Origin of the sequence: Pseudomonas pharyngis (assembly GCF_021602345.1) — a bacterium.
In the GTDB taxonomy this organism is placed as follows: Bacteria; Pseudomonadota; Gammaproteobacteria; order Pseudomonadales; family Pseudomonadaceae; genus Aquipseudomonas; species Aquipseudomonas pharyngis.
This window is the reverse complement of the sequence record NZ_BQID01000018.1, coordinates 1-56616: the sequence shown is the minus strand read 5'-3', so window position 1 is coordinate 56616 and position 56616 is coordinate 1. Positions and strand designations below refer to the sequence as shown.

Here is a 56616-nt window from a genome sequence, read left to right as displayed (position 1 = left end):
CTTCCGGTGTTGGCACTCAAGGCATGGCTGCCCTGGCTCAAGGTGTCCGCCGCAAGATTCACGGCCCGCGCGCCTTCGAGCAGGCGAACCGCCGCCTGATCCACCTGCTGGATATTGCCGCTGACCTCATCGGCGGTGCTGGCCTGTTCTTCGACCGCCGTGGCGATCTGGGCGAGGGTGTCGGTGACGCTCTGCACGGCGCTGGCGATTTCCCCCAGGCGTTCGCCCAGTCCGGTGACCGCTTCCGCGTCTGATTGCGCCTGACCGCACGCAGCCTCCATCAGGCTCACGGCTTCGTTGACCGTATTGCGCAGGCTGTCGACCGTACCGGCGATCTGCGCCGTGGATGATTGCGTACGTTGCGACAGGCTGCGCACCTCGTCGGCCACCACGGCAAAGCCACGACCTTGTTCACCCGCGCGAGCGGCCTCGATAGCGGCGTTGAGTGCGAGCAGGTTGGTCTGCTCGGCGACGCCGCGAATGGTGTCGACCACCAATTGAATCTGCTGCCCTTGCTCGCTGACCCGACCGAGCGCTGCGGCAGTTTCGTTCAGACGCTGATTGAGCTGCTGGATGCTCGCCGTGGTGCGTTGACTGTCACGGCTGCTGTCGGCAGCGATGCGCCGGGTGTGCTGGGCGCTGCCCGAAGCCTGTTCGCAACTCTGCGCCACGCCTTGGGACGTCGCCGCCAGTTGCGTGGCCGCTGCAGCGATCTGACTGATCTGCAATTGTTGCGCTTCGACTTCGCTGAGAGCGCCGCTGGAGTGATCGTTGAGGCTGCGTACCGCGTTGCTCAGTTGCGAAGTCTCGTGATCGACACCCAGCAGGCTGGTGCGCAGTTGCACTACGGCCACGTTGAGCGCGGTGCTGATCGACGCCAGTTCATCACGGCCCACGACCGGCACTTGCAAGCTCAGATTGCCGTCGCGCAGAGCCTCGGCGAGCAGCGTGATGCCGCTGGCGCTACGACGGATCGAGGCTTGCAGGCACACGAACAAATATAGCGCCGCCAGCAACAGGCAACCGAAGACCGCCGCGACAACGATGAACTGACGAATCGCCGATCCGTGGTAGTCATCCAGCCGCTGATCCAGCGACACCAGCGATTGCTGGCGCAGCGTGGCGAGGTTGCCGAGCAGGGCATCGAGAGTGCGCTCGAATTCTTCAGGCTTGAGATTGATGCTGCCGCCGAACACGCCGTCATCCAGCACTTTCAATCCGGCGTCCAGCTGCTTGAGGCTGTCGTGATATTGCCCGGCCCAGCCTTGCAGGGCTGGCGGCAGACGCGCTTCGAGCAGGCTCGCGGTTTTCACCAACTGCTCGCGGGCATCGCCGATACGGCTGCGCAGGTCACGCAGTTGCAGACGGCTTTGCAGGGTGAACTGACCGGAAACCACGGACGCCTGGCCGACGGCTGCCAGTCGGCCGACCCGCTCGATCAGGTCTGGTGCGTGCTGGGTGGAAATCTGTGTCAGCAGATAGGTTTCCAGCCATGGCGCGAGGATCAGGCGATTGTCCATCGCGATTTGCTCACGCAAAGCTTGCAGGGCGCTGAGGGCGTTGGTGAAGCGGTCGTAACCGTCCGGCCACCAACCGACACCGGAAAGGCTTTTCGAGTCCAGACCATTGAGCGCGGCTTGCAGGGCCTGATAGCGGGTCAGGGTTTCACCTTCCGCGCCTTCGGCTTGCAAGGCACTGCCCAGCTCCAGCGTCGCCTGGGCAACGGCAGGCTGAACGCCATCGAAGGCGGCCACGGCGGCCAGAGTCGCGGGTGTCGGCTGGCGGTTGGTTTCCGTGGCGCGCCAGCGGGCGGCGCGGTCGCGTTGGGCGGCGAGCAGGTTGTCGAGTGCATCGAGGGCGAGCAACTGCCGCACACCGGCACGTTCACCGGCGATCAGGTTAAGTTTGTCGCGATAGTCCTGGCCGATCATCAACAGGCTGCCGGCCAATGGCAGGATAAACAGCAGAAACAACAACTGGAATTTACGTGCGAACCCAAATCGCCCCAGCAACCTGATCCCCGGTGATAAAAAAGCCTGCATGCCCCATGACTCCTCTGGACACCACGCACCATCGGCGTGCATCGCGGTCGTTGCGACCGTGACTGGTGCCCTGCTAAAAGGCCTCGAAAGTTCACCCTTGCCCGCTCTGTAGGCCGGCTCTGTAGCGAAACTTCCCATTCTCGATGCCCTTTGTAAGGGCGCCGCGTTCAAGCGGATAAGCAAGGCAAGATTCAGACCATGGCGTTGCGCTATCACTTGCGGCGCGACGACTGAATAGTTCGTTAGCTGGCTAAGGGGATGGCGCTGGCGCACCGAAAAATGGCACATTGACGCACCTGCCCGCGTGCACCCATCTGCAGTCCGGAAATTCCCATGGCTATCAGCAACGTTCAGACCGCCGCTGCCTCGGCGTCCGCTCCTCCCCAGAGCAGTCCACTGGTGATGCGCATCATCGGCGCGGTGGCGCTGGCGCATTTGATCAATGACCTGATCCAGTCGGTGCTGCCGTCGATCTATCCGATGCTCAAGGCCAACTATGGTTTGAGTTTTACCCAGGTCGGCCTGATTACCCTGACCTTTCAGTTGACCGCGTCGCTGTTGCAGCCGTGGGTCGGTTATCACACCGACCGGCATCCGAAGCCGTGGCTGCTGCCCGCCGGTTCCGTGTGCACGTTGATCGGCATTGTGATGATGTCGATGGTCGGCAGTTTCCCTCTTATCTTGCTGGCGGCGGCGCTGATCGGCATCGGCTCTTCGACCTTCCACCCTGAAGCTTCCCGCATCGCGCGGTTGGCCTCGGGCGGGCGTTTCGGTCTGGCGCAATCGACCTTTCAGGTCGGTGGTAACGCCGGTTCAGCCTTCGGCCCGTTGCTGGCAGCGGCGATCATCATTCCTTTCGGGCAGGGCAACGTGGCGTGGTTCGGGCTGTTCGCGGTGTTTGCGTTGTTCGTGCTCTATCGCATCAGTCGCTGGTACGCCCATCACCTGAACCTGTTCAAGCTCAAGGCCGGCCAGGCCGCCACTCATGGACTGTCGAAGGGCAGGATGGTCAGTGCGCTGGTGGTGCTGGGGCTGCTGGTGTTCTCCAAGTATTTCTACATGGCCAGCCTGACCAGTTACTTCACCTTCTACCTGATCGAGAAGTTCGACCTGTCGGTGGCCAGTTCGCAGCTGCATCTGTTCCTGTTCCTCGGCGCGGTGGCGGCGGGTACGTTCTTTGGCGGGCCGATTGGCGACAAGATCGGGCGCAAGGCGGTGATCTGGTTCTCGATCCTCGGCGTGGCACCGTTCACGCTGCTCATGCCCCATGTCGACCTGTTCTGGACCAGCGTCCTGAGCGTGGTGATAGGCTTCATCCTGGCTTCGGCGTTCTCGGCGATTGTGGTGTACGCGCAGGAGCTGGTGCCGGGCAATGTCGGGATGATTGCCGGGGTGTTCTTCGGTCTGATGTTCGGTTTCGGCGGGATTGGCGCGGCGTTGCTCGGTCATCTGGCGGACATTCACGGCATCGAATACGTGTACTTCCTGTGCTCGTTCCTGCCGCTGTTCGGAGTGCTGGCGATCTTCCTGCCAAGAACCAAGAAGGCCTGACGGGCCGAATTTCAGGCACAAAAAAGCCGCGTATCAAACGCGGCTTTTTCATGGGTGCAGCTTTTACACGTTGAAGCGGAAGTGCATCACGTCGCCGTCCTTGACGATGTAGTCTTTACCTTCCAGGCGCCATTTACCGGCTTCCTTGGTGCCTGCTTCGCCCTTGTACTGGATGAAGTCGTTGTAGGCGATCACTTCGGCGCGGATGAAGCCTTTCTCGAAGTCGGTGTGGATCACGCCGGCGGCTTGCGGTGCGGTGGCACCGACGCGGACGGTCCAGGCGCGGACTTCTTCGACACCGGCGGTGAAATAGGTCTGCAGGTGCAGCATTTCGTAGCCGGCGCGGATCACGCGGTTCAGGCCAGGCTCTTCCAGGCCCAGGGCCTCGAGAAACATGTCTTTCTCTTCGCCGTCGTCCAGCTCGGCGATTTCCGCTTCGATCTTGTTGCAGACCGGAACAACCATCGCGCCTTCTTCTTCGGCGATGGCCTTGACCACGTCCAGATGCGGGTTGTTCTCGAAACCGTCTTCAGCGACGTTGGCGATGTACATGACCGGCTTGGTGGTCAGCAGGTGGAAGCCCTTGATGATCGCTTTTTCGTCGGCGCTCATGTTCTTCATCAGGCTGCGCGCAGGCTTGCCTTCGCTGAAGTGCGGGATCAGTTGTTCCAGCAGAGCCTTCTGGGCCACTGCATCCTTGTCACCGCCCTTGGCGTTGCGCGCGACTTTCTGCAGTTGCTTCTCGCAGCTGTCGAGGTCGGCGAAGATCAGTTCCAGGTCGATGATTTCGATGTCGCGCTTCGGGTCGACGCTGTTGGAAACGTGGATCACGTTATCGTCTTCGAAGCAGCGCACGACGTGGGCGATCGCGTCGGTTTCGCGGATGTTGGCCAGGAACTTGTTGCCCAGACCTTCACCTTTCGACGCGCCGGCAACCAGGCCCGCGATGTCGACGAATTCCATGGTGGTCGGCAGGATGCGCTTCGGATTGACGATGGCCGCCAGAGCGTCCAGACGCGGATCCGGCATCGGCACGATGCCGCTGTTCGGCTCGATGGTGCAGAAGGGGAAGTTCTCGGCCGCGATCCCGGATTTGGTCAGGGCGTTGAACAGGGTGGACTTGCCGACGTTAGGCAGGCCGACGATGCCGCAATTGAATCCCATGGTGTTTCCCCTCGGATTAGAGTCAGGCCTTCTGGCTGTGCAGGTTTTTCATCGCGCGGTTCCATTCACCGGCGAGGATATCCGGCAGCACGCCGAGGGCAAAGTCGATGCTGGCATCGAGTTTTTCCTGTTCGGCGCGTGGCGCACGACCCAGGACGAAATTTGAAACCATACTGGCGACGCCCGGGTGGCCGATGCCAAGCCGCAGGCGGTGGAACGTATTCTGATTGCCCAATTGCGCAATGATGTCGCGCAACCCGTTGTGACCGCCATGGCCGCCGCCGACTTTGAGTTTGGCGACGCCCGGAGGCAGATCGAGTTCGTCGTGTGCCACCAGGATCTCTTCAGGCTTGATGCGGAAGAAACCGGCGAGTGCCGCCACGGCCTGGCCGCTGCGGTTCATGTAGGTGGTGGGAATCAGCAGACGAACATCCTGACCCTGATGCGAAAAACGCCCGGTCAGGCCGAAATACTTGCGATCGGCCACGAGATTCACATTCTGTGCGTGGGCGATGCGCTCAACAAAAAGGGCCCCTGCGTTATGCCGGGTCTGCTCGTATTCAGCGCCTGGATTTCCCAGGCCAACGATCAGTTTGATGGCAGTCACGATAGGGGCCCTTCCTTTGAGTGGTGGATAACATCGCCGCGATCAGGGAAGGCGGCGAAAGTGGACGAAAAATGCTCATTTACCATGGATGTAAACTCCGCGTTCCCGCCCGCTTTCTCGCTACGTTCCAGTCCGCGATGTTACCTGCTCACTCAGGCATGACAGAGTGAATTACTCTGCTGCGCCTTCTTCGGTAGCTTCTGGAGCAACACGTGGAGCGTGGACGTTGGCAACAGCCTTGTCATCGCCGTGTGCCAGAGCAACGAACTCAACGCCTTTAGGAGCCTTGATGTCCGACAGGTGAACGATGGTGCCGATTTCAGCGTTAGCCAGGTCGACTTCGATGAACTCAGGCAGATCTTTCGGCAGGCAGGAAACTTCGATCTCGGCAACAACGTGCGAGATTTCGCCGCCTTTCTTCACTGGAGCAGCTTCGTTGATGAAGTGCACAGGAACGATAGCGGTCAGTTTCTGGCCAGCTACAACGCGTACGAAGTCAGCGTGCATCACGTGGCCTTTGGCCGGGTGACGTTGCAGAGCCTTGATGATCACGTTCTGCTTGGTGCCACCAACGTTCAGTTCGATAACGTGGCTGTAGGCAGCTTCGTTTTCGAGCAGTTTGGCAACTTCTTTGGCCAGCATGCTGATGGATTCAGGGGCTTTGTCGCCACCGTAAACAACAGCTGGAACCAGGGCAGCGAGACGACGCAGGCGGCGGCTCGCACCTTTCCCCAGGTCGGAACGCAGTTCAGCATTCAAAGTAAAATCGTTCATTTTGTATCTCCAAAATAGCCATGACCGAGTGGCGTTTGCGACCAGCGCCGAACACGGTATGGGCAAAAAAGCCCCGCCCCGGCAGAAATGCCGGGGCGGGGCGCTTTTCGTCAACGAGACATTTCGAGAAGGGCAGGGCCCTTAACGGAACATCGCGCTGATCGATTCTTCATTGCTGATGCGGCGAACCGCTTCGGCAACAACCGGTGCGATATCCAGTTGACGGATACGTGCACAGGCTTGTGCTGCAGCGGACAGCGGGATGGTGTTAGTCACCACCAGCTCGTCCAGCACGGAATTTTCGATATTCTCGATGGCCCGACCCGACAGCACAGGGTGTGTGCAGTAGGCAAAGACCTTGGCTGCGCCATGCTCTTTCAGGGCCTTGGCCGCATGGCACAGAGTGCCGGCGGTATCGACCATGTCATCGACCAGGATGCAGGTACGCCCTTCGACATCACCGATGATATGCATCACTTCAGAGTGATTGGCTTTCTCACGGCGTTTGTCGATGATCCCGAGATCCACGCCCAGGGATTTGGCAACGGCACGTGCACGCACGACGCCACCAATGTCCGGGGACACGATCATCAGGTTCTCGAAGCGCTGATCTTCGATGTCATCCACCAGAACCGGGGAGCCGTAGATGTTATCTACCGGAATATCGAAGAAGCCCTGAATCTGGTCAGCATGCAGATCAACCGTGAGAACACGGTCGATGCCGACTACGGTGAGCATGTCAGCAACGACTTTCGCGCTGATAGCCACACGTGCGGAACGCGGACGGCGATCCTGACGGGCATAACCAAAATAAGGAATAACAGCAGTGATACGAGTAGCCGAGGAGCGGCGGAAGGCATCAGCCATCACTACCAGTTCCATCAGGTTATCGTTGGTCGGAGCGCAAGTCGGCTGAATAATGAAGACGTCTTTACCGCGAACGTTTTCATTGATCTCGGCTGTAATTTCGCCGTCGGAGAATTTACCGACAGAGATGTCACCGAGAGGGATATGCAGCTGACGTACGACACGCCGAGCCAGATCGGGGTTAGCGTTCCCCGTAAAGACCATCATCTTGGACACGCGCAGTACCTGAAGGCTGAGGGTATACCTGGATGAGTATAGGAAAATGGCAGGGGCGGCTGGATTCGAACCAACGCATGGCAGGATCAAAACCTGCTGCCTTACCGCTTGGCGACGCCCCTGTATCTGTTGCTTGCAAGTGCCGGGCACTTGATTCCTTTAGAGCAGATTTTGCAGCTTGCGATGCAACATCGAAACGTTGCTTCCTTTTGCTACAAATCCTGTAAGGGTCTCTGTCAGAAGGGCCGAGACTTTATCAGCTTCAGCTTTGCTTGGGAAGCCCCCAAACACACAACTTCCAGTTCCGGTGAGTTTTGCTTCGGTAAAATTACCTAACAAATTCAATGCGTTACGTACTTCTGGATAACGCCTCGAGACCACCGGCAAGCAGTCATTTCGACTGTTTCCCTCGGGAACGGGGCGCACTTTAATGGGCGGCGTGTTACGTGTCAACAAAGGATCTGAAAAAATTTCTGCCGTACTAACAGAGACTTGCGGAACGAGCACGACGTACCACGGTTCGGCGGGCTCGACTGGGGTCAGTTTCTCGCCGACACCTTCGGCGAAAGCTGCGTGGCCACGCACGAACACCGGCACGTCCGCGCCCAGTGTCAGGCCCAGTGCTGCCAGGCGATCTTCATCCCAACCCAGTTGCCATAAGTGATTGAGGCCGAGCAGGGTGGTGGCCGCATTCGAGCTGCCGCCACCAATGCCGCCGCCCATCGGCAGGATCTTGTCGATCCAGATATCGATGCCGAGCGAGCAGCCGGATTGTTCCTGGAGTTTCTTCGCCGCGCGCACGATCAGATTGCTGTCGTGGGGCACGCCTTCGAATTCGGTGTGCAGGCGAATCACGCCGTCGTCACGCACGGCGAAGGTGATTTCGTCGCCGTAGTCGAGGAACTGAAAAAGCGTCTGCAACTCGTGATAACCGTCTTCACGACGACCGAGAATGTGCAGCATCAGATTGAGTTTGGCCGGCGAGGGCAGAGTGAGGCGTGGAGCGGTCATGCGTTATTGCCCCAATTTGCGCGGTTGCCAGGTCTTGATGACCAGCGTCACGTCCAGATCGGTGCCGTGCAGCTTGATTCGCTCGGGCAGCCAGTAACCGTTCTGTTCGGCATAGCTGAGGTATTCGACCTGCCAGCCATCCTGATCCAGATTGGCCAGACGGCTGTTGCCGTCCAGGGTCAGACGGCTTTTGCTGTCCGGTGCCGGGAGGCCTCGAACCCACCAGGCCAGATGCGAGACCGGCAGTTTCCAGCCCAGTTGCTCTTCGACCAGCGCTTCCGGAGTCGGCGCTTCATAACGGCCCTGATTCGCCACTTCCAGCGACACTGCGCCCGGACGGCCGGTCAGTCGCGCCGCGCCACGACCCAGCGGGCCGGACAGGCGGATGTCGTAGTAATCCTGACGTTGCAGCCAGAACAGCGTGCCGCTGCCCGAATCTTTCGGGGCGCGGATGCCGATCTTGCCGTCGATCTGCCAGCCGTCGAGGCCGGTCAGTTGCTGTTTGTTCGCGGCCCACTGTGCCGGATTGCCGTGGCCTTCGACCGATTCACGGGCGCCGAAGCCCGCGCAACCGGCGAGCAGGGCGATGAAGCTGAAAACTATGATGTGGCGCAAAAACATGAGTTAAAGAGTCTCGGATCCGGTCAGGCGCTTGATGGTGCTGCGCAGGATGGTGCTGTCAGGCTGGTCTTTGAGGAACTTGCCCCAGATTTGTTTTGCTTCGCGCTGTTTGCCCTTGGCCCACAGCACTTCGCCCAGATGCGCGGCGACTTCATGATCGGGGAAGCGCTCGAGGGCCTGACGCAGGTATTTCTCGGCGTCCTCCAGATTGCCCATGCGAAAGTTCACCCAGCCGAGGCTGTCGAGCACGGCCGGGTCTTCCGGGTTGATCTGGTGCGCCTGCTCGATCAGCGCCTTGGCTTCAGCGTAGCGGGTGGTGCGGTCGGACAGCGTGTAGCCGAGGGCGTTGAGGGCCATGGCGTTGTCCGGATCGCGCTTGATGATCAGGCGCAGGTCTTTTTCCATCTGCGCCAGGTCATTGCGTTTTTCCGCCTGCATCGCGCGGGTGTAAAGCAGATTCAGATCGTCCGGGTACTGCTGCAAGGCTTGTTGCAGGACTTTCCAGGCCTTGTCGCCCTGATGATTGGCGGACAGGGTTTCGGCTTCGATCAGGTACAGCTGGATCGCGTAATCCGGCTGCTCGTCACGCTCGGCGGCCAGTTTGCTCTGGGCTTCGGCGGTCTTGCCGTTGTTCATCAGAATATCGGCCTGACGCAGTTGCGCCGGCAGATAGTCGTTGCCCGGGCCGACCTGGGCATACTCGATGAGCGCGCCTTGCGGGTCGTTGCGCTCTTCGGCGATGCGCCCCAGGTTCAGGTGCGCCGAATCGACATGGCTTTCCCGGGCGATCAGGTCTTCCAGATAGCCCTTGGCCTCGTCCCAGGCCTTGGCTTCCAGGCAGACCAGCGCCAGGGAATAACGCAGTTCGTCGTCTTCCGGGTATTGCTGAACCAGGGTGGAGAACTCGACCTTGGCGTCGTCCATCCGGTCCTGTTCCACCAGCATCCGCGCGTAGGTCAGGCGCAGGCGCTTGTCGTCCGGATACTTCTTGATGCTCTTTTGCAGCAGCGGCAGCGCTTCGTCGCCGCGATTCAGCCCTTGCAGCAGGCGCGCGCGCAGCAGGATCGGGGCGATCTCGCCGTCTTCCGGCGGATGGTCTTCGAGCAGGGCAAGCGCACCTTTGGTGTCGCCATCCTGCTGCATCAGCAGGGCCTTGCCGAAAATCAGCTGATTGTTGTTCGGGTGACGCTGCAACAGGCGGTCGAAGCTTTTCATCAGGCCGTTGCGGGTTTCCTGATCGGTATCGGCGGCCGACAGCGCGAGGAAGTCGAAATGGGTGTCGCCCTTGCCCTGCAGGACTTTCTCCATATAGACCATCGAGTCGTCATAGCGCCCGGCGCGGGCCAGTTGCACGGCGGCGGCGCGTTGCGCTTCGAGGTCGTCCGGGGCGTTTTTCGCCCAGATCAGCGCGGTATCGAGGGCCGGCTGGTCGGCGCCCAGGTACTCGGCGATGCGGAACGCACGCTCGGAAACACCCGGATCCTGGGTATTGATGGCCTGGGTCACGTAGTTGTCCAGGGCAATATCGAAACGATTGCGCTGACCAGCGAGCTCGGCGCTCAGCAGGCTGAACACCGTCTCCTGGCTGAACGAGCTGTAAACCTTGGGCTTTTCAGGGGCCGGCGTGGTGTCTTCGACCGGTGAGGCACCGTCCTGCGGAACGGGGGCCAAGGCCTGGCAGCCGCTGAGGAAGACAAAAGCGAGGAGCAACGCGGAAGATCTATTCATATAGGAAGAGGACGACTAACCTGCGGTCGGATCATCATGACACAAGCCTTCGGCCAAACATAACCGAGTCTCGATTGTGGCCATTATAGGGGCCGGCAATTGGGACAATAGTCAGCGGTAGTTGTTCTGAATCTGACGAAGTAGGACAATTGCCGGCTTCACGTCACCATCAGCGACCTTGAATGGCCTTCCTTGCACTCGGTATCAACCACAAGACTGCTTCAGTAGACGTCCGCGAGCGCGTGGCCTTTACCCCTGAGCAGCTGGTGGAGGCCTTGCAGCAGCTCTGCCGACTCACCGACAGCCGCGAAGCTGCGATCCTCTCCACCTGCAATCGCAGTGAGCTGTATATAGAACAGGATCACGTGTCGGCGGACATCGTGTTGCGCTGGCTGGCCGAATACCATCAATTGAGCCTCGAAGAGCTGCGCGCGAGTGCTTATGTGCATGAAGACGATGCGGCCGTTCGTCACATGATGCGCGTCGCCTCCGGGCTCGACTCGCTGGTGCTGGGCGAACCGCAGATTCTCGGCCAGATGAAATCGGCCTACGCCGTGGCCCGGGAGGCCGGCACCATCGGGCCGCTGCTCGGGCGACTGTTCCAGGCGACCTTCAATGCCGCCAAGCAGGTGCGCACCGACACTGCCATCGGTGAAAACCCGGTGTCCGTGGCGTTTGCCGCCGTCAGCCTGGCCAAACAGATTTTCAGCGACCTGCAACGCAGCCAGGCCCTGCTGATCGGTGCCGGCGAGACCATCACCCTGGTCGCCCGTCATCTGCACGAGCTGGGGGTCAAGCGCATCGTGGTCGCCAACCGGACCCTGGAGCGCGCCAGCCTGCTGGCCGAACAGTTCGGTGCCCACGCGGTGTTGCTGTCGGACATCCCGGCTGAACTGGTGCGCAGCGATATCGTTATCAGCTCCACCGCCAGTCAGTTGCCGATCCTTGGTAAAGGTGCGGTGGAAAGTGCGCTGAAGCTGCGCAAGCATAAGCCGATCTTCATGGTCGACATCGCCGTTCCCCGCGACATCGAGCCGGAAGTCGGCGAACTCGACGACGTTTACCTCTATAGCGTCGACGATCTGCACGAAGTAGTCGCCGAAAACCTCAAGAGCCGTCAGGGTGCAGCGCAGGCGGCCGAAGAGATGGTTTCGGTCGGCGCCGACGATTTCATGGTGCGCCTGCGCGAGCTGGCGGCGGTCGACGTGCTCAAGGCCTATCGTCAACAGAGTGAACGCCTGCGCGACGAAGAACTGCAAAAGGCCCTGCGCCTGCTGGCCAACGGCGGCAACGCCGAAGACGTCCTCGGGCAATTGGCCCGCGGCCTGACCAACAAACTCCTGCACGCCCCGAGCGTGCAGTTGAAAAAGCTTTCTGCCGAAGGCCGCCTCGATGCGCTGGCCATGGCTCAGGAACTCTTTGCCCTCGAGGGCTCACCGGATAGCTTTTCGGATAAAAAACCGCAATGAAAGCGTCACTGCTCAATAAGCTGGACATTCTCCAGGACCGTTTCGAGGAACTGACCGCGCTGCTCGGCGACGGCGAAGTCATTTCCGACCAGACCAAATTCCGCGCCTATTCCAAGGAATACGCCGAACTTGAGCCGGTGGTGCAAGGCTATAAAAAGCTGCTCGGCGTACAAAGCGATCTTGAAGGCGCGCAGGCGCTGCTCAAGGACAGCGACCCGGACATGCGTGAAATGGCCGTGGAAGAAGTCCGCGAAGCCAAGGAGTTGCTGATCACGCTGGAGTCCGACCTGCAACGCATGTTGCTGCCCAAGGATCCCAACGACGGGCGCAACGTGTTCCTCGAAATCCGCGCCGGCACCGGTGGCGACGAGGCGGCGATCTTCTCCGGCGACCTGTTCCGCATGTACTCGCGTTACGCCGAACGCCGTGGCTGGCGGGTGGAGATCCTCTCGGAAAACGAAGGCGAACATGGCGGCTATAAAGAAGTCATCGCCCGCATCGAAGGCGACAACGTTTACGGCAAGCTGAAATTCGAATCCGGCGCGCACCGCGTACAGCGTGTACCCGCCACCGAATCCCAGGGCCGTATCCACACCTCGGCCTGCACTGTGGCGGTGTTGCCCGAGCCGGACGAGCGTGAAGCCATCGAGATCAACCCGGCGGATTTGCGCGTCGACACTTACCGCTCCTCCGGGGCCGGTGGTCAGCACGTCAACACCACCGATTCGGCGATCCGCATCACCCACATACCGACCGGCACCGTTGTCGAGTGCCAGGAAGAACGTTCCCAGCACAAGAACCGTGCCCGGGCGATGGCCTGGCTGGCGGCCAAGCTCAACGACCAGCAGACCGCTGCGGCGGCCAACGCCATCGCCAGCGAACGTAAATTACTGGTGGGTTCCGGTGACCGCTCCGAGCGCATCCGCACCTACAATTTTGCCCAGGGCCGGGTCACCGACCATCGCGTCAACCTGACCCTGTATTCCCTCGACGAAATCCTCGCCGGCGGCGTCGAAGCGGTGATCGAGCCGTTGCTGGCCGAATACCAGGCTGACCAGCTCGCAGCGATAGGTGAGTAAATGACCATCATCGCCAGCCTGTTGCGCGCCGCCGAATTGCCGGATTCGCCCAGCGCGCGTCTGGACGCCGAATTGCTTCTGGCCGCCGCGCTGGGCAAGTCGCGCAGTTTTCTCCACACCTGGCCCGAGCGCATCGTGCCCAGCGAAGCCGCACTGGTCTTCGCCGAGTACCTGCAACGCCGCCGCAGCGGCGAGCCGGTGGCCTACATTCTGGGCCAGCAGGGTTTCTGGAAGCTCGATCTGGAAGTCGCACCGCACACGCTGATCCCGCGTCCGGACACCGAACTGCTGGTGGAAGCTGCACTGGAATTGCTGCCCGCGACCCCGGCCAAAGTGCTTGACCTCGGCACCGGCAGCGGGGCGATTGCCTTGGCTCTGGCCAGCGAGCGCCCGGCGTGGAAGGTCACCGCCGTGGATCGCGTGCTGGAAGCCGTGGCCCTGGCCGAACGCAATCGCCAGCGTCTGCACCTGAATAACGCAACGGTGCTGAGCAGTCACTGGTTCAGCGCCCTTGAAGGCAAGCGTTTCGAGTTGATCATCAGCAACCCGCCGTACATCCCCGCCGCCGATCCGCATCTGGTGGAAGGCGATGTGCGCTTCGAGCCGGAAAGCGCATTGGTGGCCGGCATCGACGGGCTCGACGATCTGCGGCTGATCATCGCCCAGGCGCCGGCCCATCTCGAGGCCGGTGGCTGGCTGATGCTCGAACACGGCTATGATCAAGCCGAAGCCGTACGCGATCTGCTGCTGACGCAAGGTTTCGACGAAGTCCACAGCCGCACCGATCTGGGCGGCCATCAACGGATCAGCCTGGGGCGCCTGCCGTGCTGAATGATCAGGAATTGTTGCGCTACAGTCGGCAGATCCTGCTGCAACACATCGACATCGATGGCCAGTTGAAGCTCAAGGACAGCCGGGTATTGATCGTCGGCCTCGGCGGTCTCGGCGCGCCGGTGGCCTTGTATCTGGCGGCGGCGGGTGTCGGTGAGTTGCACCTGGCGGATTTCGACACGGTCGACCTGACCAACCTGCAACGCCAGATCATCCACGACACCGACAGCGTCGGCATGACCAAGGTCGACTCGGCGCTCAAGCGCCTGAGCGCGATCAATCCTGAAATCAAACTGGTGCCTCATCGTCAGGCGCTGGACGAGGATTCTCTCGCTGCAGCCGTGGCGGCGGTGGATCTGGTGCTCGACTGCTCGGACAACTTCTCCACTCGCGAAGCGGTCAATGCCGCATGTGTGGCGGCGCGCAAGCCATTGGTCAGCGGCGCGGCGATTCGCCTTGAAGGACAGCTTTCGGTGTTCGACCCTCGTCGCGCCGAGAGCCCGTGCTACCACTGCCTGTACGGTCACGGCAGCGAAGCCGAACTGACTTGCAGCGAAGCCGGCGTGGTCGGGCCGCTGGTCGGTCTGGTCGGCAGTCTGCAAGCGCTGGAAGCCTTGAAGTTGCTGGCGGGTTTTGGCGAACCACTGGTGGGCCGTCTGCTGTTGATCGATGCGCTGGGTTCGCGCTTCCGTGAGCTGCGGGTCAAGCGCGATCCCGGTTGCAGCGTTTGTGGTTCGCAACATGCGTGAAGCGCCGATCGCCGTATTCGACTCCGGCGTCGGTGGCGTGTCGGTGCTGGCGGAAATCCAGCACCTGCTGCCGAATGAATCGCTGCTGTATCTCGGCGATTGCGGCCATATTCCCTATGGTGAGAAAACCCCGGAATTCATCCGCCAGCGTTGTAGCGTGATGGCCGGTTTTTTCCGCGAGCAGGGCGCCAAGGCGCTGGTGATCGCGTGCAATACCGCGACCGTGGCCGGCGTTGCCGATCTGCGCCGGGACTTTCCCGAGTGGCCGATTGTCGGGATGGAGCCCGCGGTCAAACCGGCCGCCGCGGCCACCCGCAGCGGCGTGGTCGGCGTACTCGCCACCACCGGCACCTTGCAGAGCGCCAAGTTCGCCGCATTGCTCGACCGCTTCGCCACGGATGTGCGGGTCATCACTCAGCCGTGCCCCGGACTGGTCGAGCGCATTGAAAACGGCGATCTGCACAGCCCCGAGTTGCGTGCATTGCTCAAGCACTATGTTGACCCGCTACTGGCCAACGGCTGCGACACGATCATTCTGGGCTGCACCCATTACCCGTTTCTCAAGCCGATGCTCAAGTCGATGATCCCCGAGAGCATCAGCCTGATCGATACGGGCGCGGCGGTAGCGCGGCAACTGCAGCGGCTGCTGGCCGAGCGTGATCTGCTCGCCGAAGGTCCGAACCGGCCGGTCAGATTCTGGACCAGCGCCGATCCCGCGTCTTTACGCAAGACCCTGGTCCTGCTGGACCAAGTCGTTGGCGACGTTAAAAGATTCACTTTGTAAAAAAAATGTGAAATATCTAAAAAGTCAGCTGAACTTCTGACCAAGCGCAGATTTCTATAGCGCAGAGTGACCTAGAAAACCAAACGATCGTTCCGGAAAAGGAAGTTTCAAAGTGAAGCGACTATTCTGCTTGGCCGCGATTGCGGCTGCACTGATGGGGCAAAGTTTTACCGCACAGGCTGCTGGCGTCGAGTTTGCAGTGGGTGCTACCAGCGATTCGACGATGACTTATCGCCTGGGCATGAATTTCGACTGGGACAAGAGCTGGCTGCAAAGTGACGTCGGTCGTCTGACCGGTTACTGGAGCGGGGCTTACACTTATTGGGAAGGCGACAAGACGTCGAGCAACAACAGCCTGTCGTTCTCGCCGGTATTTGTTTACGAGTTTGCCGGTCAGTCGGTCAAACCGTATGTCGAGGCGGGGATCGGCGTGGCGCTGTTCTCCAACACCGAATACGAAGACAACAAGCTCGGCGGTTCTTTCCAGTTCGAAGACCGTATCGGTTTCGGCCTGCGCTTCAATGGCGGGCATGAAGTCGGGATCCGTGCGACGCACTATTCCAACGCCGGTCTGAGCAGCGACAACGATGGGGTCGAAAGCTACGCACTGCATTACACGATGCCGCTATAAGCCCCCAGAAAGTCAGCCCCGTAAAAAAGGAGCGCCTAGCGCTCCTTTTTTTATTCAGCGATACGCCGTGGCAATTCCCTGGCGTTCGTCGATGCATTCCGGAGCGCCCATTTCGAATTCGCGGCAGATCAGCGGGCGCTTCTCGTAAATCGTGCACATCATCGTGTCGCGATCCAGCGCCGCGCACCAGCCGTCGTCCAGACGCAGCATCACCTCGCCACCCCAATCGTCGGTATCGATAAAGCGCTCGGGGACGCCAGTGTCGGTGATCAGCATCACCTCAAGCTGACAGCAGCAGGCTGCACAGGTCGAACAGGTGACCTCAGGCTCGGCAATTTGCCGATGGGGAATGGTTTTCATGGCGCCAGTGTACGGCAGTGACCGATGAGCGTGTGAAAGGCCTGACAGGCGTTTAGCGCGCCAGCCGTCGGGACAATTGGTGCAGCAGCGGAAACAGCAACGCCCACAGCAGTGCGATGCCGATCAGGGTCGGTAACTCACCGAAAGGAAATTGCACACCGGCCAGTCGTCCGCCGGCGCCATAGGACAGCGCGCCACCTGCCGCGCCGAGCAGACTGGCCAGCCACCACGGCCTCGCGCTCCATTGCAGACAATGACGCAACGTCGTGGCGAACAACGCCCACAGCAACATCAGCCATAGCGGAATCAGCGGCGACAGATCCTTGAACTCGAAAACCCCGAGACCGCGCAACACGCTGTCCACCGCCGTGCCGATAATCACCACGCTGAGGATCAATCGGCCTTCATGCGCCCAATTGCTGATCCAGCGCAGATGAATCACCAGCACCGCCAGCGCCAGCAGCAACCACAAACTGTTACCGCCGAGCACGCAGGCCAGCCAGCCGATCTGGAACAGCACCGCGTTGGCCAACCGTTCAAGCATCGAACCGGCCCAGCAAAGGCGCCGTCATCGCCGCCGGTTTGGCCAGCACCAGTTGTGCGGTGCCGATGGTGCGCTCGAGGAATCCACCCTCGCAGTAACACAGGTAGAACTCCCACAACCTGAGGAAGTAATCGTCATAGCCCAGTTCGCTCAGACGGCCGTGCGCATGGCGAAAGTTCTCGTGCCACAGACGGAGGGTGCGGGCGTAATGCAGGCCGAAATCTTCCATGTGCAACAGGTTCATGTCGGTGTCGCGGCCGACGATTTCGAGCATTTTCTGCACGCAGGGCAGGGCGCCGCCGGGGAAAATGTAGCGCTGGATGAAGTCCACGCCACGGCGCGCCTGTTCGTAGCGCTGTTCGCGGATGGTGATTGCTTGCAACAGCATCAGGCCGTTGTTCTTGAGCAGGTGCGCGCACTGTTTGAAGTAGGTCGGCAGGAAGCGGTGGCCGACCGCCTCGATCATTTCGATCGACACCAGTTTGTCGTACTGGCCGGTGAGGTCGCGGTAGTCCTTGAGCAGCAGCGTCACTTGATCCTGCAAACCGAGGCGTTCGATGCGGGCCGCGGTGAAGGCGAACTGCTCCTTCGACAGCGTGGTGGTGGTGACTTTGCAGCCGTAGTGCTGCGCCGCGTAGAGCGCCATGCTGCCCCAGCCGGTGCCGATTTCCAGAAGGTGGTCACCGGGTTTGAGCGCGAGTTTCTGGCAGATCCGCTCCAGTTTGTTCAGTTGCGCCTGCTCCAGGCTGTCGTCGGGGCTGAGAAACTGCGCGGCGGAATACATCATGGTCGGATCGAGAAACTGCTCGAACAAGTCATTGCCGAGGTCATAGTGGGCGGCGATGTTTTTCTGCGAGCCCTTGCGCGTATTGCGGTTGAGCCAGTGCAGCCCGCGCACCAGCGGGCGACCGAGCCGGGCCAGGCCACCTTCCATGGCGTCGAGCACTTCAAGGTTGCTGACGAACACACGCACTACGGCCGTCAGATCCGGCGAGCGCCAGTAGCCATGAATAAAGGCCTCACCGGCACCGATCGAACCATTGCCGGCGACCAGCCCCCAGACGGCGGGATCCAGCACCTGAATTTCCCCCACCAGCGTGCTGCCCGGCGTACCAAAGACGTGGCGTTCGCCGTCCTCGATCACGATTAGTTGACCCTGCTTGAGCTGCTCGAGCTTGCGCAGCACTCCCCGGCGCAGCAGCGATCCGCTCAGGCCGTGGGGGCTGAGCAGGCTGGCTTTGGCCGAGACGCTAGTGGATTTCATGGTGGCGTTCCTCGGTCGGTACGGTGGCGGTTCGAAAGCGGTCGTCGGCACGCTGGTGGTCATACACCGGGGTGCGCTTGAGCAACAGGCGCAGCGCCTGCCAATAAATCGCCAGCGCGGTCTTGGCGGTCATCCAGGGGAAGCGCCACAGGTGCCGGTGCAAGTGGCGCCGATCAAGGGGGACGCGTCGCAGATCGAGGGTGGCGTCGAACAGTTTTTGCTCGCCTTGCCAGTCGGCCATGTGCACACCCAGGACCTGCGCGGCAGGGCTGAAGCTCATGCGGTATTCCAGGTCCGGCGGCAGGAATGGCGAGACATGAAACGCCTTGGCCACGGCAAAGTGCTGGTGAAAGTCCTGCAGATTGCTGGGCGCTCTGGCCGGCAACACGTAGTGAAAACGCTCGCGCCACGGAGTGTTGCGGACTTCGCAGAGAATCGCCGCCAGTTGGCCGTCGGCCTCGTGGCAATAGAAAAAACTCACCGGGTTGAACGACAGGCCCCAGCTGCGCGGCTGGGTCAGCAGGCAGATCGAACCTTGCGGCGCATGGCCCAGGGCTTCGCCGACCAACTGGCGCACCGCATCGCTCAGGCGTATACCCCGGCCGGTGAAGGTTTTCAGGTAGTCGGTTTCGCGGAATGAAAACGGCGCAAAGCGGCTGGCACCGGCCAGCCGGGATAGACCCAGCACCGCCTCCTGCTCAGCCAGATCGAGATACAGCATGCCGATCCGGTAACGGAATTCATGACGGCGCGGAGCAAATCGCCGATGGGCGATCCAGCCACTGTAGAGCGCGCTGTTCACAGGCTTTCTCCGAAGGCTGCGGCCACGCGCAGGGCGCTGACCACGCCGTCCTCATGAAAACCGTTGGCCCAATAGGCGCCGCAATAATGCGTGTGTTGCGCGCCGTCGATTTCAGCCCAGCGCTGCTGTGCCGCCACGGCCGCGAGGCTGAATTGCGGGTGGGCATAGGTGAAGCGCGCCAGCACCTTGGACGGCGTGATGCCAGCGCTCTGGTTAAGGCTGACGCAGAACGTGGTGTCGCTCTGGAGGCCTTGCAGAATGTTCATGTCGTAGGTCACGGCTGCCCGGGTATGACCCGCTCCGCCGAGGCGATAATTCCAGCTGGCCCAGGCCCGTTTGCGTGTGGGCAGCAGACGGGTGTCGGTGTGCAGCACCACTTCGTTGTCGGCGTAGGGCAGGGCGCCGAGGATTTCCCGTTCTTTATCGTCAGGACTTCCCAGCAGTCGCAACGCCTGATCGCTGTGACAGGCCAGCACCACTTTGTCGAAACGTTCGATGCCGGCCGGGCTGTGGATAACCACGCCGTGCGCATCGCGATCGATCCGGCTCACCGGGCAGTTCAGGCGGATCCGTTCCTTGAACGACGCGGTCAGCGGCGCGATGTAAGCACTTGAGCCACCCTCGATCACCTGCCACTGCGGCCGGTTGCTGATCGACAGCAACCCGTGATTCTCGAAAAAACGCACGAAGAACTGCAACGGAAAATTAAGCATCTCGGCCATCGGCATCGACCAGATCGCCGCGCCCATCGGCACGATGTAATGCAGGATGAAACGCTCGCCGTACCCGCCGGCCTTGAGGTAATCGTCCAGGGTGGTGTCGACGCTGATCCGCTGTTCGGCGAGGTCGCGCCGAGCCTCTTTGTTGAACCGCAGGATGTCGCGCAGCATGCCCCAGAACCCGGGGGACAGCAGATTGCTGCGTTGGGCGAACAAGCTGTTCAGGTTGTTGCCGTTGTATTCCAGGCCAGAGTCCGGATCGTTGACCGAAAAGCTCATCTCGGTGGGTTTGAACGTCACACCCAGTTGGCCAAGCAAACGAATGAAGTTCGGATACGTCCAGTCGTTGAACACGATGAAGCCGGTGTCCACCGAATACTCGCGCCCGTCCACGGTGACCGGCACCGTGTGGGTATGGCCGCCGACCCGGGCGTCGGCTTCGAACACGGTGATTTCGTGTCGGCGTGCGAGCAGGTACGCGCAGGTCAAACCGGCGATGCCGCTGCCGACGATGGCGATTTTCATGTTGCATCCCTGAGCGGCGGGTTGCTGCGCACCATGCGTTTGCCAATCGCCAGTTGTACGCGGGCGGGCATTTTCGACAAGGGCCACAGGGCTGCCATGAACAGTGCGGGGAAGGCGATCTCCAGCGGCCGATCCTTCAGCTTGGCGAAGATATGCCGCGCGGCTTTGTCCGCAGGCCAGCTGAGTGGCATCGGAAAATCATTTTTGGCGGTCAGCGGTGTATCGACGAATCCTGGGCTGATTACCGTGACTTCAATACCTTCGTCCGCCAGGTCGATGCGCAGGGATTCGAACAGATAACGCAGCCCGGCCTTCGATGCGCCATAGGCTTCGGCGCGTGGCAGCGGCACATAGGTCACCGAGCTGGCCATCCCCACCAGATGCGGTGCCGTACCTTTGCGCAGCAAGGGCAGGGCGGCTTCGATGCAATAGCTGCTGGCGAGCAGGTTGGTACGCACCACGTGCTCGATGATCGAGGCGTCGAACTGGTGAGCGTCGACGTATTCGCAGGTCCCGGCATTGAGGATGACGGTATCCAGCGAGCCCCAGTCCGCGGCTATCTGTTCGCCAATTTCGCGTACGGTCTGGCTGTTGGTCAGATCGCCGGGCAACACCAGAACCTGTCCCGGATACCGTTGTGACAGAACCTTGAGCGGCGCGACCTGGCGGGAACTGACCGCCAGCTGTGCACCGCTTTTGAGAATGTCTTCCGCGAGTGCTGCGCCGATGCCACTGCTGGCACCGGTCAACCAGTAACGACGTGGAGCTGTACGACTCATCCCAATCTCCTTTTCAGCCAGGCGATCACCCGGCCCAATACAGGTAAATGTTCATAAAGCAGCGCTCCGGCATCGAAGTAATCCCGGTGGCGGTAAACCTTGTCGCGCCAGAGCAGATGCGAGCAGCCGGCGACGCGGATCAGTTGCCCACCGCTCAGACGCGGGTGGCGGTAGCTCATGACCCAACGCAAATAGCCTTCGCCTTCGCCGATCTGGTCGAAGCCGTGGAAATCGAAGCGCAGTTCGTTGACGTTGGCGTACAACTCGCTGAAGTAACCGCGCAGGTTCGTCAGCCCCTGCACTTCGTGCAGCGGATCGGTGAAATGAATGTCCTCGCTGTACAGTCCGTCCAGGGTGCGCAAGTTGTCTTTGTTCAACTGTGCGAACCGCTGGGCGAAACCGCGCAGGAATTCACTCATCGCTCACTCCTTGAGACGCGCGCGACGGCAGGTTCTTGAACGCTGCCAGCGCCCGCTCCCGTGATGCATTCAGATTAACGATCGGCGCCGGATAGTCGGCGACGCCGAACAACCCGCCAGCACTGGCCGGGTTGTGCACTTCTTTCTTGTTCAGCCCGGCCAGCTCCGGCAGCCAGTGCTTGATGAACAGGCCTTCGCTGTCGAATTTTTCCGACTGGCTGAGTGGGTTGAAGATGCGGAAATACGGCGCCGAATCGGTGCCGGTCGAGGAACTCCACTGCCAGCCGCCGTTGTTGGCGGCCAGATCGCCGTCGATCAGGTGGCGCATGAAGAAACGCTCGCCTTCGCGCCAGTCGATCAACAGGTTCTTGGTCAGAAACATCGCCACTACCATCCGCAGGCGGTTGTGCATCCAGCCGGTTTCCAGCAGTTGGCGCATGGCTGCATCGATGATCGGCAAGCCGGTGCGCGCCTCTTGCCAGGCGGCCAGATCCTCCGGGGCGTCGCGCCAGGCCAGGGCTTCGGTTTCCGGACGGAATGCGCGATGCCGTGAAACCCGCGGATAACCGACGAGGATGTGTTTGTAGAATTCACGCCACAGCAGTTCGTTGATCCAGGTGACGGCGCCGACCTTGCCGCTTTCGAACTCGCCCTGATTGCTTTGCAGGGCAGCGTGCAGGCATTGGCGCGGCGAGATCACACCGGCGGCCAGATAGGCCGAGAGCTGACTGGTGCCGGGTTTGGCCGGGAAGTCGCGTTCGCTCTTGTAGTAATCGATCTGTGCATCGGCGAACGTGTCGAGGCGGCGCCGGGCCTCGGTTTCACCGGCGGGCCACAAGGCGCGCAGGGAGTCGCCGGGTGTCGGGAACCCTTCGATGGTTGTTGGAACGGGGTCACTGTCGATGTTCAACGCCGATTGTTTGCCCGGGGCCTGTTTCAGCGAAGGCATCGAGCGGTGCAAGCGTTCGTAGCAGACCTTGCGGAACTGGCTGAACACCTGAAAGTAAGTGCCGGTCCGGGTCAGCACACTGCCGGGCTTGAACAGCAATTGGTCGAGGTAACTGTGGAAGGTGATGCCTGCCGCTTGCAACGCTTCGGCAACTGCCTCGTCGCGACGGCTTTCGTTGATGCCGTATTCTTCGTTGACGTGCACCGCCTCGATCTTCAGTTGCCGACACAGTTCGAGCAGCACGGCGGGTGCCTGATCCCAGCGAGGCGCGGTGCGGATCAGGAGCGGGATGTTCAGGTCGCCAAGGCTTTTGCTCAATTCACGCAGATTGCGCAGCCAGAAATCGATCTTGCACGGCGCGTCGTCATGTTCCTGCCATTGCTCGGGGCTCAACAGGTACACGGCGACGGTCGGGCCGCGTTCGGCGGCGGCCGCGAGGGCGGTGTTGTCATGTTGGCGCAAGTCGCTGCGCAGCCAGATCAATTGCATGTCGGTCTCTGTCGGAATCATTAAATCAACCCACGCTCAATGAGTGCCCGATGTGCCGAAAGAGGGTCTTCGGCCAGGAACAGATCAGCGAGTTCGGAAGTCTTTGCGGACAACTCGGCGTGGTGAATACACACCGTTGGTCCGACAATCAGTTTCGGGCAGCTGACACCGTTGAACAGTTTCGGTAGCTGCGCCAGATTCAGGGCTTTGCTGGAATACAGCAGTACGCCACGGGCTTGCAGGGTATCGGTTGCCAACGCCAGTTCGCCGGCCGGCAGCGGCCAATCGAATACCTGCACCGGGCAATCGGCGCTGCTGATCAGCCAGGCGCAGAGCCACAGATGCGGCTCCAGTGGCAGGTCCGACTGGTTAATCAGCAGCAGCGGCGCGGTGCGCAACTGACGATTGTTATGGTAGATGCGTGCGCCGAATTTGCTGCGCAACCAGGCATAAAAGAACACCCGCTCCATCTGCGCGCCGAACTGGCCCTGCCAGCGCTGTTCAAGATCGCTTAGTAGCGGCAGCAGCAATTGCTCGCACAGAGTGCGTGGCGGATACAGCGCCATCGCCTGGTTGATGCCGTCGTCGAGGCTGCGCTCGTTCAGGTGGGTGACCGCCATCAGGGCGGCCTGGCGCAGTGGATGCCATTCGTCCTGCGCCGGTTCGTTGAACGTCTGCGCGGTGTCGAGCAGCGGTTTGACCTGGCTGACCGCTACGCCACGGTTGAGCCAGGTAAGGATGTTCTGGATACGTTGCACATGCTCGGCGTTGTACAAGCGATGACCCTTGGGCGTGCGCTGCGGAACGATCAGCCCATAGCGCCGTTCCCAGGCGCGCAGGGTGACGGCGTTCACGCCGGTCTGACGGGCGACTTCGCGGATCGGCAGCCAGCCCTCGTCGAGGGCTTTCTTGAAGTCGGCGCCGAGGTCTTCCCGGGCGCTGGTGTCGAGTGAGTCATTCATCAAATGGCGTTTCGCAGGCTGAGGTTTTCCGGATGCGGTTGCAGGTAAACCTGCTGCGCAATGTAGGGATCCGGGTGGAGGCGAAAGTGATGCTTGAGCAGGGTCAACGGCACCACCAGCGGTACGATGCCGTGCCGGTACTGGCCGATGATGTGCTGCACTTCCTGTTTGTCTTCGGGGCTGATCGCCTGTTTCAGGTAGCCACTGATGTGCTGCAGGACGTTGCTGTGGGTACGGCGGGTGGCGCATTTTTTCAGTGCCGCCATCAGTTCGCTGAAATAGCGCGGGCCCAGCTCGGCCGGGTCGGTCTGGCCCATGTTGCCCAGCAGATTGCCCAGCGCCTTGTATTGCACCGGGTTGTGCGCCATCAGCAGGTATTTGTAGCGCGAGTGGAATTCGGTGAGCACGCGACGGCTCAGGCCCTGCTTGAGTACTTGCTGCCAGTCGCGGTAGGCGAGCACGCGGGTGATGAAGTTCTCCCGCAGCACAGGATCGTTGAGGCGCCCGGCTTCTTCCACCGGCAGATCCGGATGCTGTGCACAGAACGCCTCGGCGTAAATGCCACGCCCACCACCATTCACCGGTGCGCCGTTGGCGTGGTAGACCTTGACTCGCTCAAGTCCGCAGGACGGCGATTGCTGCATGAAGATGTAGCCGCAGATGTCATTGAGTTCCCCCGCCATTTTCTCGCCGTAGGCGGCCAATGGCTGGGTGACGTTGATCGACGGATTGACGGTGCCGACTGCATCAGGCTTTTGCGGATCGCCCACCAGACGAATCGGCTCGCGGGGAATCCCCAGACCAATCGCTACTTCAGGACAGACGGGAACGAATTCGAAATGCTCGGCCAGGGTGCGGCTGCACAGCCGCGATTCCTTGTGCCCGCCGTTGTAGCGCACTTCGGCGCCCATCAGGCAGGCGCTGATGGCGATTTTCGGTAGGGACGTCGATGAGTCGGACATGCAGCAACCTCGAATCTGAACCTGTACAGACAACTAGATTTGTACACCATGCTTTCAGCATAGATTTATGGGTGTACAAGTCAAACTGTTTGTATAAGTTTTTTTGAGGTTTTTAGCGCCAGCCCATTTTCCAGCGTGAATCATCCTGCAGGGCATGCCAGTCGCATTGCTCGGTACGCCGGGTCAGCACCGCCTGCAGTTCGATTTCCAGCACCGTGCCGTCCTCGTCGCGGAACAGTTCGGTCACCAGAAAATGCTTTTCACGGTTTTGCGGGTGAGCTGCTGTCCATTTCGACAGCAGCAATTTGCGCGGGTTGATGCGATTCACTGCAGGTGTTCGTGCAAGCGTCTTGCCGCCTCCTGGCCACTGAGCCATGCCCCTTCGACCCGACCCGACAGGCACCAGTCGCCACAGGCATACAGGCCCAGATCGGCGTCGGCCAGGGTGCCCCATTCATGACTGCTGGCCGGCCGGGCATAGAGCCAGCGGTGGGCGAGGCTGAAGGTCGGGGCCGGCATGGCGCTGTGCAACAACTCGGCGAAGGCACCGTGCAATTGTTCGATCACCGCTTCCTTGGGCAGATCGATGTGCTGCCGGCTCCAGGCACTGGTGGCGTGCAGGACCCAGGTGTCGCACGTGGTGTCGCGTCCCGGTTTGCTGCGGTTGCGGGCCAGCCAGTCGAGGGCGCTGTCCTGGACGAAGCAGCCTTCGATTGGCGTATCCAGCGGTGTATCGAAGGCGAGGGCGACGGCCCAGGTCGGGTCCATTTTCACGCCGGCGGCGGCACCGGCGAGTTTCGGTGCGGAGGCCAGCAGGGCAGTAGCCTGAGGCGCCGGTGTGGCGACCACCACGTGGCTGAACGGCCCGTGGGTGAAACCTTCGGCATCTTGCAGGTGCCAGTGTTCTTCGCCGCGATAGACCTCGGTGATCCGGCAGGCGAAATGCACTTCCAGGCCATCGAGCAGGCCCCGGGTGATGGCGCTCATGCGCGGCGTGCCGACCCAGCGGGTCTGTTCGTCCGGCGACAGGTTCAACTGCCCGCCATGAAAGGTGTAGAGCTGCGGTGCCCATTCGGCGACCCAGCCTTTGCTTTGCCAGCGCTGGACTTCGGTCACGAAGCGCCGATCACGGGCAGTGAAGTATTGCGCACCCATGTCCAGCGAACCGGCATCGCTGCGCTTGCTCGACATGCGCCCGCCGCTGCCGCGACTTTTATCGAACAACTGAACGGTATGCCCGGCATCTGTCAGCGCCTGGGCGGCGGAGAGTCCGGCGATGCCGGTGCCAATGATTGCGATAGGTACAGTCATAGGGGCCTCGTTTACCTTTCTGTACAGACTACGCCGTGGATGAAACCTGTACAATTATGTTTTTTGGTATAACTTCCAGCGTTCTTGTTCTGACAGCTTGGCCTATGGTTAAACAATAGAGCCTGCCCGATAGAAAAGATCCCTGTTTATAAAAATAGACTAGTGATCGGGGTAAAACGCCACGCGAGGAAGAAGTCATGCACATATTGCTGACCGGCGGTACTGGATTGATCGGACGTCAGCTTTGCCGGCATTGGTCCACACAGGGGCATCGCCTGACGGTCTGGAGTCGTCGTCCGGAAAAAGTCGCGAAAATCTGTGGCGCCCAGGTGCGTGGCATTGCGCGTCTGGAGGACCTTGGCGACGAACCGGTCGACGTGATCGTCAACCTGGCCGGCGCGCCGATCGCCGACCGGCCGTGGACCCATCGGCGCAAGGCGTTGTTGTGGAGCAGTCGGATTACGCTGACCGAAGCGTTGCTGGCGTGGCTGGAACATCGCGGGCAGAAACCGTCGCTGCTGATCTCGGGCTCGGCCGTGGGTTGGTACGGTGACGGCGGCGAGCGCGAGTTGACCGAGGACTCGCCACCGGTGATTGACGATTTCGCCAGTCAGTTATGCATCGCCTGGGAGGAAACCGCGCAACGCGCCGAAGCGATGGACATTCGCGTGGTGCTGGTGCGCACCGGGCTGGTGCTGTCGGCCGAGGGCGGCTTTTTGTCGCGCCTGCTGCTGCCGTTCAAGCTCGGGCTGGGCGGGCCTTTGGGCAACGGTCGGCAGTGGATGCCGTGGATTCATATCGATGACCAAATCGCCCTGATTGATTTTCTTCTGCACCGCGATCAGGCGAGCGGTCCTTATAATGCGTGCGCGCCGAAACCTGTGCGCAATCGCGAATTCGCCAAGACCCTGGGCAGCGTGTTGCACCGCCCGGCGTTCATGCCGATGCCGGCCCTCGCCTTGAAGGTCGGGCTCGGCGAGATGTCATTGCTGTTGCTGGGTGGCCAACGGGCCACGCCCAAACGCTTGCTGGAAGCGGGATTCACTTTCCGGTTCACGGATTTACGCGCGGCCCTGGACGATCTTTCCAGCCGCCTCTGAAATAGGACGTTGCATGACCGATCACGCCTTGCTTCTGGTCAACCTGGGTTCGCCGGCCTCCACTTCGGTGGCCGACGTGCGCCGCTATCTCAATCAATTCCTGATGGATCCTTACGTGATCGACCTGCCGTGGCCGGTGCGGCGTCTGCTGGTGTCGCTGATTCTGATCAAGCGCCCGGAGCAGTCGGCCCATGCCTACGCCTCGATCTGGTGGGACGAAGGGTCGCCGCTGGTGGTACTCAGTCGTCGTCTGCAACAGCAGATGAAGGCGCAGTGGACCCACGGCCCGGTGGAGCTGGCCATGCGTTACGGTGAGCCGTCCATCGAGACAAATCTGCTGAAACTGGTCGCGGCGGGACACAAACGCATCACCCTCGCGCCGCTTTATCCACAGTTTGCCGACAGCACCACGACCACCGTGATCGAAGAAGCCAAGCGGGTGGTGCGCGAGAAAAAACTCGATGTGCAACTGTCGGTGTTGCAGCCGTTCTACGATCAGCCGGAATATCTCGACGCCCTGGTGGCCAGCGCCAAACCGCATTTGCAGCAGGATTACGATCACCTGTTGCTGAGCTTCCATGGTTTGCCTGAGCGGCACCTGACCAAGCTCGACCCGACCGGCAATCATTGCTTCAAGAATGAAGATTGCTGCAAGAACGCCTCGGCTGCCGTATTGGCCACCTGTTATCGCGCCCAATGTCTGCGCACAGCGGCGTTGTTCGCTGAGCGCATGGGGCTGCCGGACGGCAAGTGGTCGGTGTCGTTTCAGTCGCGGCTGGGCCGGGCGAAATGGATCGAGCCCTACACCGAAGCGCGGCTGGATGAGCTGGCCAAAAGCGGCGTGAAGAAGATTCTGGTGATGTGCCCGGCGTTTGTTGCCGATTGCATCGAGACCCTGGAAGAGATCGGCGATCGCGGCAAGGAACAGTTCTGCGAAGCGGGGGGAGAGGAGCTGGTGCTGGTGCCGTGCCTGAATGATGACCCGCAATGGGCGAAGGCGTTGGCAACACTTTGTGAACGGGCGCCACTGGCCCTCTAGTAAGAGCCAAAAGCTTCGCGAGCAAGCCCGCTCATTTCAATGTGGGAGCGGGCTTGCTCGCGAAGGCTGACTGTCAGGCGATGAAGATCTAAAAGTTTAGATCAGCGGCTCATCCGCCTTTTTCTGCTTCCAGCCGTCATTGCCCGGCAGCAGCAGGTTCAGCGCAATCGCCACCACCGCGCACAGCGCGATGCCTTTGAGGCCGAAGTCGTCCGGACCTGTGCCGGTGCCGACCAGCACACCGCCGATACCGAACACCAGGGTTACCGAAACGATCACCAGATTGCGCGCTTCGCCCAGGTCGATCTTGTGACGGATCAGGGTGTTCATCCCCACTGCCGCGATCGAACCGAACAGCAGACACAGAATCCCGCCCATCACCGGCACCGGAATGCTTTGCAGCAGGGCGCCGAACTTGCCGATGAACGCCAGGCTGATGGCGAAGATCGCCGCCCAGGTCATGATTTTCGGGTTGTAGTTCTTGGTCAACATCACTGCGCCGGTGACTTCCGCGTAGGTCGTGTTGGGCGGGCCGCCGAACAGGCCGGCTGCAGTGGTGGCGATCCCGTCACCGAGCAGGGTGCGATGCAGGCCCGGCTTCTTCAGGTAGTCGCGACCCGTCACGCTGCCGACGGCAATCACGCCGCCGATGTGTTCGATGGCCGGGGCCAAAGCTACCGGGACGATGAACAGGATTGCCTGCCAGTTGAACTCCGGTGCGGTGAAGGCCGGCAGGGCGAACCACGGTGCCGCGGCAATTTTTGCCGTGTCGACCACGCCGAAGTAGAAGGACAGGGCAAAACCCACCAGCACGCCGGAAATGATCGGCACCAGACGGAAAATGCCCTTGCCGAACACCGCCACGATCAACGTGGTCAGCAGCGCCGGCATCGAGATCATCATGGCGGTCTGGTAATGGATCAGTTCCGAACCGTCGCCGGCCTTGCCCATCGCCATGTTCGCGGCAATCGGCGCCATGGCCAGACCGATGGAAATGATCACAGGGCCGATCACCACCGGCGGCAGCAAACGGTCAATGAACCCGGTGCCCTTGATCTTCACGGCCAGGCCGAGGAAGGTGTAGACGAAACCGGCCGCCATCACGCCGCCCATGGTCGCGGCGAGGCCGAACTGGCCCTTGGCGAGAATGATCGGGGTAATGAAGGCGAAGCTCGACGCCAGGAATACCGGCACCTGACGTCCGGTGACGATCTGGAACAGGATTGTTCCTAAACCCGCGGTAAACAGTGCCACGTTCGGGTCAAGGCCCGTGATCAGTGGCATCAGCACCAGGGCGCCGAAAGCCACGAACAGCATCTGTGCGCCGGACAGCACCGTGCGCCAGAGCGGATCGTTGAACTCTTGCTGCATGCTTACGCGTCCTTCTGCTTGGTGCCGAAGATCTTGTCACCGGCATCGCCAAGCCCAGGAATGATGTAACCGTGCTCGTTGAGTTTCTGATCGATGGACGCGGTGTAGATGATCACGTCCGGGTGAGCTTTCTCGACAGCGGCAATGCCTTCCGGCGCGGCAACCAGCACCATCGCGCGGATGTCCTTGCAACCGGCTTTCTTCAGCAGGTCGATGGTTGCGACCATGGAGCTGCCGGTGGCGAGCATCGGGTCGATGATCATCGCCAGGCGTTCGTCGATTTCCGGAACCAGTTTTTCCAGGTAGGTGTGGGCCTGCAGGGTTTCTTCGTTACGGGCAACGCCCACGGCACTGACTTTTGCGCCCGGGATCAGGCTCAACACGCCTTCGAGCATGCCGATGCCGGCACGCAGGATCGGCACGACGGTAATTTTCTTGCCGGCGATTTTCTCGACCGACACAGTGCCGCACCAACCTTCGATATCGTAGGTTTCCAGCGGCAGGTCTTTGGTCGCTTCATAGGTCAACAGGGCACCGACTTCCTGCGCGAGTTCGCGGAAATTCTTGGTGCTGATGTCTGCACGGCGCATAAGGCCAAGTTTGTGACGGATCAGCGGATGGCGGATCTCTTGGATGGACATGGGGAAAGGCTCCGGCGGCGGGCAAAAAAACCGGCCTAGATTAATCTATCCGACGGTGATGTCCTATAGGACATACAGTACGTTAGTCCACAAATGCTTGATTCGGCCGTGCGGGATGCGTACCTTTGCTCGCTTTTCCGAAACAGACCCCCCTTGGAGAGCGCCATGTCCGCTGATCTCGAGCATATCCGTCAAATCATGCGAGAGGCTGACTGCCTGTACACCGAAGCTGAAGTCGAGGCTGCCATTGCCCGCGTCGGTGCACAAATCAACGAACAACTGGCCGACAGTAACCCGGTGGTGTTCTGCGTGATGAACGGCGGCCTGATCTTCTCCGGCAAACTGCTGACCCATCTGCAGTTCCCGCTGGAAGCGTCCTACCTGCACGCCACCCGCTATCGCAACGAAACCAGCGGCGGCGACCTGTTCTGGAAAGCCAAGCCGGAAGTCTCGTTCATCGACCGTGATGTGCTGATCATCGACGACATTCTCGACGAAGGGCACACCCTGGGCGCGATCATCGACTTCTGCCGTCACGCCGGCGCGCGCAAAGTGCACACCGCCGTGCTGATCGACAAGGACCACGACCGCAAGGCCCGTCCTGACCTGAAAGCCGATTTCGTCGGTCTGCCGTGCATCGACCGTTACATCTTCGGCTACGGCATGGACTACAAAGGCTACTGGCGCAACGCCAACGGGATCTTCGCCGTCAAAGGCATGTAAGAACCCCTGAAAGATCGCAGCCCCAGGCTGCGATCTTTTGCTTTTAAAGACTGCTAAAGTGCTCGGCCCCGCCCCCCGGAGCCTGTCATGAGCCTCTTGATCCGCAGCTGCGCCGCCCTGTTGCTGACCCTCAGCCTGCCCCTGGCCGCCGCCCCGATGCACAGTCAATCCCTGCCGCCGGACGACCTGACCCTGCGCGATGCGGAACCCGAGCAGCAGCAACTGTTGCAGGTCACCGACTATTCAGTGGTCGTGGGGGCCCAGCGCCAATCCAACCAACAGCCGATCCCGGTGACCTCGCCATTGATGATCCGCCTCAAGGGCAAATCCCTGAACAAGGGCGCGACGATCAATCAGGTGCTGGTCAACTTCGATGGCGAAAGCAAAAGCCTGAAAAAGCCGGTGTACGACGACAAGAGCAAGACTCTCACGCTCTACTACCCGCTGGCCCAGTACCGGGTGGTGATCGATCTGTTGCGCAACGATACGGTCTACGTGCAATTTCTCAGTTACGCCAACGGCCACATCTGGGCCGATTTGCACACCGGCAGTACGCGCTCGCGTTGAGCCTTGTGCCTGCGCAGGGGTAAACTGCCCGCCCCGTGAAATGTCTGCGAGCTGGAGTCGGCAATGCGTAAAGATAAGAAGCAAGTGATTGGTGACGAGATCGGCGATGAGCAGATCAAGCTGTTCCTCGATTTTGAGCCGGTCGACGCCACTTCGCCGTCGCTGCACAAACTGGTCAAGGCCTACCGTGGCCTGCGCATCGACGATTTCGAGCGTTTCCTGACGTTCTTCGTCGAAGCCGGTTATGACGTCGATGGCAAGGACGAGCACGGCAAGACCTTCATCGACCAGATCCGCGATCAACGCAACGCTGCGGAATACATCGAGCTGATCGAGAAAGCCCGCGTCTGATATCCGCGGCTTTCCCAAGGCATAAAAAAACGCCCCGCACTCACTGAGTGCGGGGCGTTTTTTATGTCGCAATATCAAGCGAAGCTTGGGGTCTCGCTGCTTTCTTCCACCAGTTCAAGCGCAATGTTGTTCTGCGTGTTGATCTTGCGATACAGCGCCGCGTCGGTTTCCAGGACCTTTTCACGGGCCGGGAAGATTTCCGCCAGTTTGGCAGCCCATTCACCCTTGGCCTTGGCCGGGAAGCACTTCTCGATCAGTTCCAGCATGATCGAGACGGTCACCGAAGCACCCGGCGAAGCACCGAGCAGGGCGGCGAGGGAGCCGTCCTTCGCGGCCACCAGTTCGGTACCGAACTGCAGGATGCCGCCTTTTTTCGGGTCTTTCTTGATGATCTGCACCCGTTGGCCGGCCACTTCCAGGCGCCAGTCTTCGGCTTTCGCCTCGGGGTAGAAACGGCGCAGGGATTCCAGGCGCTGTTCCATCGATTGCATCACTTCGCTGACCAGGTACTTGGTCAGGTCCATGTTGTTTTTCGCCACGGCCAGCATCGGCCCGATGTTGCCGGCGCGAACCGACAGCGGCAGGTCCATGAAGGAGCCGTGCTTGAGGAACTTGGTGGTGAAACCGGCGTATGGCCCAAACAGCAGGGATTTCTTACCGTCGACCACGCGGGTATCGAGGTGCGGCACGGACATCGGTGGCGAACCCACGGCGGCCTGGCTGTAAACCTTGGCCTGGTGATGCTTGACCACCTCCGGGTTGTCGCAACGCAGCCACTGGCCGCTGATCGGGAAGCCGCCGAAGCCTTTGCTTTCTTCGATGCCCGAAGCCTGCAGCAGCGGCAGGGCCGCGCCACCGGCGCCGAGGAACACGAACTTGGCGTCGACTTCACGGCTGCTGCCGCTGTTGACGTCCTTGATGCTGACGGTCCAGCCATTGCCGTTACGCTTGAGGCCGGTCACGCGCTTGCAGTACTTGACCTGAGCATCGGGGGCGCTGGTCAGGTGCTTGAGCAACTGATTGGTCAGGGCGCCGAAGTTGACGTCGGTGCCGTTGATCACGCGGGTGGCGGCGAGCACCTGGTCTTTTGGACGACCCGGCATCATCAGCGGCATCCACTCGGTCATCTTCGCCTTGTCTTCGGTGTATTCCATGTCGGCGAAGGCGTGGTGCTTGCGCAGCGTATTGAAACGTTCCTTGAGGAACGACACGCCTTTCTCACCCTCGACGTAACTCAGGTGCGGCACCGGGCTGATAAAGGATTTGCACGAGCCGAACGTGCCTTTCTTGGTCAGGTACGACCAGAACTGCTTCGACACCTCGAACTGGGTGTTGATGTGCACGGCCTTTTTGATGTCGACGGTGCCGTCGGCAGCCTGCGGCGTGTAGTTCAGCTCGCACAGGCCGGCGTGGCCGGTACCGGCGTTGTTCCATGGGTTGGAACTCTCCGCGGCACCGGAATCCATCAGCTCGACGACTTCCAGCTTGATCGCCGGGTCGAGTTCCTTGAGCAGTACTGCGAGGGTGGCACTCATGATGCCGGCCCCAACCAGAACTACGTCGACTGCTTCGTTATGCGCCATTTAACGCGTCTCCAAAATCTGCAGCACCAAATTGTCGGCATGGCTGCCAGGCGTCCAGGGCAGGTCAGTTGAGCCCCGGGTATCCTTGGTCAGGTGTGCCATGTCCGAATCTTCGCAATTTTTCGCAACTTCGACGGATGCGTGCGGCCTGGCTTCAAGAGTCCCATGAACTCATTTCGGCACGGGGCTGGCAATTCGACTTATGGTCGAGACATCCGTTTGTGCAACCAAATCCGTAGCGGACAGGCTTCAGGCTCCGGTAGTCGAGGCGTTCCCGTTCCTGTGTCGTTGGGCTGTTTCAGACGCTAATGGTGCATGTTCAGACGCAAAACTATTCATTTGCTCGCCACACTCTTGTGAAGTTGTGAAAACCCGTTTTTTTCACGCTCTTTTGAAGACGTGAACCTCAAAAAGGGCTGTCCGGGGCTGGCACCGTGCCCGGAGGGGCAAACAACTCAGTGGCCGAGCGTCATGACAGCTCTGCAGATTCGCGAAAAGCGGGATTTGCCAGGGAAACAGCAAGCACGCCAGCTTCACTCGATCTGTGTGGGCGGCTCTCTGTGGGCGATTTGGATGCCAATGCAAGCGCATTGACGCTGTTGCGGGGCCCGATCAGGAGACGTCCTTATAATCGGGGGGAGATTGTATCGAAGAAATGCGCGGAGTTGGTCGAGTTTAATGACTTTTATTAGGCATCCGGTCAGATGCTCAACATCGCCTGAGCCCGTGCGCGTGGGCGCTGCTGTTCGACCCGGGCGCTGGCGGGCAGTGGCTGATGCAGCCAGTTGAGACGGATTTCCTCGATTTCCACCCAGCCATCCCCCATCGGTTGCAGGCTGCATTGCTTGAAGGCCTGGCAATGGCCGTTGCGATCGAGCAGGGCGAAGCTGCGGTGCAGTGGGCGTGGGGCGAACAACGAGATCAGATAGCGCATGGCAGTGCTCCTTTTAGGGATCTGTGAGGAAGATTGGCAAAGGGCCGTGACGCGCACGTGTATGGGGGGTGACGAATGTGTGACAGGAACCGCTGGCAGCGGGTTTTGTCAGAGATTTCAGTGCTGGTGACCCACAGTGGCCCACCGCTATACTGCCGGCCTGTCTGTGCCTGATTCTGGAGAGAAGAGCATGTTGCAACGCCTGTTGTTCGGTTTGATCACTGTGACCAGTTTGACCCTGGTTGGCTGCGCCCACAGCCCGCAACAACTGAGCCCGGAACCGAAGCTGACCACTCAGCTGGCACCGGTCGGCCATGGCCAGCCTGTCGTGGTTCGCGTGGTCGACGGTCGTCCGTCGCCAACCCTCGGCACCCGTGGCGGCCTGTACCCGGAAACCAGCGCCATCACCGTGCAGCGCGAGCAGATCCTGCCGAAGCTGCAGGCCCAGGCTGAAGCCGCCGTGCGTCTGCTCGGGTTCACCCCGACCAACAACGCGCCCAATGCACCGCAGTTGACCGTGACTTTGGCCGAACTGAAGTACCAGTCGCCCAAAGAAGGCATGTACGTGACCGAAGCCACCATCGGCGCCACCTTCCGCTCCGACGTGCAGAACGCCAACCGTCGCTACAGCGGCCGTTACGGTGCCTCGCTGGATCAGCGTTTCGGCATGGCGCCGAACCAGGAAACCAACACCAAACTGGTCAGCGATGTGCTGAGCGATGCGCTGACCCGTCTGTTCAAGGATCCGACCGTGGGTCAGGTCCTCGCCGAGTAAGTATTCGGTTGCTGCGAAAAAAGCCCGGGGCCAGTGATGGCTCCGGGCTTTTTTGTTCAGGCGGCTTGTGAATAGAAGTCGAGAACGCTGACGCCGGTCAGCAGGTCGGTCTCGGGCAAGTCTGCATGCTGGTGCCCGCCGAGGGCGCAATACACCAGCCAGTGACGGTCCTGAACATTGAAGGCCAGGCTGCCGACGAGGGCTTGCTGCTCGTCGGATGGAGAGATGAGGTACAGGCGATCCTGGTTTTCAGCGTGAAGCATGTCGCGTTCCGTGTCGGTTTCGAGGCGCGCAGGGTGACTGAAACAAATGACGATGCCGTGACACAGGACAGCCATCGGTCGATTGAGGGGCTATTTGTCGCAAAGGGTAGGGCAGTCGGGGAGGGTTCCGGTAGAATCCGCGCCGCGGTCGTCGGTCTGGCGCTCGCCATACCGGTTTAGATTGAGGTCTGTGATGTCGCTGCACTTGATGACGCTGTTTACCGCCCATCCCGCCAAACTGATCAATCTGCTCGCCCTGCTGTTGGCCTTTCCCGGCAGTTGGCTGCTGCACGCGACCCGTCGCCGTGAACAACGGGCCATGGCCAGTATCGCGGCCCAGCGCCAGAACCAACCCGATCGGGAGCCGGTACTCGATTGGGCGACCCTGCGCATGAACCGCTTCTTCTACCGCTTCGGTTTTGCCTGCCTGGGCCTGGCGCTGCTGGTGTCTTGGATCAGTACCCGCTTTTGAACGAAGAACGGCGCCCGAAGGCGCCGTTCTTGTATCCGGCCAAAACCGCTTACAGCGGCAGGCCAGCCTTGACCCGGTACTGATTGCGCACCGGCGTCGCATATTGCAGCACCAGATACGGACGATGCTCCTCGGGGCAGGCGTCCAGACGGTTCTGCCATTCTTCCTGGGCCTTGGCCAGTTCCTCGGCACCGAACACTTCGGCAGCCTTCGGTACGTTCAACTGCGGATCGGCATCAGCCCACTGCGCGTATGCCAGGTAATGCACCGGGAACAACCGGTAGCCGCCGAGAATCTGCTTGTCCATCTCGACCGCCAATTGCTTGGTGTCCTCGTACAGCTCGGTGATCGGCGCGGCGAAGTTCACGTGCACCCGGCCCTTGTAGCCGGTGATGCCCTTGGCGATGCTGACGTCATCCTCGCCCGGCGCCTTGCTGTAGGTGCCGGTGGTGGCGCGGATGTACAGCTCGCGGGCCTTGGCCTGATCGCACGGGTCGTATTCGTAGCTGATCGACACCGGGGTCAGGTTCAGCGACTGAATGACTTCGCCGAACGGCTCGTCCTTGCGACTCATGTGGAACATCTTGAGAATTGCCGACTCGGTACGGTCATCGCCGTCCTTGGCCCGGCCCTCGGCCTGGGCGATCCAGATCGAGGCGCAGTCGTTGCGGATCGAGTGGTTGATGTAGGCCGAAAGCAGCTGGTAGGCGGCCATTTTCTCGCGGCGCCCGGTGATCGAACGGTGCACGATAAAGCTCTTGTTCAAGCGCATCAGGTCGCTGACGAACGGCTTTTGCAGCAGGTTGTCGCCAATCGCGATGCGCGGGGTCGGCAGGCCGGCGTGGTACACGGCGTAGTTGACGAAGGCCGGGTCCATCACGATGTCGCGGTGGTTGGCGATGAACAGATAAGCGCTGCCGGACTTGAATTGCTCGACACCGGTGTAGGTCACGCCGTCGGTGGCGCGCTCGATGGTGTGGTCGACGTAGAACTCGACCTTGTCCTGCAACGTGGCCACGGAGGTCACGTCGGCAAACTCACGACGCAGCCGATGGGCTATAAGTGGTTTGAGCATCCAGCCGAAGGCACCGGCAAAACGCGGGAAGCGGAAGTGGGTGAGGATATCTAGAAACGCCTTGTCGCCGAGCAGTCGCGCCAGTACCGCAGGTACTTCGCTGTCGTCGTAAGGTCGGATGGCATCGAATTCGCCCATCATGCTCTCTTGTTGGAAACGGCTAGGGTAAGTAAAGGTTTTGATCGAAAACCAACGGGGCACGGTCTGAAAAAGTAGCCAGACAAAAATAGCCCTGCAAATAGACCGGCGATTATACGCACAAGTCACCCGGGAGACCGCGATGCTGGAAAGCGCAGTATATGAATGTCCGTATTGTGGTGAAGAGGTCGAGACGACCGTGGATCTCTCCGCTGGCGACCAGACCTATATTGAAGACTGTCAGGTGTGTTGTCGGCCGATCACCTTTGTGTTGCAGGTCCATGGAGAGGACTGGTTTCTGGAAGTCTTCAGCGAAAACGAGTGAGGCACGGCCATGCAGCGAATCTACGAACCGGAAAACCTGATGGAAGGCGAGATGCTCAAGGGCATGCTCGCCAGCGAGGGCATCGAGGCGCATCTGGTCGGGCGCGATCTGCTGGGCGGCACGGGCGAGTTGCCGATCTTCGGTCTGCTGGGCCTGTCGGTCGATAACGATCAGGCCGAATACGCCCGCGAGCTGATCAGTGCGTACAATGCCGCGCTGCCGCTGCCCGGCGATGAACCGGACAGCTATCCCGGGACGCTGGTCTGTTAGGCTGGCGTTCGTTTTATTTGTGAGTCGTGTTGCCCCATGTGTGGACGTTATGCCCTGTTTCGCTGGAACCGCGATTTCGCGTCCCTGCCAGGTTTTCCTGCCGATCAGCAGGCGCAGTGGAACATTTCCCCCAACGATTCGGTGTTGATGCTGCGCGCCGAACCCGACGGCCAGCGCACGCTGGCCCGTGCCCGTTGGGGGCTGACACCGCCGTGGCTGACCGACCTGTCGCGCACCCCGGCCCACGCTCGGGCCGAAACCGTCGCCGAACAGCCGATGTTCCGTGAAGCCCTGCGCTTGCGTCGTTGTCTGCTGCCGGCCAACGGGTTTTACGAATGGCGCGGCAACGTGCGCAAACGGCCGTACTGGCTGACACCGGGAGAGGGGGCTTCGCTGTTTTTTGCGGCGATCTGGGAGGCGTATCCGGTGCAGGAACAGGTGTGGCTGAGCACGGCGGTGATCACCCAGCCGGCGGCCAGTCAGCGCCGTCCTTTGATACTCGATGAGGCGGGGCAGGCGGCGTGGCTCGATCCCGAAACGCCGCTGCATGTCCTGCAAGGCCTGCTCGCCAGCGAACCCGCGGCCTTGCGCGAGCGAGTGCTGGCGAATCTGGTCAATGATCCGAAGCTCAATGGCCCGGAATGCCTGACCCCGGCCTGATGCATCCAGATCAAAAGCCCCCTCATCGGAACGCCGCCCGCCCAGCCCTCTCCCGGTGGGAGAGGGAGCCGACCGAGGTGTCTTGAGCGATCCAGCGACTTGATACACCGAGTTGATTATGGATTCAGCGAATATCTTTCAGGTCGGTGTCATTTTGAAATATCCCCCAATCAGTCACCTCTCCCTCCGGGAGAGGGTTAGGGTGAGGGAGCTTTTGGCTTTTGACTTTTAGCCTTCGACGTCAGACCTTGAACTGGTTGATCAACCGCCGCTGCTGCTCCGCCAGTTTGGTCAGATCGGCACTCGCCGAACTCGACTCATCCGCACCACCCGCCACTTCGTTCGCCACCTGACCGATATTGATCACATTGCGGTTGATATCGTCGGCCACCGCGCTCTGTTCCTCGGCAGCGCTGGCGATCTGGGTGTTCATGTCGTTGATCACCGAAACCGCCTGAGTAATCGTTTCCAGTGCTTCGGCTGCCTTCGCCGCGTGCTGCACACTTTCGTCGGTGCGGTTCTGGCTTTCCTCCATGACCCGCACCACATCGCGTGTGCCCTGTTGCAGTTGCTGGATCATGCTCTGGATTTCTTCGGTGGCCTTCTGGGTTTTCTGCGCCAGGTTGCGCACTTCATCGGCCACCACCGCAAATCCGCGTCCCTGTTCACCAGCGCGGGCCGCTTCAATCGCCGCGTTGAGGGCCAGCAGGTTGGTCTGCTCGGCGATCCCGCGAATGGCGATGAGGATCGCGTTGATGTTTTCGCTGTCCTTGGCCAGGGTCTGCACCACGTCCACGGCCTTGCCGATTTCCACGGCCAGCACACCGATCGAATTGGAGGTGTCGCGCACGATCTGCATGCCCTGACTGGCTGCCTGATCGGCGTGGCTGGCCGCTTGTGCTGCCTGGGTCGCGTTACGCGCCACGTCTTGCGCGGTGGCAGTCATTTCCTGCACGGCGGTGGCGACCTGATCGATTTCGGCCATCTGTTTCTGAATGCCGATATTGGTGCGGATCGCGATGTCCGCCGTGTGCTCCGAGGAATCGCTGACGCTCTGTACCGACGACACCACCTGCGTGATCATCCCCTGTAATTTGGCGAGGAAGGTATTGAAGCCTTTGGCGATTGAACCGAGTTCGTCGTTGCGATCACTGGTCAGGCGACGGGTCAGGTCGCCTTCGCCCTGAGCGATGTCATCGAGCATGGTCACCATTTGTTTGAGCGGGCGAGCGATGCCGTGACCCACCAGCCAGATCACCAGCAAGCCAAGGCCGGCGATGATCAGGCCGACCATGGCCATGCCGAAGGTGTCGGATTTGCGCTGGGCGTCGAGGTCGCCTTGGAGCTTTTGCAGGTCGGCCATCACCGCGTCGAGCGGCAGTTGCAGCATCAGCGTCCAGCGCGCGTCGGTCTGGCCGATGCCGAACGGCAGGTACAACTCGATCCGGCCTTGCTCTTTATTGACGGTGTAAGTCACTTCGCCGCGCTTGAGATTGGCCATGTTGGCAATCTGCTGGGCGTCGAGGATGTCGCTGACCTTCTCGCCGAATTTGCTCGTGTCCTTGGTGTAGGCGACGATCCGGCCGTTGCCGCCGATCAGGGCCATTTGCCCGGCGCCGCTGTACAGTTTCTGGTTGGCGCTCAGGAGCATTTCCTGGATGAAGTTCACCGACAGGTCGGCGCCGACGATGCCCTGGAAGGCGCCGTTGAGCATGATCGGTTCGATAAAGGAGGCGAGCATGACGATCTTGTCGCCGACCTTGTACGGGGCCGGATCGATCACGCAGGGCTTTTTGGTTTCTTTCGAGCACAGGTAGTACTCGCTGGCGCGCACGCCGGTGGACAGGACTTTCTGGTCGTCGACGTCCACCAGTTTGTCCAGGCCCAGGGTGCCGTCGTCGTTGCGGAACCACCACGGCAGGAAACGACCGTTGCCAGGGTCGATGCCGACAACCTGAGTGCCGACGTAGGCCGCGTCATTATGGTCCAGTGCGTTTTTTTCCCAGCCGATGTAAGTGCCGAGAATCTTCGGATTCTTCTCGACGTTTTCCTTGATCAGGCTGATCAGTTGCTCACGGCTGACGGTCAGTCGCGGCTGACCATCGGCGCCCGGCGTGCCGAGCAGGGCGTTGACCCGTACCAGTCCGCCGGCAATCAGCAGCGGTGCTTCGAGTTCGCGCTGGATCTGGCTGACCTGAGTCTGCGCCAGCGACGTCAGGCGCTGTTCGATGACTTGTTCGAACTGGGCCTGGGTCCGTTGCTGGACCATTTCCTGGGTGCGGGCACCGGAGAACAGCGCATACAGCACCAGCGCGGCGACCACGCTGAGTACGATGGCGCCGGCCAGGGCGGCCACGGAAAACTGGATCGACTTGAACTTCATGGGAGCTCCGCACGCGAGAGGACGTCTGCGCTGTTGTATCGGCAGCCACTGTTGCGCCATGAGGTGCGGAGCAAGTGATTACAGCCGGATGTCGCAAATGGACCAGTGCACGACGCAGTTGCAGCGGGCTCGGCGGCGGATGTGAATTTTTTCCTGCAGGGCTGGCGGGCGTGTTCTGAAAACAGGTGCATCACGTCCGTTGTATCTGGCGCCGATACAATTACCCGCCTAGGATACGCGACAGGTTTTCAGGGAGCTTTTGAATGAACAAGACATTGGTTGTAAGTGCACTGAGCGCAGCGCTGTTGCTGGCCGGTTGTCAGTCGGTCAACACCACCAGCGGCGGTGCCGTGGGCGTGGAACGCAAGCAGTACATGTTCAGCATGCTGTCCTCGCAAGAGGTCGACCAGATGTATGCCCAGTCCTATCAGAAGACCGTGGGCGAGGCGTCCAGCAAAGGCGTGCTGGACAAGACCAGCAACGATGCCAAGCGTGTTCAGGCGATTGCCAACCGCTTGATTGCCCAGGCACCGAACTTCCGTCCGGATGCGGCGCAGTGGAAATGGGAAGTCAACCTGATCAAGAGCGACGAGCTCAACGCCAACTGCGGGCCTGGCGGCAAGATCATTTTCTACACCGGGCTGATCGACAGCCTGAAACTTACCGACGATGAAATCGCCGCAGTCATGGGCCATGAAATCGCCCATGCCTTGCGCGAGCACGGTCGGGAAGCGATGTCCAAGGCCTATGGCATCGAAATGGCTAAGCAGGGCGCGGGTGCGTTGCTCGGCCTGGGTCAGGACAGCCTGGCGCTGGCCGACACCGTGGCCAACTACGGCATGACGCTGCCCAACAGCCGCGCCAACGAAAACGAGGCCGACCTGATCGGTCTGGAACTCGCCGCGCGTGCCGGGTACAACCCGAACGCCGCCATCACTTTGTGGGACAAGATGAGCAAGGCCTCTGAAGGCGCACCGCCGGAGTTCATGAGCACTCACCCGTCTTCCAGCAGCCGCACGGCTGCGTTGCAGGCGGCGATTCCGAAGGTCATGCCGCTTTACGAGAAAGCGCCCAAGTCCTGAAGCCATGATCGCTCCCGCACTCGGTGCGGGAGCGATCTGCCGGATCAAACCCAGCCGCTGCTCTGCATCGCCTTGTACACCGCGACAATCGCCAGGATCAGGAACGCCGAGGCCGCCAGTCGACGGATCAGGGTCAGTGGCAGTTTCTCTGCCGCAAAATTACCCGCCAGTACCACCGGCACGTTCGCGATCAGCATGCCCGCCGTGGTGCCAATAATCACCAGCCACAGCTCCGGGTATTGCGCCGCCAGCATCACCGTGGCGATCTGGGTCTTGTCACCGATTTCCGCAAGAAAGAACGCAATCAGCGTGGTCAGGAATGGCCCGAACTTGCGGGCGGTGCTGGCTTCATCGTCATCCATCTTGTCCGGCACCAACGTCCAGAGGGCGGTGGCGGCGAAGCTCGCGGCAAGAATCCAGTGCAGGACCGAATCGGAGAAGAAGCTGCCGAACCAGGCGCCGACCGCACCCGCTGCCGCGTGGTTGGCCAGGGTCGCAGCCACGATACCGGCGATGATCGGCCAGGGTTTGCGAAAGCGAGCGGCGAGAATCAGCGCGAGCAGTTGCGTCTTGTCGCCGATTTCGGCCAAGGCAACGATTGCGGTGGGAACGAGTAACGAGTCCAGCATCAGGATTTCCTAAGGGGCGGGTCGACACGGCTATGACACGTACAGCCTTCCCGCCCCGGGTAAGGTGTGCGTGTCATAGGTCTTGTCAAACCCTGCGATCCGTCTGCTGCGGACGCTTGGGTCGCATACGCCATGATCTGAGGATCAAGTATGTTGACGTATGCCGGACGAGCTTGGCGCTCGTGGGAGACTACTCCCCTAGGACGGAGCGGATTCTGCCTTCGCGAATCCGATAGAGCAAGAACAAATTTTCAGCCGCGCTTGGCCCGGTAAATCCGGAATCCATTGCCTTCGGCCTTGATCGCACACGCCCCGAGATGCTCTTCGATCAGCGGTTGATATTTCAGGAAGCTGTTGGCAATCAAGCGAAGTTCGCCGCCGTTTTTCAGATGTTTGGCCGCTTTTCGTAGCAAGTTTTCGGTAGCGAAATAGTCGGTATGCACACCGACATGGAACGGCGGGTTGCTCAGGATCGCGTTCAAACCCATCGGCGCGGCATCGATGCCGTCACCGGTCAGCACTTCGGCTTCCAGACCGTTGGCCGCCAGGGTCAAACGGCTGCTGGCGGCAGCGAAGGCATCAACGTCGAGCAAGGTGACCTGATTGTGCGGGTAACGACGCTTGACCGCCGCACCCAGCACGCCGGCGCCGCAACCGAAGTCCAGCAGATGGCCGCTCGGCAGTTTGTCCAGATGTTCCAGCAGCAGGGCGCTGCCGCGATCCAGTCGGCCGTGGCTGAATACGCCCGGCAGGCTGATGACTTTCAACGGACCTTCGGCCAGCGGCAGTTCGTAGGTCTGCGCCAGGCTTTCCAGCGGTTTGGCTTCGGGAGCGTTGGCCACCGTCACTTGCCACAATTGGCAATGGCGCGCGCTGTCGAGCTTGCGCGGCTTGCCGAACGGGTTGAGCTGTTTGGAGGCGCCTTCGATACCGCTGCGTTTTTCCCCGACCAGATACACCTCGCGCCCGGCCAGGCGTGAAGCCACGGCATTGAGGATGTAATCGGTCAGGTCCTTGGCCTTGGGCAGGAACACCACCGCCGTGTCGAACGAGCGCTCCGGCACGTTCACGCCAAAATGGCTGCGCCCTTCGAAGCGCGCATCGAGTGCAGCCTGGTCGCCGGCGTGCCAGCACCAGCCAAACGCCTCGGGCAGGCGCCCCAAAAGATCATCGGCAGGCAAACCGGCCAGCAACACAGAACCTTGGAATAACTCGGCCTGACGAAGCAGTACTTCACTGCGCGGATCCATAACTGCTCCTGTGAAAAAAAGTGCCGCAGTTTATCAACTGACGACCCGCAGCGCCTTACCGCTGTAGAACGCCTGGGTGTTTTCCACCAGTTGGCCGACGATTCGCTGCCGCGCTTCGCGGCTGCCCCAGGCGTTGTGCGGGGTAACGATCAGGCGCGGGATGTCGGCTGCCAGCAGCGGATTGCCTTGGGTCGGCGGCTCGACGCTCAGCACATCGGTGGCAGCGCCGCCCAGATGACCGCTGCGCAGGGCATCGGCCAGGGCCTGTTCATCGATCAGTCCACCACGGGCGGTGTTGACCACGAAAGCGCCGTGTTTCATCGAAGCGAGTTCGCGGGCGCCGATGAAGTGCCGAGTGTGTTCGTTGAGCGGGCAGTGCAGGGTGAGGGCGTCGATCTGCGGCAGCAATTCTTCCAGCGGCAGACGATCCGGACGGGCCGGTCGCCCCGGAATCTGCCCCAGCAACACGCGCATGCCGAAGGCTTCGGCCAGACGCGCGACCGCGCCGCCGAGTTCGCCGTGTCCAAGCAGGCCGAGGGTTTTGCCTTCCAGCTCGACGATCGGGTAATCCAGCAGGCAGAACTGTTTCGCCTGCTGCCAGCGGCCTTCGCCGACGGCTTTTTGAAAATCGGCCAGGCGCGTGGCGAGGTTGAGCAGCAGCATGATCGTGTGCTGCGCCACCGACGGCGTGCCGTAACCCTGACAGTTGCACACGGTGATGCCGTGGGCGCGAGCGGCGGCCAGATCGACGTTGTTGGTGCCGGTCGCGGTGATCAGGATCAGTTTCAGTTGTGGGTTGGCGGCCATGGCGGCGGAATCGATCAGCACTTTGTTGCTGATCGCCACGGTTGCACCTTGCAGGCGCTCGGCTACCTGCGCAGGCAACGTCTGAGCGAACAGTTGCAGATCACTGAAGCAATCACGCAAAGGGCTCAAGTCGAGATCGCCAAGATCCAGCGAAGGGTGATCGAGGAATACGGCGCGGTGGGCGTTCGTCATCAACTGTACCTGTCGTGCTTTGAAGGGAAGGCGTAATCTGCCGAGCCTAGCAGATGAAACAACTCGTTACGCTTGGCCGAAAGGAGCCCCCATGTACTGGACAGAATTCTTGACCGTTGCCCTGATCCACCTGTTGGCCGTTGCCAGCCCCGGTCCTGATTTCGCCGTGGTGGTGCGCGAAAGCGTGACCCATGGTCGACGCGCCGGGACCTGGACCGCGTTGGGCGTGGGCACGGCGATTTTCCTGCACGTGGGTTATTCGCTGCTGGGGATCGGCCTGATCGTTTCTCAATCGATCGTGCTGTTCAACGCCTTGAAATGGGCAGCCGCCGCGTACCTGCTGTACATCGGCTTCAAGGCCCTGCGCGCGCAACCGGCGAAAACCGTGAGCGATGATCTGCACAAAGAGGCCGGCGAGCGCACCGCCCGTGGCGCGTTCACTTCGGGTTTCGTGACCAACGGCCTGAACCCGAAAGCCACGCTGTTCTTCCTGTCGCTGTTCACCGTGGTGATCAATCCGCACACCCCGCTGACAGTCCAGGCCGGTTACGGCATTTATCTCGCCGTTGCGACCGCCACCTGGTTCTGCCTGGTGGCCATGTTGTTCAGCCAGCAGCGCGTGCGCGCCGGTTTCGCCCGCATGGGCCACTGGTTCGACCGCACCATGGGCGCGGTGCTGATCGCCATCGGCGTGAAACTCGCGTTCACCGAGATGCATTGATCCTTCTGCGCTGTCATCTGTTTCGGCAAATGCTGGCGCAAGGCTAGCATTTGTACGGCTCTGCAAATCATTCCTTTGGCTGATTTGGCTGACGTATAACGGTTCTAGAGTACGAAACTCCAAAGCCAACACCGTGCAGTCAGAAAAGGGATTCTTATGTTGCAGACTCGCGTCATTCCGCCCGCCGAAGGGGCGTACCAGTATCCACTGCTGATTAAACGGCTGCTGATGTCGGGCGCCCGTTACGAGAAAACCCGCGAGATCATCTACCGTGACCAGCTGCGCTACAGCTACCCGACCCTGATCGAGCGGGTCGCGCGGCTGGCCAACGTACTGACGGCGGCCGGGGTCAAGGCCGGTGACACCGTGGCGGTGATGGACTGGGACAGCCATCGATACCTGGAGTGCATGTTTGCGATTCCGATGATCGGCGCGGTGATCCACACCATCAACGTGCGCCTGTCGCCGGAACAGATCCTCTACACCATGAACCACGCCGAGGACCGCTTCGTGCTGGTCAACAGCGAGTTCGTCGGGCTGTACCAGGCTATTGCGCCACACCTGACCACGGTGGTGAAAACCCTGCTGCTGACCGATCTGCCGGAAAAAACCGCCGATCTGCCGAATCTGGTCGGCGAGTACGAGCAACTGCTGGCGGCCGCGAGTCCGCAGTACGACTTCCAGGATTTTGACGAAAACTCGGTCGCCACCACGTTCTACACCACGGGCACCACCGGCAATCCGAAAGGCGTGTACTTCACCCATCGGCAACTGGTGCTGCACACCATGGGTGTGTCGACCATCATGGGCGCCATCGACAGCGTGCGGTTGCTGGGCACCAACGACGTGTATATGCCGATCACCCCGATGTTCCACGTGCATGCCTGGGGTCTGCCGTATGTGGCGACCATGCTCGGGCTCAAGCAGGTTTATCCGGGGCGTTATGACCCGGAATTCCTGGTCGAGTTGTGGCGCAAGGAAAAGGTCACGTTCTCCCACTGTGTGCCGACCATCCTGCAGATGGTGCTCAATGCCAAGGGCGCGCAGGGCACCGATTTCGGCGGCTGGAAAATCGTCATCGGCGGCAGTGCGCTGAACCGCACGCTGTATGAAACGGCCAAGAGCAAAGGCATTCAGCTGACGGCTGCTTACGGCATGTCGGAAACCGGGCCACTGGTTTCGTGCGCGCATCTGAATGATGAGTTGATGGCGGGCACCGAAGACGAGCGCACCACCTATCGGATCAAGGCCGGCGTGCCGGGGCCATTGGTCGAAGCGGCGATCGTCGATACCGAAGGCAATTTTCTTCCGGCCGACGGCGAGACCCAGGGCGAACTGGTGCTGCGCGCACCGTGGCTGACCGAAGGCTATTTCAACGAACCGCAGAAGGGCGCCGAGCTGTGGGCCGGCGGCTGGCTGCACACCGGCGACGTGGCGACGCTCGACGCCATGGGTGTGATCGACATCCGCGACCGGATCAAGGACGTGATCAAGACCGGCGGCGAATGGATCTCCTCGCTGGACCTCGAAGACCTGATCAGTCGTCACGTCGCGGTACGTGAAGTAGCAGTGGTGGGCATCGCCGATCCGCAGTGGGGCGAGCGTCCGTTTGCCTTGCTGGTGGTCCGCGAAGGGCATGCCATCGGGGCACGCGAGCTCAAGGAGCACCTCAAGCCGTTCGTTGAACTGGGGCACTTGAGCAAGTGGGCGATACCAAGTCAGATCGCCCTTGTTACTGAAATTCCCAAGACCAGTGTCGGCAAACTCGACAAGAAGCGCATCCGCCTCGACATCACTGAATGGCAGGCCAACAACAGCACCTTCCTCTCGACGCTTTGAGCGTCCGCTGGCGCGCCGAAAACGGCGCGCCAGACCCACCAAGCAAGCGCTTGGCTTGTGAAATTCGAATTTTCAGCCATCCTTGCCGTGCCGACATGTGTCGGACTGGCGAAAGGACTGTTCCAGAGTGGCCGGCAGCTGCAAATCACACTTTAGAGGGATCAAGCAGTACCACCTGCTGGCTATAGTCCGCTCAAGGATTTTTAAGAACGGGGCACACGCACAAACGGGGCGATGCAACATTGAAGCGATTTCGGGAAGCCGCTGGCACCCGGTCCTTCAGGCGTTTTTAAAAGTACTCACTGCCATAACAATAATGCACATGGAGTAGCGTCGATGACCTCAGTAAACCAGTTCTGGCGCCGGGCAAAGCTGCCTCTGGCCGTCAGTCTTGCTTCTTCGCTCGCCGGGCCCGCATTCGGCGTCAGTTTCAACGTCGGTGAAATCGAAGGCCAGTTCGACTCCTCCCTGTCGATCGGTGCCAGCTGGTCCACCCAGAGCCCGAACAAGAACCTCATCGGCGTCAACAACGGCGGTCACGGTCTGTCCCAGACTTCCGACGACGGCCATGCCAACTTCAAGAGCGGCGAAACCTTCTCGAAGATCTTCAAGGGCATTCATGACCTCGAACTGAAATACGGCGACACCGGCGTATTCGTCCGAGGCAAATACTGGTACGACTTCGAACTGAAGGACGAGAGCCGCGAGTTCAAGGACATCAGCGACAGCAACCGCAAGGAAGGCGCCAAGTCCGCCGGCGGTCAGATCCTCGATGCCTTCGTCTACCACAACTACGCGATTGCCGATCAGCCGGGCTCCGTGCGTCTGGGCAAACAGGTGGTGAGCTGGGGTGAAAGTACCTTCATCGGCGGCGGCATCAACTCGATCAACCCGATCGACGTTTCCGCGTTCCGTCGTCCGGGCGCCGAGATCAAGGAAGGCCTGATCCCGGTCAACATGTTCTACGTGTCCCAGAGCCTGACCGACAACCTGTCGGCCGAAGCCTTCTATCAGCTGGAGTGGGACCAGACCGTCGTCGACAACTGCGGCACATTCTTCTCCCAGCCGGACATCATTGCCGACGGTTGCACCGACAACCTGCGCGTACTGAACAAGCGCTCGCAGATCCCGGCCATTGCCCTGGGGCCATTGGCGGCCAACGGCGTCAACGTCAATGAAGAAGGTGTGCTGGTGCCGCGCGGCGCCGATCGCGATGCGCGGGACAGCGGCCAGTGGGGCGCGTCCCTCAAGTACATGTTCGAACCGCTGGACACCGAATTCGGTGCCTACTTCATGAATTACCACAGCCGTGCGCCGATCTTCAGTGCCACAGGCGCGCCGCAATCGGTCTACAACGGCGTAGCTGCATTGCCAGGTCCGTTTCAGGCGCTCGGGCCTCTGTTGGTTGCCGGCAATTCGAAGTACTTCGTCGAATACCCTGAAGACATCCGCCTCTACGGTCTGAGCTTCTCCACCACCTTGCCTACCGGTACGGCGTGGAGCGGTGAGATCAGCTATCGCCCGAATGCACCGGTGCAACTGAACTCCACCGACATCCTGTTCGCCGGTGTGCGTCCACTGGGTGGCCCTTACGCCAACGCATCGCTGCTCAATGGCGTGCCGGGCCAGGATCTGCATGGCTACGAGCGCAAGGAAATCACTCAACTGCAAACCACCTTCACGCACTTCTTCGATCAGGTCATGGGCGCCAGCCGCCTGACCCTCGTGGGTGAAGTGGGCATGACTTATGTGGGCGGCCTCGAAAGCCGATCCGACAAGCGCTATGGCCGCGATCCGGTCTATGGCCCGGGCGAGCTGCCAGCCACCGGTACCACCAACACCTGCGTCAACATCCTCAACAACGGCACCATCAACGGCGCCGGACCAGGTTCGCCGCAGAACAACCGCAGCCGCAATTGCGACAACGACGGTTTCACCACGTCGATGTCCTGGGGCTACCGCGGCCGTGCAATCTGGGAATACAACGATGTCTTCGCCGGCGTGAACCTCAAGCCGAACGTGGCCTGGTCCCACGACGTCAGCGGCTACTCGCCGGGCCCTGGCGGCAACTTCGAGGAAGGTCGCAAGGCCGTCAGCCTGGGCGTCGACGCCGAGTACCAGAACACCTACACCGCGAGCCTGGCGTACACCAACTTCTTCGACGGCAAGTACACCACCGTGGATGACCGCGATTTTGTGGCGCTCAGCCTCGGCGTGAACTTCTAAGCACTGCATTTCAGGACGAACGAATTTATGAAAATAACAAAGAGTCTGTTCCACGCCGGTGTTCTGGGCCTGTCGCTGCTGGCGACCGGTGTCATGGCGGCGGTGCCTGCCGCCGAAGCGGACAAGCTGGGCAAGAGCCTGACCCCGATGGGCGCCGAAATGGCCGGCAACGCCGACGGCTCGATCCCGGCCTGGAAACCGATGCCGAAAAATGCCGGCACCGTTGACAGCAAAGGTTTCCTGTCCGATCCGTACGCCAGTGAGAAACCGCTGTTCACCATCACCAAGCAGAACGTCGATCAGTACAAGGCCAAGCTCGCGCCGGGCCAGTACGCGATGTTCCAGCGCTATCCTGACACCTTCAAGATGCCGGTCTATCCGTCCCATCGCGGTGCCACCGTACCGGATGCGGTGTTCGCCGCCATCAAAAAGAACGCCACCACCACGACCCTGGTGTCGGGCGGCAACGGCCTGGAAAACTTCGATACCGCCGTGCCATTCCCGATCCCGAAAACCGGTGTGGAAGTGATCTGGAACCACATCACCCGCTATCGCGGCGGCAGCGTGACCCGTCTGGTGACCCAGGCCACGCCGCAACCGAACGGCTCGTTCAGCCTGGTGTACTTCCAGGACCAGTTCGTGTTCCGCGACAAGATGAAGGACTACGATCCGGCGAACCCTGGCAATATCCTGTTCTACTTCAAGCAGAAAGTGACCGCGCCGGCACGTCTGGCCGGTGGCGTGCTGCTGGTGCACGAGACCCTCGACCAGGTGAAGGAACCGCGTTCGGCGTGGGTCTACAATGCCGGTCAGCGTCGTGTGCGCCGCGCTCCGCAAGTGTCCTATGATGGCCCGGGTACCGCGGCGGACGGCCTGCGTACCTCCGACAACCTGGACATGTTCAACGGTGCGCCGGACCGTTACGACTGGAAGCTGGTCGGCAAGCAAGAGATGTACATCGCCTCCGACAGCTACAAGCTCGACGATCCGAAGCTCAAGTACTCCGACATCATCAAGGCCGGGCACATCAACCAGGATCTGGCGCGCTATGAACTGCGTCGTGTATGGCACGTGACCGCGACCCTGAAGGAAGGTCAGCGCCACATCTACGCCAAGCGTGACTTTTTCATCGACGAGGACACCTGGCAAGCGGCGGTGATCGATCACTACGATGGTCGCAACCAACTGTGGCGCGTGGCGGAAGCCCACTCCCAGGACTACTACAACGTGCAGGTGCCTTGGTACACCCTGGAAACCCTCTACGATCTGCAATCCGGTCGCTATCTGGCGCTGGGCATGAAGAACGAAGAGAAGTCGGCGTATGACTTCGGCTTCACTGCCACCACCAGCGACTTCACCCCGGCCGCCCTGCGTCAGGATGGTGTTCGCTAAGCGCCTGTAAATCGAGGCCGCATCCTCGTGAAAACGCCCCGACAGGTTCGGGGCGTTTTTTTTGCTTGCAGTTTTTCCGTAGGCTTTTTGTAGCCATTTGTAGCAACGACCTTCATAACCGCTCCGTTTAAGGCTAGTCTGCGGGCATCTGCTACGCCGCCAACAGCCATACGAACAAGAGCCGGCCATGACTGATCTGTCCCCACTTCCGGGTCCCGCAAGCGTTGCCGTCGCGGCACTGGACGGACGTTTTTTCCGTCCTCCGCTGCCTGATGGGTACGTATTGCGACCACGACTTTGCGAGCGCCTGCAAGCCGGTCTCGGTGGACGTCTGTTGCTGGTCAGCGCCCCGGCCGGGTTCGGCAAGAGCTCGCTGGCGGTGGAGTTCTGTCAGAGTCTGCCGGCGCACTGGCAAAGTTTGTGGCTGGGGCTGAGCGCCCGCGACAGTGACCCGGGACGCTTCCTCGAACGCTTGCTCGAGGGCCTGCAGGACTACTTTCCCGAACTCGGCAGCGGCGCACTCGGTTTGTTGAAAATGCGCCAGCGTCACCAGCCGTTCGCCTTCGAAGAATGGCTCGACGGCTTGCTCGATGAGCTGGCTCTGCACCTGCTACCGACCTCGCCGCTGCTGCTGGTACTCGACGATTACCACCTCGCCCAAGGGCCGGTGCTCGATCGTTGCCTGCAATTTTTCCTCAACCATTTGCCCGATGGTCTGCTGGTCATGGTCACCAGCCGTCAGCGCCCGGACTGGCACCTGGCCCGTCTGCGCCTGTCCCGGCAGTTGCTGGAACTGCACGAGCAGGATCTGCGCCTGACCCACGACGAAGCCCTGGCACTGCTCGATCGTCACAGCAGCTCACTGCGTGGCGAGGCGCTGGAAAACCTGATCCAGCGTAGCGAAGGCTGGGTGGCCGGGTTGCGATTCTGGCTGCTGGCGATTTCTGAAGCCGGCACCGAATCGGCCTTGCCTCAAGCGTTGAACGGCGGGGAAGGGCTGATTCGCGAATACCTGCTGGAGGAAGTCATCGATTGTCTGCCCGCCGAAGTGCAGGCGTTCCTCTATGACACCGCACCGCAAGAGCGTTTTTGCAGCGAACTGTGCGACGCCGTGCGCGAAGCACACGACAGCGCCGAGATTCTGCGTTTCCTGTTGGCCCATCAGGTCTTTCTGGTGCCGCTGGACGAGCACGGTCACTGGTATCGCTATCACCATTTATTCTCTGATTTGTTGCGCAGCCGGCCGATTGCTGAGGCGATGGTGCCAACTGCAACGCTGCATCTGCGTGCTTGTCGCTGGTTCAACGCGCAAGGGTTACTGGACGAGGCGGTTGAACAGGCGTTGCGCGCCGGTCATCTCGACGTCGCCGCAAACCTGGTACAGAACCTTTCCGAGGAGCAACTGCTGGCCGAGCAAAACGTCGGCATGCTGCTGCGCTGGAAAATGGACTTGCCCGACAGCCTGCTGATCAGCACGCCACGCTTGATCGTGTTGTACAGCTGGGCGCTCGGGCTGGCCTGTCAGCTCGATGCCGCCGAAGAATTGTCCAGCCATTTGAGCCGTTTCCTGCCGGCACCTTCCGCTACCGCGCAGAAGTCGATGCTCGCGCAATGGCTGGCGCTGAGCGGGATCATCGCTCGCGGGCGTGGGCATCGGGAGTTGACGATCAGATACTGCAGCGAAGCCCTGGAAAGTCTGCCGGCCAAGCGCTATGGCCAGCGGCTGATGTGTCTATCGACCTTGTCCAATCTGGCCATTGCCGACGGTGACCTATGGCGCGCCCGCGGCCTTAACCGAGAGTCGCTGGAGTTGGCGCAGCGCGTTGGCAACCCGTTCTTCGAAGCGTTGGCGCACTACGATCGTGCGCGGGTGTTGCAGGCCCGCGGTGAAATTCTGCGCGCACTCGATGAAGTCCATCAGGGCTTGCAGCGGTTGCGCGGCCTGTCGCCACAGCGCCTGTATGCGGTGCGTGCACGGCTGACCCTGTACGAGGGTTTTCTGTTGGCGATGCGCTTGCAGCCTCAGGCCGCACGCGTGCGCTTGTTGGCCGGAATCGGCGAGGCACGGGCCTGTCGCGACATCAGCGTATTGATCGGCCATTGCGTCATCGCGCGTCTGGATGGCAGCAGCGGCGAGTTCGCCAAGGCCTTCGCCGAACTCGCCGAAGCCGAACGCCTGATGCACATCTGGGACGTGCCGCCGATCTACTACCTGGCGATGATCACCCTGGTCAAATGTGAGTTGTGGCTGGCGCAGGGCCGCACCGATCTGGCAGAGGCGTGGCTTGCGCGGTTGGGCCAGACCTACACCGGCGAGCGCGCCGCTGCGCCGCCGGAGTTTCACCCCCAACTGCCATTGCACGTTGAGCTGCAACAAGCGCTGCTCGACATGACCCGCGGCCAGCCGATGCTCGCCGAAGGGCGGTTGGACGTGCTGCACGAAAACGGTGAGCAAACCGGGCGCCAGTTACTCAGCGTGATGGCGTTAACGCAAAAGGTGGCGTTGCTACTGGCGGGCGGGCGCGAGCCGGAAGCACGCAAGACGTTGAGCCAGGCGCTGGAGCTGGCGGCCGGCGGGGTGTTGCAGCCATTCGATGGATTGGCCAGGGAGCACACGGACTGGTTGCGTGGGCAATTGCTGGCGTTCCCCGGACTGGCAGGCCAGCAATTGCTCGAGCATCTACCGCCAGCGCCGCCCCGGCAGATGCCTGAGTCCACGGTCACTGAACAGCTCAGCAGTCGCGAACTGGCCGTACTGCGGTTGATTGCCCAGGGTTGTTCGAATCAGGAAATCAGCGAGCAATTGTTCATTTCGCTGCACACCGTGAAAACCCACGCAAGCCATATCAACAGCAAGCTGGGGGTTGAGCGGCGGACGCAGGCAGTGGCGCGGGCCAAAGAGCTGGGCCTGTTGGCCTAGAAAAAAGTGGACAAAAGAAACACCCCGCGATGGCGGGGTGTTTTCATTTTTCAGCTTCGAATGTTTCAGGCAGCTAAGGGATCAGACGATGACGTCGTTCGCACTGAGCGAGTTGACGCCCACCACTTGCACTTCGAAGTGCCCCCCAGCGTCTGCGCTCAGGTTGCCCGACAGGACGTTATCTGCAAAACGCAGTTGCCCCAGCCCGGTGAATTCACTGGAGCCAATGAACGTCAAGTGTTGATAGCCGAGGGTCATCGGGTCAATGTCGAATTTGGAGAAATCGATTTTGTCCCCTTCCAGTGCGTTGAAATCGGCAATGACGTTCTGCGAGGAGCTTGTTCCGAATTCCTTTCCGAGATTGATCATGTTAGTGATGGCAAAGGTGTCAGCCCCGGTACCGCCCGTCAACGTGCTATGTCCCCACCCACCGTACAGTGTGTCGTTTCCTTCCCCACCGAACAGTTTGTCGGTTCCGCCATTGCCGCCGAGTACGTTGTTGCCGGCGTTACCCGTCAGAATGTTATCGAGGTTGTTGCCCCACATTGTCAGGTTTGCGCTGCCGAGCAGGGTGCCGTCCTCGACGTAATCCGAAAGGTTGTAATCAACCGAAGTGCGGATCAGGTCGTGACCGCCATTCTGGAACTCGAAGATGAGGTCATTGACGTTATCCACAATAAAGATATCGTCGCCGCCCTCGCCAATCATGCGATCAGCGCCGAGACCGCCCGACAGGATGTTGTTGCCATCGTTGCCGTGCAAGACGTTTTCCATGGCATTACCTGTCAGATTCAGGTTGGCACTGCCAATCATCTGACCATCTTCGACGTTGTCCGCCAGTGTGTAGTCGATGCTGGTGTTGACGGTATCAATCCCCTCATCCGCGAGTTCAACGATAACGTCGTTGATGTTATCCACGTTGTAGACGTCATGCCCGGCTCCACCAATCATGATGTCTGCGCCTAGCCCGCCATCGATGTAGTTGGTGGCGGAGTTGCCTGTGATGGTGTTGTCCAGCGCATTGCCGGTGAGTGCACCCCATGTGTCGCCAAACATCGTCAAGTCTTCAACATTGGCGCCGAGGGTGTAGCTGATACTGGTTCTGACCAGATCATGCCCTTCGCCGATCTGCTCGATCACGACATCGTTGATGTTATCCACAACGTAGGTGTCGTTGCCGGCGCCACCGATCATGGTGTCGGCTCCCATGCCGCCGTCGAGAATGTTGTTGCCGATGTTGCCGGTGATACGGTTGTTGACCGCGTTGCCGGTGCCGTTGAGGTTGGTGCTGCCGATCAGGATCAGGTTTTCGACGTTGGCGCCGAGGGTGTAGTCGATGCTCGCGAACACGCGGTCGAGTGCGGCCAGCGAGGCGTCGGTTTCGGTCACCACATCACCGACGTTGTCGACGTAGTAGGTATCAACGCCGTCGCCACCTATCATGGTGTCGGCGCCGAGGCCGCCGTCGAGGGTGTCGTCACCGGCGCCGCCGCTGAGGGTGTTGTTCATGGCGTTGCCGGTGAGCACGTTGTTCAGGCTGTTGCCGGTGCCGTTGATGGCGTTGCCGGTCAGCGCCAGATTTTCCAGGTTGGCGCCCAGTCTCCAGTCAACCGACGCGCGGACGGTGTCGATTTCGTTCGCCAGGGTGCTGGTCTCGGTGATGATGTCGCCAGCGTTGTCGACGACATAAGTGTCGTTGCCCAAGCCGCCAATCAGCGTGTCGATGCCGGCGCCGCCGTCGAGAATGTTGTCACCGGCGTTACCGGTCATACGGTTGCTGACCGCGTTGCCGGTGCCGTTGAGGTTGCCATTGCCGATCAGGATCAGGTTCTCGACGTTGGCGCCGAGGGTGTAGTCGATGGAGGCGAACACGCGGTCGAGCGCGGTCAGCGAGGCATCGGTTTCGATGACCACGTCGCCGACGTTGTCGACGTAGTAGGTGTCGACACCGTCGCCGCCGATCATGGTGTCGGCGCCGAGGCCGCCATCGAGGGTGTTGGCCGCTGCGTTGCCGGTCAACGTGTTGTTCAGCGCGTTACCGGTGCCGTTGACGGCGTTGCCGGTGAGCACGAGGTTTTCCAGGTTGGCGCCGAGTGTCCAGTCAACCGATGCACGTACGGTGTCGATCTCGTTCGCCAGGGTGCTGGTTTCGGTGACGGTGTCGCCGACGTTGTCGACGATATAGGTGTCATTGCCCAGACCACCGATCAGCGTGTCGGCACCCAGGCCGCCGTCAAGAATGTTATTGCCGTCGTTGCCGGTGATGCGGTTGCTGACCGCGCTGCCGGTGCCGTTGAGATTGGCCGTGCCGGTCAGGATCAGGTTTTCGACGTTGGCGCCGAGGGTGTAGTCGATGGACGCGAACACGCGGTCGAGTGCGGTCAGCGAGGCATCGGTTTCGATCACTACATCGCCGACGTCGTCGACGTAGTAGGTGTCGACGCCATCACCGCCGATCATGGTGTCGGCACCTGCGCCGCCATTGAGGGTGTTGGCCAAGGCGTTGCCGGTGATGCGGTTATCCCGCTCATTGCCGGTGCCGTTGACGGCGCTGCCGATCAGGATCAGGTTCTCGACGTTGGCGCCGAGGGTGTAGTCGATGGAGGCGAACACGCGGTCGAGCGCGGTCAGCGAGGCATCGGTTTCGATGACCACGTCGCCGACGTTGTCGACGTAGTA

Annotated in this window: 54 protein-coding genes, 1 tRNA gene and 1 riboswitch (1 of these 56 only partly in view); of the genes, 23 read left to right on the top strand and 32 right to left on the bottom strand. The window is 60.8% G+C overall.

The window, feature by feature from the left end; translation table 11 throughout:
• Positions 1-2042 carry the 5' portion of a methyl-accepting chemotaxis protein gene (locus L6D74_RS26395; RefSeq protein WP_236191056.1) on the bottom strand. Its footprint begins 16 nt before the window's first position, so the window shows 2042 of its 2058 coding nt (coding positions 1-2042); it begins with the start codon at positions 2040-2042; its stop codon lies beyond the left edge, outside the window.
• Positions 2043-2375: 333 nt separating this feature from the next.
• On the opposite strand from L6D74_RS26395, the gene L6D74_RS26390 reads away from it, so the two are divergent.
• Positions 2376-3593 (top strand): MFS transporter, encoded by a 1218-nt coding sequence (locus L6D74_RS26390; protein WP_236191055.1) that lies wholly within the window; start codon positions 2376-2378, stop codon positions 3591-3593.
• Positions 3594-3656: 63 nt separating this feature from the next.
• On the opposite strand, the gene ychF is transcribed toward L6D74_RS26390, so the two are convergent.
• From ychF to L6D74_RS26350, 8 genes are all read right to left on the bottom strand, one after another.
• Positions 3657-4757, bottom strand: coding sequence for a redox-regulated ATPase YchF (gene ychF, locus L6D74_RS26385; protein ID WP_064599392.1), 1101 nt, complete (start codon positions 4755-4757; stop codon positions 3657-3659).
• A gap of 22 nt (positions 4758-4779) precedes the next feature.
• Positions 4780-5364, bottom strand: a complete 585-nt coding sequence (pth, locus tag L6D74_RS26380; RefSeq protein WP_007951726.1) for an aminoacyl-tRNA hydrolase — start codon at positions 5362-5364, stop codon at positions 4780-4782.
• Positions 5365-5535: 171 nt separating this feature from the next.
• Positions 5536-6138 (bottom strand): 50S ribosomal protein L25/general stress protein Ctc, encoded by a 603-nt coding sequence (locus tag L6D74_RS26375; protein WP_011335926.1) that lies wholly within the window; start codon positions 6136-6138, stop codon positions 5536-5538.
• A 141-nt stretch (positions 6139-6279) separates the two neighbouring features.
• Entirely contained in the window at positions 6280-7221 is a 942-nt protein-coding gene (locus L6D74_RS26370) for a ribose-phosphate pyrophosphokinase (RefSeq protein ID WP_003171603.1), read from the bottom strand.
• Between the two features lie 47 nt (positions 7222-7268).
• Positions 7269-7343: transfer RNA gene (locus tag L6D74_RS26365), tRNA-Gln, on the bottom strand.
• A gap of 37 nt (positions 7344-7380) precedes the next feature.
• Positions 7381-8232, bottom strand: coding sequence for a 4-(cytidine 5'-diphospho)-2-C-methyl-D-erythritol kinase (gene ispE, locus L6D74_RS26360; protein WP_085649225.1), 852 nt, complete (start codon positions 8230-8232; stop codon positions 7381-7383).
• 3 nt (positions 8233-8235) lie between these two features.
• Positions 8236-8853, bottom strand: a complete 618-nt coding sequence (gene lolB / locus L6D74_RS26355; protein WP_236191052.1) for a lipoprotein insertase outer membrane protein LolB — start codon at positions 8851-8853, stop codon at positions 8236-8238.
• 3 nt (positions 8854-8856) lie between these two features.
• Complete coding sequence (locus L6D74_RS26350) at positions 8857-10581, bottom strand: tetratricopeptide repeat protein (protein ID WP_236191051.1); 1725 nt, start codon at positions 10579-10581, stop codon at positions 8857-8859.
• Between the two features lie 182 nt (positions 10582-10763).
• Between L6D74_RS26350 and hemA the strand changes: the two genes are divergently transcribed.
• From hemA to L6D74_RS26320, 6 genes are all read left to right on the top strand, one after another.
• Entirely contained in the window at positions 10764-12050 is a 1287-nt protein-coding gene (gene hemA, locus L6D74_RS26345; protein WP_039766341.1) for a glutamyl-tRNA reductase, read from the top strand.
• Positions 12047-13129, top strand: coding sequence for a peptide chain release factor 1 (gene prfA, locus L6D74_RS26340; protein ID WP_007951714.1), 1083 nt, complete (start codon positions 12047-12049; stop codon positions 13127-13129). The genes hemA and prfA overlap by 4 nt, the downstream gene beginning before the upstream one ends.
• A complete protein-coding gene (prmC, locus tag L6D74_RS26335; protein ID WP_236191048.1) occupies positions 13130-13960 on the top strand; it encodes a peptide chain release factor N(5)-glutamine methyltransferase in 831 nt (276 codons plus the stop codon).
• Positions 13954-14709, top strand: a complete 756-nt coding sequence (locus tag L6D74_RS26330) for a molybdopterin-synthase adenylyltransferase MoeB (RefSeq protein WP_007951711.1) — start codon at positions 13954-13956, stop codon at positions 14707-14709. Before prmC ends, L6D74_RS26330 begins: the two co-directional genes overlap by 7 nt.
• Positions 14702-15493, top strand: a complete 792-nt coding sequence (gene murI / locus L6D74_RS26325; RefSeq protein WP_236191047.1) for a glutamate racemase — start codon at positions 14702-14704, stop codon at positions 15491-15493. The genes L6D74_RS26330 and murI overlap by 8 nt, the downstream gene beginning before the upstream one ends.
• Before the next feature lie 112 nt (positions 15494-15605).
• Positions 15606-16124, top strand: a complete 519-nt coding sequence (locus L6D74_RS26320) for an acyloxyacyl hydrolase (RefSeq protein ID WP_039766327.1) — start codon at positions 15606-15608, stop codon at positions 16122-16124.
• Positions 16125-16178: 54 nt separating this feature from the next.
• Here L6D74_RS26320 and L6D74_RS26315 read toward each other — a convergent pair whose 3' ends face one another.
• The 12 genes from L6D74_RS26315 to L6D74_RS26260 all read right to left on the bottom strand — a co-directional run bounded on the left by L6D74_RS26315 (position 16179) and on the right by L6D74_RS26260 (position 26209).
• Complete coding sequence (locus L6D74_RS26315) at positions 16179-16484, bottom strand: YkgJ family cysteine cluster protein (protein ID WP_007951707.1); 306 nt, start codon at positions 16482-16484, stop codon at positions 16179-16181.
• Positions 16485-16536: 52 nt separating this feature from the next.
• Positions 16537-17028 carry a DUF2878 domain-containing protein gene (locus L6D74_RS26310; RefSeq protein WP_085613397.1) on the bottom strand — a complete coding sequence of 164 codons (492 nt, stop codon included), beginning with the start codon at positions 17026-17028 and terminating at the stop codon, positions 16537-16539.
• Positions 17021-18292, bottom strand: a complete 1272-nt coding sequence (locus tag L6D74_RS26305; protein ID WP_236191046.1) for an SAM-dependent methyltransferase — start codon at positions 18290-18292, stop codon at positions 17021-17023. Before L6D74_RS26305 ends, L6D74_RS26310 begins: the two co-directional genes overlap by 8 nt.
• On the bottom strand, positions 18279-19094 hold the full coding sequence (locus L6D74_RS26300) for a DUF1365 domain-containing protein (protein ID WP_236191045.1): 816 nt from the start codon (positions 19092-19094) through the stop codon (positions 18279-18281). Before L6D74_RS26300 ends, L6D74_RS26305 begins: the two co-directional genes overlap by 14 nt.
• The gene (locus L6D74_RS26295; RefSeq protein ID WP_236191044.1) at positions 19091-20338 is read right to left on the bottom strand and encodes an NAD(P)/FAD-dependent oxidoreductase; all 1248 of its coding nucleotides are present in this window, start codon (positions 20336-20338) and stop codon (positions 19091-19093) included. Before L6D74_RS26295 ends, L6D74_RS26300 begins: the two co-directional genes overlap by 4 nt.
• On the bottom strand, positions 20335-21117 hold the full coding sequence (locus tag L6D74_RS26290) for an SDR family NAD(P)-dependent oxidoreductase (RefSeq protein WP_085613393.1): 783 nt from the start codon (positions 21115-21117) through the stop codon (positions 20335-20337). Before L6D74_RS26290 ends, L6D74_RS26295 begins: the two co-directional genes overlap by 4 nt.
• Positions 21114-21536, bottom strand: coding sequence for a nuclear transport factor 2 family protein (locus L6D74_RS26285; protein WP_085649216.1), 423 nt, complete (start codon positions 21534-21536; stop codon positions 21114-21116). The genes L6D74_RS26290 and L6D74_RS26285 overlap by 4 nt, the downstream gene beginning before the upstream one ends.
• Entirely contained in the window at positions 21529-22974 is a 1446-nt protein-coding gene (gene phrB / locus L6D74_RS26280; RefSeq protein WP_221398086.1) for a deoxyribodipyrimidine photo-lyase, read from the bottom strand. The genes L6D74_RS26285 and phrB overlap by 8 nt, the downstream gene beginning before the upstream one ends.
• A 20-nt stretch (positions 22975-22994) precedes the next feature.
• The gene (locus L6D74_RS26275) at positions 22995-23936 is read right to left on the bottom strand and encodes a MerR family transcriptional regulator (protein WP_236191043.1); all 942 of its coding nucleotides are present in this window, start codon (positions 23934-23936) and stop codon (positions 22995-22997) included.
• Positions 23936-24898, bottom strand: a complete 963-nt coding sequence (locus L6D74_RS26270) for a YbgA family protein (RefSeq protein WP_064599366.1) — start codon at positions 24896-24898, stop codon at positions 23936-23938. Before L6D74_RS26270 ends, L6D74_RS26275 begins: the two co-directional genes overlap by 1 nt.
• A 112-nt stretch (positions 24899-25010) precedes the next feature.
• Positions 25011-25226, bottom strand: coding sequence for a TIGR02450 family Trp-rich protein (locus L6D74_RS26265; protein ID WP_039766311.1), 216 nt, complete (start codon positions 25224-25226; stop codon positions 25011-25013).
• Complete coding sequence (locus L6D74_RS26260) at positions 25223-26209, bottom strand: NAD(P)/FAD-dependent oxidoreductase (RefSeq protein ID WP_039766309.1); 987 nt, start codon at positions 26207-26209, stop codon at positions 25223-25225. Before L6D74_RS26260 ends, L6D74_RS26265 begins: the two co-directional genes overlap by 4 nt.
• A 197-nt stretch (positions 26210-26406) precedes the next feature.
• Between L6D74_RS26260 and L6D74_RS26255 the strand changes: the two genes are divergently transcribed.
• Together L6D74_RS26255 and hemH are read left to right on the top strand one after the other, a co-directional pair.
• On the top strand, positions 26407-27309 hold the full coding sequence (locus tag L6D74_RS26255) for a TIGR01777 family oxidoreductase (RefSeq protein WP_064599364.1): 903 nt from the start codon (positions 26407-26409) through the stop codon (positions 27307-27309).
• A 13-nt stretch (positions 27310-27322) separates the two neighbouring features.
• Positions 27323-28348: a ferrochelatase gene (gene hemH / locus L6D74_RS26250; protein ID WP_085649214.1), complete on the top strand. Its 1026-nt coding sequence runs from the start codon at positions 27323-27325 to the stop codon at positions 28346-28348.
• Positions 28349-28444: 96 nt separating this feature from the next.
• Here hemH and L6D74_RS26245 read toward each other — a convergent pair whose 3' ends face one another.
• Positions 28445-29719 carry a uracil-xanthine permease family protein gene (locus tag L6D74_RS26245; RefSeq protein ID WP_039766305.1) on the bottom strand — a complete coding sequence of 425 codons (1275 nt, stop codon included), beginning with the start codon at positions 29717-29719 and terminating at the stop codon, positions 28445-28447.
• A gap of 2 nt (positions 29720-29721) precedes the next feature.
• Positions 29722-30360: a uracil phosphoribosyltransferase gene (gene upp / locus L6D74_RS26240; RefSeq protein WP_007951682.1), complete on the bottom strand. Its 639-nt coding sequence runs from the start codon at positions 30358-30360 to the stop codon at positions 29722-29724.
• A gap of 165 nt (positions 30361-30525) precedes the next feature.
• Between upp and L6D74_RS26235 the strand changes: the two genes are divergently transcribed.
• The 3 genes from L6D74_RS26235 (at position 30526) to L6D74_RS26225 (ending at position 32001) form a co-directional block, all read left to right on the top strand.
• A complete protein-coding gene (locus tag L6D74_RS26235; RefSeq protein ID WP_007951681.1) occupies positions 30526-31083 on the top strand; it encodes a hypoxanthine-guanine phosphoribosyltransferase in 558 nt (185 codons plus the stop codon).
• 87 nt (positions 31084-31170) lie between these two features.
• Positions 31171-31650, top strand: a complete 480-nt coding sequence (locus L6D74_RS26230; protein WP_236191042.1) for a hypothetical protein — start codon at positions 31171-31173, stop codon at positions 31648-31650.
• Between the two features lie 63 nt (positions 31651-31713).
• Positions 31714-32001: a PA4642 family protein gene (locus L6D74_RS26225; RefSeq protein ID WP_064599356.1), complete on the top strand. Its 288-nt coding sequence runs from the start codon at positions 31714-31716 to the stop codon at positions 31999-32001.
• Between the two features lie 74 nt (positions 32002-32075).
• Here L6D74_RS26225 and mqo read toward each other — a convergent pair whose 3' ends face one another.
• Complete coding sequence (gene mqo, locus L6D74_RS26220; RefSeq protein WP_236191041.1) at positions 32076-33584, bottom strand: malate dehydrogenase (quinone); 1509 nt, start codon at positions 33582-33584, stop codon at positions 32076-32078.
• Positions 33585-34284: 700 nt separating this feature from the next.
• On the bottom strand, positions 34285-34518 hold the full coding sequence (locus L6D74_RS26215; protein WP_039766297.1) for a hypothetical protein: 234 nt from the start codon (positions 34516-34518) through the stop codon (positions 34285-34287).
• 190 nt (positions 34519-34708) lie between these two features.
• Between L6D74_RS26215 and L6D74_RS26210 the strand changes: the two genes are divergently transcribed.
• A complete protein-coding gene (locus tag L6D74_RS26210) occupies positions 34709-35293 on the top strand; it encodes a YajG family lipoprotein (protein ID WP_007951676.1) in 585 nt (194 codons plus the stop codon).
• Between the two features lie 56 nt (positions 35294-35349).
• Here the strand turns inward: L6D74_RS26210 and L6D74_RS26205 are convergent, their stop codons facing one another.
• Entirely contained in the window at positions 35350-35556 is a 207-nt protein-coding gene (locus tag L6D74_RS26205; RefSeq protein ID WP_085613384.1) for a hypothetical protein, read from the bottom strand.
• A 193-nt stretch (positions 35557-35749) separates the two neighbouring features.
• On the opposite strand from L6D74_RS26205, the gene L6D74_RS26200 reads away from it, so the two are divergent.
• Entirely contained in the window at positions 35750-36028 is a 279-nt protein-coding gene (locus L6D74_RS26200) for a hypothetical protein (RefSeq protein WP_039766296.1), read from the top strand.
• Positions 36029-36077: 49 nt separating this feature from the next.
• On the opposite strand, the gene L6D74_RS26195 is transcribed toward L6D74_RS26200, so the two are convergent.
• On the bottom strand, positions 36078-37241 hold the full coding sequence (locus L6D74_RS26195; RefSeq protein ID WP_178076209.1) for a 1-acyl-sn-glycerol-3-phosphate acyltransferase: 1164 nt from the start codon (positions 37239-37241) through the stop codon (positions 36078-36080).
• Between the two features lie 142 nt (positions 37242-37383).
• On the opposite strand from L6D74_RS26195, the gene L6D74_RS26190 reads away from it, so the two are divergent.
• From L6D74_RS26190 to L6D74_RS26180, 3 genes are read left to right on the top strand one after another with little or no spacing between them, the layout of a single operon-like run.
• On the top strand, positions 37384-37566 hold the full coding sequence (locus L6D74_RS26190; RefSeq protein ID WP_011335896.1) for a CPXCG motif-containing cysteine-rich protein: 183 nt from the start codon (positions 37384-37386) through the stop codon (positions 37564-37566).
• Positions 37567-37575: 9 nt separating this feature from the next.
• Positions 37576-37836 carry a putative signal transducing protein gene (locus L6D74_RS26185; RefSeq protein WP_011335895.1) on the top strand — a complete coding sequence of 87 codons (261 nt, stop codon included), beginning with the start codon at positions 37576-37578 and terminating at the stop codon, positions 37834-37836.
• A 36-nt stretch (positions 37837-37872) separates the two neighbouring features.
• Complete coding sequence (locus tag L6D74_RS26180; RefSeq protein WP_064599348.1) at positions 37873-38496, top strand: SOS response-associated peptidase; 624 nt, start codon at positions 37873-37875, stop codon at positions 38494-38496.
• 241 nt (positions 38497-38737) lie between these two features.
• On the opposite strand, the gene L6D74_RS30370 is transcribed toward L6D74_RS26180, so the two are convergent.
• The gene (locus L6D74_RS30370; protein WP_236191040.1) at positions 38738-40879 is read right to left on the bottom strand and encodes a methyl-accepting chemotaxis protein; all 2142 of its coding nucleotides are present in this window, start codon (positions 40877-40879) and stop codon (positions 38738-38740) included.
• 263 nt (positions 40880-41142) lie between these two features.
• Here L6D74_RS30370 and L6D74_RS26170 point away from each other — a divergent pair, with 263 nt between their 5' ends.
• Positions 41143-41961: a M48 family metallopeptidase gene (locus L6D74_RS26170; RefSeq protein WP_039766290.1), complete on the top strand. Its 819-nt coding sequence runs from the start codon at positions 41143-41145 to the stop codon at positions 41959-41961.
• A gap of 44 nt (positions 41962-42005) precedes the next feature.
• Here the strand turns inward: L6D74_RS26170 and L6D74_RS26165 are convergent, their stop codons facing one another.
• The 3 genes from L6D74_RS26165 to L6D74_RS26155 form a co-directional block, all read right to left on the bottom strand.
• Entirely contained in the window at positions 42006-42590 is a 585-nt protein-coding gene (locus L6D74_RS26165) for a TMEM165/GDT1 family protein (protein WP_007956837.1), read from the bottom strand.
• Positions 42591-42677: 87 nt separating this feature from the next.
• A riboswitch (yybP-ykoY riboswitch) is annotated at positions 42678-42802 on the bottom strand.
• Positions 42803-42841: 39 nt separating this feature from the next.
• A complete protein-coding gene (locus L6D74_RS26160) occupies positions 42842-43840 on the bottom strand; it encodes a class I SAM-dependent methyltransferase (RefSeq protein ID WP_236191038.1) in 999 nt (332 codons plus the stop codon).
• Between the two features lie 33 nt (positions 43841-43873).
• A complete protein-coding gene (locus L6D74_RS26155) occupies positions 43874-44839 on the bottom strand; it encodes a 2-hydroxyacid dehydrogenase (protein WP_236191036.1) in 966 nt (321 codons plus the stop codon).
• A 91-nt stretch (positions 44840-44930) separates the two neighbouring features.
• Between L6D74_RS26155 and L6D74_RS26150 the strand changes: the two genes are divergently transcribed.
• The 5 genes from L6D74_RS26150 to L6D74_RS26130 all read left to right on the top strand — a co-directional run bounded on the left by L6D74_RS26150 (position 44931) and on the right by L6D74_RS26130 (position 53937).
• Positions 44931-45560, top strand: coding sequence for a LysE family translocator (locus tag L6D74_RS26150; protein WP_064599339.1), 630 nt, complete (start codon positions 44931-44933; stop codon positions 45558-45560).
• A gap of 156 nt (positions 45561-45716) precedes the next feature.
• Entirely contained in the window at positions 45717-47399 is a 1683-nt protein-coding gene (locus L6D74_RS26145; protein WP_236191034.1) for a fatty acid--CoA ligase, read from the top strand.
• Positions 47400-47735: 336 nt separating this feature from the next.
• Entirely contained in the window at positions 47736-49625 is a 1890-nt protein-coding gene (locus L6D74_RS26140; protein ID WP_064383978.1) for a DUF1302 domain-containing protein, read from the top strand.
• Positions 49626-49652: 27 nt separating this feature from the next.
• Entirely contained in the window at positions 49653-51017 is a 1365-nt protein-coding gene (locus tag L6D74_RS26135) for a DUF1329 domain-containing protein (RefSeq protein ID WP_064599333.1), read from the top strand.
• A gap of 187 nt (positions 51018-51204) precedes the next feature.
• Positions 51205-53937, top strand: coding sequence for a winged helix-turn-helix domain-containing protein (locus L6D74_RS26130; protein ID WP_236191031.1), 2733 nt, complete (start codon positions 51205-51207; stop codon positions 53935-53937).
• An 81-nt stretch (positions 53938-54018) separates the two neighbouring features.
• Here L6D74_RS26130 and L6D74_RS26125 read toward each other — a convergent pair.
• Positions 54019-56616: beta strand repeat-containing protein (locus tag L6D74_RS26125; protein WP_276574957.1), on the bottom strand; the 2598-nt coding region annotated here is incomplete at its 5' end.

Coding starts and splice junctions, on each gene's coding strand:
- prfA (WP_007951714.1), top strand. CDS start 12,047: ATGAAAGCGTCACTGCTCAATAAGCTGGACATTCTCCAGGACCGTTTC.
- phrB (WP_221398086.1), bottom strand. CDS start 22,974: ATGCAATTGATCTGGCTGCGCAGCGACTTGCGCCAACATGACAACACC.
- murI (WP_236191047.1), top strand. CDS start 14,702: ATGCGTGAAGCGCCGATCGCCGTATTCGACTCCGGCGTCGGTGGCGTG.
- L6D74_RS26135 (WP_064599333.1), top strand. CDS start 49,653: ATGAAAATAACAAAGAGTCTGTTCCACGCCGGTGTTCTGGGCCTGTCG.
- L6D74_RS26255 (WP_064599364.1), top strand. CDS start 26,407: ATGCACATATTGCTGACCGGCGGTACTGGATTGATCGGACGTCAGCTT.
- L6D74_RS26200 (WP_039766296.1), top strand. CDS start 35,750: ATGTCGCTGCACTTGATGACGCTGTTTACCGCCCATCCCGCCAAACTG.
- L6D74_RS26150 (WP_064599339.1), top strand. CDS start 44,931: ATGTACTGGACAGAATTCTTGACCGTTGCCCTGATCCACCTGTTGGCC.
- L6D74_RS26245 (WP_039766305.1), bottom strand. CDS start 29,719: ATGCAGCAAGAGTTCAACGATCCGCTCTGGCGCACGGTGCTGTCCGGC.
- L6D74_RS26275 (WP_236191043.1), bottom strand. CDS start 23,936: ATGAATGACTCACTCGACACCAGCGCCCGGGAAGACCTCGGCGCCGAC.
- L6D74_RS26195 (WP_178076209.1), bottom strand. CDS start 37,241: ATGGGCGAATTCGATGCCATCCGACCTTACGACGACAGCGAAGTACCT.
- L6D74_RS26190 (WP_011335896.1), top strand. CDS start 37,384: ATGCTGGAAAGCGCAGTATATGAATGTCCGTATTGTGGTGAAGAGGTC.
- L6D74_RS26260 (WP_039766309.1), bottom strand. CDS start 26,209: ATGACTGTACCTATCGCAATCATTGGCACCGGCATCGCCGGACTCTCC.
- L6D74_RS26210 (WP_007951676.1), top strand. CDS start 34,709: ATGTTGCAACGCCTGTTGTTCGGTTTGATCACTGTGACCAGTTTGACC.
- L6D74_RS26295 (WP_236191044.1), bottom strand. CDS start 20,338: ATGAAAATCGCCATCGTCGGCAGCGGCATCGCCGGTTTGACCTGCGCG.
- L6D74_RS30370 (WP_236191040.1), bottom strand. CDS start 40,879: ATGAAGTTCAAGTCGATCCAGTTTTCCGTGGCCGCCCTGGCCGGCGCC.
- prmC (WP_236191048.1), top strand. CDS start 13,130: ATGACCATCATCGCCAGCCTGTTGCGCGCCGCCGAATTGCCGGATTCG.
- L6D74_RS26235 (WP_007951681.1), top strand. CDS start 30,526: ATGTCCGCTGATCTCGAGCATATCCGTCAAATCATGCGAGAGGCTGAC.
- L6D74_RS26390 (WP_236191055.1), top strand. CDS start 2,376: ATGGCTATCAGCAACGTTCAGACCGCCGCTGCCTCGGCGTCCGCTCCT.
- L6D74_RS26170 (WP_039766290.1), top strand. CDS start 41,143: ATGAACAAGACATTGGTTGTAAGTGCACTGAGCGCAGCGCTGTTGCTG.
- L6D74_RS26140 (WP_064383978.1), top strand. CDS start 47,736: ATGACCTCAGTAAACCAGTTCTGGCGCCGGGCAAAGCTGCCTCTGGCC.
- L6D74_RS26350 (WP_236191051.1), bottom strand. CDS start 10,581: ATGAATAGATCTTCCGCGTTGCTCCTCGCTTTTGTCTTCCTCAGCGGC.
- L6D74_RS26270 (WP_064599366.1), bottom strand. CDS start 24,898: ATGTCCGACTCATCGACGTCCCTACCGAAAATCGCCATCAGCGCCTGC.
- L6D74_RS26145 (WP_236191034.1), top strand. CDS start 45,717: ATGTTGCAGACTCGCGTCATTCCGCCCGCCGAAGGGGCGTACCAGTAT.
- L6D74_RS26180 (WP_064599348.1), top strand. CDS start 37,873: ATGTGTGGACGTTATGCCCTGTTTCGCTGGAACCGCGATTTCGCGTCC.
- ispE (WP_085649225.1), bottom strand. CDS start 8,232: ATGACCGCTCCACGCCTCACTCTGCCCTCGCCGGCCAAACTCAATCTG.
- hemH (WP_085649214.1), top strand. CDS start 27,323: ATGACCGATCACGCCTTGCTTCTGGTCAACCTGGGTTCGCCGGCCTCC.
- L6D74_RS26155 (WP_236191036.1), bottom strand. CDS start 44,839: ATGACGAACGCCCACCGCGCCGTATTCCTCGATCACCCTTCGCTGGAT.
- L6D74_RS26290 (WP_085613393.1), bottom strand. CDS start 21,117: ATGAGTCGTACAGCTCCACGTCGTTACTGGTTGACCGGTGCCAGCAGT.
- L6D74_RS26375 (WP_011335926.1), bottom strand. CDS start 6,138: ATGAACGATTTTACTTTGAATGCTGAACTGCGTTCCGACCTGGGGAAA.
- L6D74_RS26310 (WP_085613397.1), bottom strand. CDS start 17,028: ATGCTTGAACGGTTGGCCAACGCGGTGCTGTTCCAGATCGGCTGGCTG.
- lolB (WP_236191052.1), bottom strand. CDS start 8,853: ATGTTTTTGCGCCACATCATAGTTTTCAGCTTCATCGCCCTGCTCGCC.
- L6D74_RS26230 (WP_236191042.1), top strand. CDS start 31,171: ATGAGCCTCTTGATCCGCAGCTGCGCCGCCCTGTTGCTGACCCTCAGC.
- mqo (WP_236191041.1), bottom strand. CDS start 33,584: ATGGCGCATAACGAAGCAGTCGACGTAGTTCTGGTTGGGGCCGGCATC.
- L6D74_RS26305 (WP_236191046.1), bottom strand. CDS start 18,292: ATGAAATCCACTAGCGTCTCGGCCAAAGCCAGCCTGCTCAGCCCCCAC.
- L6D74_RS26130 (WP_236191031.1), top strand. CDS start 51,205: ATGACTGATCTGTCCCCACTTCCGGGTCCCGCAAGCGTTGCCGTCGCG.
- L6D74_RS26205 (WP_085613384.1), bottom strand. CDS start 35,556: ATGCTTCACGCTGAAAACCAGGATCGCCTGTACCTCATCTCTCCATCC.
- L6D74_RS26225 (WP_064599356.1), top strand. CDS start 31,714: ATGCGTAAAGATAAGAAGCAAGTGATTGGTGACGAGATCGGCGATGAG.
- L6D74_RS26160 (WP_236191038.1), bottom strand. CDS start 43,840: ATGGATCCGCGCAGTGAAGTACTGCTTCGTCAGGCCGAGTTATTCCAA.
- L6D74_RS26165 (WP_007956837.1), bottom strand. CDS start 42,590: ATGCTGGACTCGTTACTCGTTCCCACCGCAATCGTTGCCTTGGCCGAA.
- L6D74_RS26315 (WP_007951707.1), bottom strand. CDS start 16,484: ATGAAAACCATTCCCCATCGGCAAATTGCCGAGCCTGAGGTCACCTGT.
- ychF (WP_064599392.1), bottom strand. CDS start 4,757: ATGGGATTCAATTGCGGCATCGTCGGCCTGCCTAACGTCGGCAAGTCC.
- hemA (WP_039766341.1), top strand. CDS start 10,764: ATGGCCTTCCTTGCACTCGGTATCAACCACAAGACTGCTTCAGTAGAC.
- L6D74_RS26185 (WP_011335895.1), top strand. CDS start 37,576: ATGCAGCGAATCTACGAACCGGAAAACCTGATGGAAGGCGAGATGCTC.
- upp (WP_007951682.1), bottom strand. CDS start 30,360: ATGTCCATCCAAGAGATCCGCCATCCGCTGATCCGTCACAAACTTGGC.
- L6D74_RS26285 (WP_085649216.1), bottom strand. CDS start 21,536: ATGAGTGAATTCCTGCGCGGTTTCGCCCAGCGGTTCGCACAGTTGAAC.
- L6D74_RS26215 (WP_039766297.1), bottom strand. CDS start 34,518: ATGCGCTATCTGATCTCGTTGTTCGCCCCACGCCCACTGCACCGCAGC.